Origin of the sequence: Paracoccus niistensis (assembly GCF_042432925.1) — a bacterium.
Lineage (GTDB): Bacteria > Pseudomonadota > Alphaproteobacteria > Rhodobacterales > Rhodobacteraceae > Paracoccus > Paracoccus niistensis.
Genome location: NZ_JBHLWE010000002.1, coordinates 1 through 54,854, shown reverse-complemented (window position 1 = coordinate 54,854; position 54,854 = coordinate 1). Strand labels below are relative to the sequence as shown.

Annotated in this window: 55 protein-coding genes, 3 tRNA genes and 3 pseudogenes (1 of these 61 running past the window's edge); 32 read left to right on the top strand and 29 right to left on the bottom strand. The window is 68.2% G+C overall.

The window, feature by feature from the left end; genetic code table 11:
- The 13 genes from ACFFII_RS00340 to pyrH all read right to left on the bottom strand — a co-directional run.
- Positions 1 to 401: the 5' portion of an LpxI family protein gene (locus ACFFII_RS00340; RefSeq protein ID WP_377696890.1), read on the bottom strand. It extends 397 nt beyond the left edge of the window; the window shows 401 of its 798 coding nt (coding positions 1–401); the start codon lies at positions 399 to 401; its stop codon lies off the left edge, out of view.
- 7 nt (positions 402 to 408) lie between these two features.
- Positions 409 to 1,194 carry an acyl-ACP--UDP-N-acetylglucosamine O-acyltransferase gene (gene lpxA, locus ACFFII_RS00335; protein WP_377696889.1) on the bottom strand — a complete coding sequence of 262 codons (786 nt, stop codon included), beginning with the start codon at positions 1,192 to 1,194 and terminating at the stop codon, positions 409 to 411.
- Positions 1,187 to 1,675, bottom strand: coding sequence for a 3-hydroxyacyl-ACP dehydratase FabZ (gene fabZ, locus ACFFII_RS00330; RefSeq protein ID WP_377696888.1), 489 nt, complete (start codon positions 1,673 to 1,675; stop codon positions 1,187 to 1,189). Before fabZ ends, lpxA begins: the two co-directional genes overlap by 8 nt.
- A gap of 67 nt (positions 1,676 to 1,742) precedes the next feature.
- A complete protein-coding gene (locus ACFFII_RS00325) occupies positions 1,743 to 2,396 on the bottom strand; it encodes a nicotinate-nucleotide adenylyltransferase (protein ID WP_377696887.1) in 654 nt (217 codons plus the stop codon).
- Between the two features lie 2 nt (positions 2,397 to 2,398).
- Positions 2,399 to 3,010: an OmpH/Skp family outer membrane protein gene (locus tag ACFFII_RS00320; protein WP_377696886.1), complete on the bottom strand. Its 612-nt coding sequence runs from the start codon at positions 3,008 to 3,010 to the stop codon at positions 2,399 to 2,401.
- A 206-nt stretch (positions 3,011 to 3,216) separates the two neighbouring features.
- Positions 3,217 to 5,613: an outer membrane protein assembly factor BamA gene (gene bamA, locus ACFFII_RS00315; protein ID WP_377696885.1), complete on the bottom strand. Its 2,397-nt coding sequence runs from the start codon at positions 5,611 to 5,613 to the stop codon at positions 3,217 to 3,219.
- Between the two features lie 100 nt (positions 5,614 to 5,713).
- Positions 5,714 to 7,048, bottom strand: coding sequence for an RIP metalloprotease RseP (rseP, locus tag ACFFII_RS00310; RefSeq protein ID WP_377696884.1), 1,335 nt, complete (start codon positions 7,046 to 7,048; stop codon positions 5,714 to 5,716).
- The gene (gene dxr / locus ACFFII_RS00305; RefSeq protein WP_377696883.1) at positions 7,045 to 8,220 is read right to left on the bottom strand and encodes a 1-deoxy-D-xylulose-5-phosphate reductoisomerase; all 1,176 of its coding nucleotides are present in this window, start codon (positions 8,218 to 8,220) and stop codon (positions 7,045 to 7,047) included. Before dxr ends, rseP begins: the two co-directional genes overlap by 4 nt.
- A gap of 1 nt (position 8,221) precedes the next feature.
- Positions 8,222 to 9,037, bottom strand: coding sequence for a phosphatidate cytidylyltransferase (locus ACFFII_RS00300; RefSeq protein WP_377696882.1), 816 nt, complete (start codon positions 9,035 to 9,037; stop codon positions 8,222 to 8,224).
- Positions 9,034 to 9,771 (bottom strand): polyprenyl diphosphate synthase, encoded by a 738-nt coding sequence (gene uppS, locus ACFFII_RS00295; protein WP_377696881.1) that lies wholly within the window; start codon positions 9,769 to 9,771, stop codon positions 9,034 to 9,036. Before uppS ends, ACFFII_RS00300 begins: the two co-directional genes overlap by 4 nt.
- 4 nt (positions 9,772 to 9,775) lie before the next feature.
- Positions 9,776 to 10,339 (bottom strand): ribosome recycling factor, encoded by a 564-nt coding sequence (gene frr / locus ACFFII_RS00290; protein WP_090757035.1) that lies wholly within the window; start codon positions 10,337 to 10,339, stop codon positions 9,776 to 9,778.
- 87 nt (positions 10,340 to 10,426) lie between these two features.
- A complete protein-coding gene (locus ACFFII_RS00285) occupies positions 10,427 to 11,326 on the bottom strand; it encodes an MBL fold metallo-hydrolase (RefSeq protein WP_377696880.1) in 900 nt (299 codons plus the stop codon).
- 53 nt (positions 11,327 to 11,379) lie between these two features.
- Complete coding sequence (gene pyrH, locus ACFFII_RS00280; RefSeq protein ID WP_090757059.1) at positions 11,380 to 12,069, bottom strand: UMP kinase; 690 nt, start codon at positions 12,067 to 12,069, stop codon at positions 11,380 to 11,382.
- A gap of 125 nt (positions 12,070 to 12,194) precedes the next feature.
- Between pyrH and miaA the strand changes: the two genes are divergently transcribed.
- Both miaA and ACFFII_RS00270 read left to right on the top strand, forming a co-directional pair.
- Entirely contained in the window at positions 12,195 to 13,097 is a 903-nt protein-coding gene (miaA, locus tag ACFFII_RS00275) for a tRNA (adenosine(37)-N6)-dimethylallyltransferase MiaA (protein ID WP_377696879.1), read from the top strand.
- A gap of 78 nt (positions 13,098 to 13,175) precedes the next feature.
- A complete protein-coding gene (locus tag ACFFII_RS00270; RefSeq protein WP_377696878.1) occupies positions 13,176 to 14,102 on the top strand; it encodes an AraC family transcriptional regulator in 927 nt (308 codons plus the stop codon).
- A 22-nt stretch (positions 14,103 to 14,124) separates the two neighbouring features.
- Here the strand turns inward: ACFFII_RS00270 and ACFFII_RS00265 are convergent, their stop codons facing one another.
- The 3 genes from ACFFII_RS00265 to ACFFII_RS00255 form a co-directional block, all read right to left on the bottom strand.
- Complete coding sequence (locus ACFFII_RS00265; protein WP_377696877.1) at positions 14,125 to 14,940, bottom strand: RlmE family RNA methyltransferase; 816 nt, start codon at positions 14,938 to 14,940, stop codon at positions 14,125 to 14,127.
- Entirely contained in the window at positions 14,940 to 16,070 is a 1,131-nt protein-coding gene (locus tag ACFFII_RS00260; RefSeq protein ID WP_090757031.1) for a Ppx/GppA phosphatase family protein, read from the bottom strand. Before ACFFII_RS00260 ends, ACFFII_RS00265 begins: the two co-directional genes overlap by 1 nt.
- 142 nt (positions 16,071 to 16,212) lie before the next feature.
- The gene (locus ACFFII_RS00255) at positions 16,213 to 17,388 is read right to left on the bottom strand and encodes a Hint domain-containing protein (protein WP_377696876.1); all 1,176 of its coding nucleotides are present in this window, start codon (positions 17,386 to 17,388) and stop codon (positions 16,213 to 16,215) included.
- Between the two features lie 296 nt (positions 17,389 to 17,684).
- Here ACFFII_RS00255 and ACFFII_RS00250 point away from each other — a divergent pair, with 296 nt between their 5' ends.
- The 5 genes from ACFFII_RS00250 (at position 17,685) to ACFFII_RS00230 (ending at position 22,483) form a co-directional block, all read left to right on the top strand.
- The gene (locus tag ACFFII_RS00250; RefSeq protein WP_090757029.1) at positions 17,685 to 17,855 is read left to right on the top strand and encodes a hypothetical protein; all 171 of its coding nucleotides are present in this window, start codon (positions 17,685 to 17,687) and stop codon (positions 17,853 to 17,855) included.
- Between the two features lie 5 nt (positions 17,856 to 17,860).
- Positions 17,861 to 19,042 carry a vWA domain-containing protein gene (locus ACFFII_RS00245; RefSeq protein ID WP_377696875.1) on the top strand — a complete coding sequence of 394 codons (1,182 nt, stop codon included), beginning with the start codon at positions 17,861 to 17,863 and terminating at the stop codon, positions 19,040 to 19,042.
- A gap of 42 nt (positions 19,043 to 19,084) precedes the next feature.
- Positions 19,085 to 19,771 carry a M48 family metalloprotease gene (locus ACFFII_RS00240; protein WP_377696874.1) on the top strand — a complete coding sequence of 229 codons (687 nt, stop codon included), beginning with the start codon at positions 19,085 to 19,087 and terminating at the stop codon, positions 19,769 to 19,771.
- Between the two features lie 122 nt (positions 19,772 to 19,893).
- Positions 19,894 to 21,099: a hypothetical protein gene (locus ACFFII_RS00235; protein WP_377696873.1), complete on the top strand. Its 1,206-nt coding sequence runs from the start codon at positions 19,894 to 19,896 to the stop codon at positions 21,097 to 21,099.
- A gap of 28 nt (positions 21,100 to 21,127) precedes the next feature.
- Positions 21,128 to 22,483 carry a cytochrome P450 gene (locus ACFFII_RS00230; protein ID WP_377696872.1) on the top strand — a complete coding sequence of 452 codons (1,356 nt, stop codon included), beginning with the start codon at positions 21,128 to 21,130 and terminating at the stop codon, positions 22,481 to 22,483.
- On the opposite strand, the gene ACFFII_RS00225 is transcribed toward ACFFII_RS00230, so the two are convergent.
- Entirely contained in the window at positions 22,480 to 22,872 is a 393-nt protein-coding gene (locus ACFFII_RS00225; RefSeq protein ID WP_377696871.1) for a group III truncated hemoglobin, read from the bottom strand. The genes ACFFII_RS00230 and ACFFII_RS00225 overlap by 4 nt on opposite strands.
- Positions 22,873 to 22,940: 68 nt before the next feature.
- A tRNA-Thr gene (locus ACFFII_RS00220) sits at positions 22,941 to 23,015 on the bottom strand.
- A 145-nt stretch (positions 23,016 to 23,160) separates the two neighbouring features.
- Between ACFFII_RS00220 and ACFFII_RS00215 the strand changes: the two genes are divergently transcribed.
- The 6 genes from ACFFII_RS00215 to ACFFII_RS00190 all read left to right on the top strand — a co-directional run bounded on the left by ACFFII_RS00215 (position 23,161) and on the right by ACFFII_RS00190 (position 27,650).
- Complete coding sequence (locus tag ACFFII_RS00215; protein ID WP_377696870.1) at positions 23,161 to 23,373, top strand: hypothetical protein; 213 nt, start codon at positions 23,161 to 23,163, stop codon at positions 23,371 to 23,373.
- A complete protein-coding gene (murA, locus tag ACFFII_RS00210; RefSeq protein WP_377696869.1) occupies positions 23,373 to 24,656 on the top strand; it encodes a UDP-N-acetylglucosamine 1-carboxyvinyltransferase in 1,284 nt (427 codons plus the stop codon). The genes ACFFII_RS00215 and murA overlap by 1 nt, the downstream gene beginning before the upstream one ends.
- Complete coding sequence (locus ACFFII_RS00205; protein ID WP_377696868.1) at positions 24,649 to 25,125, top strand: DUF2948 family protein; 477 nt, start codon at positions 24,649 to 24,651, stop codon at positions 25,123 to 25,125. The genes murA and ACFFII_RS00205 overlap by 8 nt, the downstream gene beginning before the upstream one ends.
- Before the next feature lie 136 nt (positions 25,126 to 25,261).
- Positions 25,262 to 26,566 carry a histidinol dehydrogenase gene (hisD, locus tag ACFFII_RS00200; RefSeq protein WP_377696867.1) on the top strand — a complete coding sequence of 435 codons (1,305 nt, stop codon included), beginning with the start codon at positions 25,262 to 25,264 and terminating at the stop codon, positions 26,564 to 26,566.
- Between the two features lie 89 nt (positions 26,567 to 26,655).
- On the top strand, positions 26,656 to 27,138 hold the full coding sequence (locus ACFFII_RS00195) for a UPF0262 family protein (RefSeq protein WP_377696866.1): 483 nt from the start codon (positions 26,656 to 26,658) through the stop codon (positions 27,136 to 27,138).
- A 5-nt stretch (positions 27,139 to 27,143) separates the two neighbouring features.
- On the top strand, positions 27,144 to 27,650 hold the full coding sequence (locus ACFFII_RS00190) for an arsenate-mycothiol transferase ArsC (RefSeq protein WP_377696865.1): 507 nt from the start codon (positions 27,144 to 27,146) through the stop codon (positions 27,648 to 27,650).
- Between the two features lie 6 nt (positions 27,651 to 27,656).
- Here ACFFII_RS00190 and hisH read toward each other — a convergent pair whose 3' ends face one another.
- The 4 genes from hisH to ACFFII_RS00170 form a co-directional block, all read right to left on the bottom strand.
- Positions 27,657 to 28,292, bottom strand: a complete 636-nt coding sequence (gene hisH / locus ACFFII_RS00185; protein WP_377696864.1) for an imidazole glycerol phosphate synthase subunit HisH — start codon at positions 28,290 to 28,292, stop codon at positions 27,657 to 27,659.
- Positions 28,293 to 28,904 carry an imidazoleglycerol-phosphate dehydratase HisB gene (gene hisB, locus ACFFII_RS00180; RefSeq protein ID WP_377696863.1) on the bottom strand — a complete coding sequence of 204 codons (612 nt, stop codon included), beginning with the start codon at positions 28,902 to 28,904 and terminating at the stop codon, positions 28,293 to 28,295.
- 70 nt (positions 28,905 to 28,974) lie between these two features.
- Complete coding sequence (locus ACFFII_RS00175; protein ID WP_377696862.1) at positions 28,975 to 30,153, bottom strand: GT-B fold glycosyltransferase domain-containing protein; 1,179 nt, start codon at positions 30,151 to 30,153, stop codon at positions 28,975 to 28,977.
- A gap of 53 nt (positions 30,154 to 30,206) precedes the next feature.
- Positions 30,207 to 30,290: transfer RNA gene (locus tag ACFFII_RS00170), tRNA-Tyr, on the bottom strand.
- Positions 30,291 to 30,400: 110 nt separating this feature from the next.
- Here ACFFII_RS00170 and rlmB point away from each other — a divergent pair.
- The 4 genes from rlmB to ACFFII_RS00150 all read left to right on the top strand — a co-directional run bounded on the left by rlmB (position 30,401) and on the right by ACFFII_RS00150 (position 34,251).
- Entirely contained in the window at positions 30,401 to 31,216 is an 816-nt protein-coding gene (gene rlmB, locus ACFFII_RS00165; protein ID WP_377696861.1) for a 23S rRNA (guanosine(2251)-2'-O)-methyltransferase RlmB, read from the top strand.
- A 132-nt stretch (positions 31,217 to 31,348) separates the two neighbouring features.
- Positions 31,349 to 31,807 (top strand): YHS domain-containing (seleno)protein, encoded by a 459-nt coding sequence (locus tag ACFFII_RS00160; RefSeq protein ID WP_377696860.1) that lies wholly within the window; start codon positions 31,349 to 31,351, stop codon positions 31,805 to 31,807.
- 193 nt (positions 31,808 to 32,000) lie between these two features.
- On the top strand, positions 32,001 to 32,438 hold the full coding sequence (locus ACFFII_RS00155; RefSeq protein WP_377696859.1) for a CoA-binding protein: 438 nt from the start codon (positions 32,001 to 32,003) through the stop codon (positions 32,436 to 32,438).
- A gap of 235 nt (positions 32,439 to 32,673) precedes the next feature.
- Complete coding sequence (locus ACFFII_RS00150; RefSeq protein WP_377696858.1) at positions 32,674 to 34,251, top strand: 2-isopropylmalate synthase; 1,578 nt, start codon at positions 32,674 to 32,676, stop codon at positions 34,249 to 34,251.
- A gap of 32 nt (positions 34,252 to 34,283) precedes the next feature.
- Here the strand turns inward: ACFFII_RS00150 and ACFFII_RS00145 are convergent, their stop codons facing one another.
- Positions 34,284 to 34,664, bottom strand: a complete 381-nt coding sequence (locus ACFFII_RS00145) for a rhodanese-like domain-containing protein (RefSeq protein WP_377696857.1) — start codon at positions 34,662 to 34,664, stop codon at positions 34,284 to 34,286.
- 201 nt (positions 34,665 to 34,865) lie between these two features.
- On the opposite strand from ACFFII_RS00145, the gene ACFFII_RS00140 reads away from it, so the two are divergent.
- The 6 genes from ACFFII_RS00140 to ACFFII_RS00115 are packed head-to-tail and all read left to right on the top strand — an operon-like array spanning position 34,866 to position 41,448.
- Positions 34,866 to 35,900, top strand: coding sequence for a rod shape-determining protein (locus tag ACFFII_RS00140; protein ID WP_377696856.1), 1,035 nt, complete (start codon positions 34,866 to 34,868; stop codon positions 35,898 to 35,900).
- A 10-nt stretch (positions 35,901 to 35,910) separates the two neighbouring features.
- On the top strand, positions 35,911 to 36,885 hold the full coding sequence (gene mreC / locus ACFFII_RS00135) for a rod shape-determining protein MreC (protein WP_377696855.1): 975 nt from the start codon (positions 35,911 to 35,913) through the stop codon (positions 36,883 to 36,885).
- Positions 36,886 to 36,888: 3 nt separating this feature from the next.
- Positions 36,889 to 37,422: a rod shape-determining protein MreD gene (locus tag ACFFII_RS00130; RefSeq protein WP_377696854.1), complete on the top strand. Its 534-nt coding sequence runs from the start codon at positions 36,889 to 36,891 to the stop codon at positions 37,420 to 37,422.
- Between the two features lie 3 nt (positions 37,423 to 37,425).
- Entirely contained in the window at positions 37,426 to 39,375 is a 1,950-nt protein-coding gene (gene mrdA / locus ACFFII_RS00125) for a penicillin-binding protein 2 (protein WP_377696853.1), read from the top strand.
- A 10-nt stretch (positions 39,376 to 39,385) separates the two neighbouring features.
- Complete coding sequence (gene rodA / locus ACFFII_RS00120) at positions 39,386 to 40,528, top strand: rod shape-determining protein RodA (protein WP_377696852.1); 1,143 nt, start codon at positions 39,386 to 39,388, stop codon at positions 40,526 to 40,528.
- Positions 40,528 to 41,448 (top strand): 2-hydroxyacid dehydrogenase, encoded by a 921-nt coding sequence (locus ACFFII_RS00115; RefSeq protein ID WP_377696851.1) that lies wholly within the window; start codon positions 40,528 to 40,530, stop codon positions 41,446 to 41,448. The genes rodA and ACFFII_RS00115 overlap by 1 nt, the downstream gene beginning before the upstream one ends.
- 15 nt (positions 41,449 to 41,463) lie before the next feature.
- On the opposite strand, the gene ACFFII_RS00110 is transcribed toward ACFFII_RS00115, so the two are convergent.
- Both ACFFII_RS00110 and ACFFII_RS00105 read right to left on the bottom strand, forming a co-directional pair.
- Positions 41,464 to 42,225: an SseB family protein gene (locus ACFFII_RS00110; protein ID WP_377696850.1), complete on the bottom strand. Its 762-nt coding sequence runs from the start codon at positions 42,223 to 42,225 to the stop codon at positions 41,464 to 41,466.
- Positions 42,222 to 42,815 carry a uracil-DNA glycosylase family protein gene (locus ACFFII_RS00105; protein ID WP_377696849.1) on the bottom strand — a complete coding sequence of 198 codons (594 nt, stop codon included), beginning with the start codon at positions 42,813 to 42,815 and terminating at the stop codon, positions 42,222 to 42,224. Before ACFFII_RS00105 ends, ACFFII_RS00110 begins: the two co-directional genes overlap by 4 nt.
- Before the next feature lie 173 nt (positions 42,816 to 42,988).
- On the opposite strand from ACFFII_RS00105, the gene ACFFII_RS00100 reads away from it, so the two are divergent.
- The 3 genes from ACFFII_RS00100 to kdsA are packed head-to-tail and all read left to right on the top strand — an operon-like array spanning position 42,989 to position 46,312.
- Positions 42,989 to 43,642 (top strand): ABC transporter ATP-binding protein, encoded by a 654-nt coding sequence (locus tag ACFFII_RS00100; RefSeq protein ID WP_090757312.1) that lies wholly within the window; start codon positions 42,989 to 42,991, stop codon positions 43,640 to 43,642.
- Positions 43,626 to 45,467, top strand: a complete 1,842-nt coding sequence (locus ACFFII_RS00095; protein WP_377696848.1) for a KpsE/RkpR family capsule polysaccharide export protein — start codon at positions 43,626 to 43,628, stop codon at positions 45,465 to 45,467. Before ACFFII_RS00100 ends, ACFFII_RS00095 begins: the two co-directional genes overlap by 17 nt.
- Positions 45,464 to 46,312 (top strand): 3-deoxy-8-phosphooctulonate synthase, encoded by an 849-nt coding sequence (gene kdsA, locus ACFFII_RS00090; RefSeq protein ID WP_377696847.1) that lies wholly within the window; start codon positions 45,464 to 45,466, stop codon positions 46,310 to 46,312. The genes ACFFII_RS00095 and kdsA overlap by 4 nt, the downstream gene beginning before the upstream one ends.
- Before the next feature lie 6 nt (positions 46,313 to 46,318).
- Here the strand turns inward: kdsA and ACFFII_RS00085 are convergent, their stop codons facing one another.
- Positions 46,319 to 47,137, bottom strand: coding sequence for a class I SAM-dependent methyltransferase (locus ACFFII_RS00085; protein ID WP_377696846.1), 819 nt, complete (start codon positions 47,135 to 47,137; stop codon positions 46,319 to 46,321).
- 123 nt (positions 47,138 to 47,260) lie between these two features.
- A complete protein-coding gene (locus tag ACFFII_RS00080) occupies positions 47,261 to 48,478 on the bottom strand; it encodes a BaiN/RdsA family NAD(P)/FAD-dependent oxidoreductase (protein ID WP_377696845.1) in 1,218 nt (405 codons plus the stop codon).
- Positions 48,479 to 48,571: 93 nt separating this feature from the next.
- Here ACFFII_RS00080 and ACFFII_RS00075 point away from each other — a divergent pair.
- Positions 48,572 to 48,646: transfer RNA gene (locus ACFFII_RS00075), tRNA-Gln, on the top strand.
- Between the two features lie 755 nt (positions 48,647 to 49,401).
- Here ACFFII_RS00075 and ACFFII_RS00070 read toward each other — a convergent pair.
- The gene (locus ACFFII_RS00070) at positions 49,402 to 51,015 is read right to left on the bottom strand and encodes a recombinase family protein (RefSeq protein ID WP_377696844.1); all 1,614 of its coding nucleotides are present in this window, start codon (positions 51,013 to 51,015) and stop codon (positions 49,402 to 49,404) included.
- Between the two features lie 2 nt (positions 51,016 to 51,017).
- On the opposite strand from ACFFII_RS00070, the pseudogene ACFFII_RS17755 reads away from it, so the two are divergent.
- The 5 genes and pseudogenes from ACFFII_RS17755 to ACFFII_RS00050 form a co-directional block, all read left to right on the top strand.
- Positions 51,018 to 51,149 (top strand): annotated as a pseudogene (locus ACFFII_RS17755) (IS6 family transposase); the annotation flags it as partial.
- Between the two features lie 336 nt (positions 51,150 to 51,485).
- On the top strand, positions 51,486 to 52,799 hold the full coding sequence (locus ACFFII_RS00065) for a hypothetical protein (RefSeq protein WP_377696843.1): 1,314 nt from the start codon (positions 51,486 to 51,488) through the stop codon (positions 52,797 to 52,799).
- 1 nt (position 52,800) lies between these two features.
- Complete coding sequence (locus ACFFII_RS00060; protein ID WP_377696842.1) at positions 52,801 to 53,232, top strand: hypothetical protein; 432 nt, start codon at positions 52,801 to 52,803, stop codon at positions 53,230 to 53,232.
- Between the two features lie 240 nt (positions 53,233 to 53,472).
- Positions 53,473 to 53,754: pseudogene (locus tag ACFFII_RS00055) on the top strand (transposase family protein); the annotation flags it as partial.
- Positions 53,755 to 53,812: 58 nt separating this feature from the next.
- Positions 53,813 to 54,520, top strand: a complete 708-nt coding sequence (locus tag ACFFII_RS00050; protein ID WP_377696841.1) for an IS6 family transposase — start codon at positions 53,813 to 53,815, stop codon at positions 54,518 to 54,520.
- Positions 54,521 to 54,641: 121 nt separating this feature from the next.
- On the opposite strand, the pseudogene ACFFII_RS00045 reads toward ACFFII_RS00050, so the two are convergent.
- Positions 54,642 to 54,854: pseudogene (locus ACFFII_RS00045) on the bottom strand (hypothetical protein); the annotation flags it as partial.

Here is a 54,854-nt window from a genome sequence, read left to right as displayed (position 1 = left end):
TCGCCCGTCAGCACGCCGGGGCCGGGCACCAGGTCCGGGCGGATCGCATCCACGCCCGCGACCTCGAAGCCCCATTCCTCGAAGATCGAGATCAGTTCGCGCAGGGCACCGTCGTCGCCCGACTGCATCGCGCCCAGAAAGCGCGGCACCAGCGTCGCGGTGCGGGGGTCGAACATCTCGGGCTCAAGCCGGGGCCGCCGCACCGCGCCCGCGAAGACCACACGGCTGACATCGGCGTCAGCCATGGCGTCCAGCAGCGGGACCAGCCGTTCCAGCCGGAAGGCCTGGGCCGGGATCGCCGGCGCAAAGCCCTCCAGAGCGTAGACAAGGGGCGCGTCCAGCGCCTCGGCCACCAGCCCCGGCAGCGCGCCCTGCCCTGCGACAATGGCGGTCCGGCTCATCGCCCGCTCAACCCTGCGGGCGCAGGAAGCTGCGCTCACTGGGCCCGAGGATGAAGTCCAGAACCTCGCGCTCCATCGGCGTCACCTCGCCTTCGGACTGCTGCCGCGCGGTCTCGCGGAAGGATCCTGCGCCCAGCAGCGCCAGCAGCTCGCGCAACGCCGCGATCTCGGCCCGGCCCGCGCCGCGCCGCTTGAGGCCCACGAGGTTCAGCCCCTCCATCTGCCCCCGCGGCCCCGACACGAGCGCATGGGGCAGCACGTCCGCCGTCACCATGGTCAACGCGCCGATCATCGCGCCCCGTCCGATGCGGACGAACTGATGGACGCCCGACAACCCGCCGACGATCACCTCGTCTTCCAGCACGCAATGCCCTGCGACGGCCACGCTGTTGACCAGGATGACGCGGTTGCCGATCCGGCAGTCGTGGGCCACGTGGCTGCAGGCCATGAACAGCCCGTCGTCCCCGATCTGCGTCAGCCCGCCGCCGCCCGCCGTGCCGGGATTCATCGTCACATACTCGCGGATGCGGTTGCGCGCGCCGATTACCAGTCGTGTCCGCTCGCCCTGGAACTTGAGGTCCTGGGGCACCTCGCCGATGCAGGCAAAGGGAAAGACAACCGTCTCGGCACCGATCTCGGTGTCGCCCGCGACAACGACATGGGATTTCAGCTCGACCCTGTCGCCCAGCCGCACCTGCGGGCCGACATGGCAGAAGGGGCCGATGCGGACGCCATTGCCCAGAACGGCCCCCGGCTCGACGATGGCCGAGGGATGGATCGCGGTCTCAGCCATCCGACGGGTCGCTGCGCAGGTCCATCATGGCGGTGAACTCGGCCTGCGCGCAGACCTGCCCGTCCACCTTCGCTTCGCCCGTGAACTTCCAGATCTTGCCGCCGGGGCGCTTGACAGTGACGTGCAGCTCGACCACGTCGCCCGGCTGGACCATGCGGCGGAACTTGCAGCCGTCGATGCCCATGAAATAGGTCAGCAGCGGCTTGTCGATGACGTTGAGGCTGATGCCCACCACGACCGCCGCCGTCTGGGCCATCGCTTCCACGATCAGCACGCCCGGCATGATCGGCTGGTCGGGGAAATGGCCGGGGAAATGGGGCTCGTTCGCCGTCACGCACTTGATCCCCACCGCGCTTTCGAAGGGCACGATGTCGCGCACCTTGTCGATCAGCAGGAAGGGGTATCGATGCGGGATGATCCGCTTGATGAGGGCGAGGTCGGCAGAGCCGTGGGGGGCGGGGTTGCGCTCGGTCTCGGCCATGGTTCCTCCGGCTTTCTTGGCCGTCCGTATCAAATGCCGCGAAGCCTTGGCAAGGCTGGGCCCGTGATCAGGGCCCGAGGCCAGCCAATGGCGCCCCGGCATCAGGGCGCTCGGCGGCCTTCCGCCGGGCCGAACGGATCGCTGTCGAGGACAGCGCCGTCATCGGCACGTTGATCAGGACCCAGGCAGGCGGCGTCATGTCGGCCAGCCAGCCCGCCTGGTGCTGCGGCAGGCGCCAGCGTTCCAGGATGCGCGCGGCCCGTGCCGTCCGGGCGGGCGTACGCGAGCCGGGGCGGGCGATCACCCCGATCGGCACCTGCGCGGCGATGCCCCGCCAGCGGTCCCAGCGGCTGAACTGGATCAGGTTGTCCGATCCCATCAGCCAGACAAAGCGCACACCGGGAAAGCGCGCCTTCAGCGTCGCGATGGTGTCTGCAGTCCAGCGGGTGCCCAACCGGGCCTCGATCCCGGTGACGACGATGCGCGGGTCGTCCGCGATCCGCCGCGCCGCCCCGATACGCTCCGCCAAGGGCGCGGGGCCGTGGACCTTGAGCGGGTTGCCGGGGCTGACCAGCCACCACACCCGGTCCAGCCGGAAGCGGCGCAGCGCCATCTCGGTGATGTGCAGATGCCCCGCATGGGCCGGATCGAAAGATCCGCCCAGCAGCCCGATCCGCTGCCCCGGCAGGGCGATCGGGTTCAGGTCGGCTCCCCGCTCCACCGTCAGGGCGTGCCCTGGGGCGCCCGTTCGGCTCCAGAGGCAGGCCTGTTGACAGGATCGCTCGATCCCTCCTTCTCTGCCCCCTCGGCCTGAGCACGTTCGGCAGCGGCGATGATCTCGCGCCCGTCGCCCAGCTCGGCATCCAGCGCGGCAATAGTGGCGGCGGTGGCGTCGATCCGCTCGTCCGCGATCAGCACCGTGCGCTGGTCCAAGACGACCAGCGCCCCACGCGCGGCCATCACGCGGCCCAGAACAGGCGCGGCGGCCTGGAAGAACAGGGCGCGGTCGCGCTCGGCCGTTTCGGTCAAGGCCTCAAGCGCCGCCTGCCGTTCGGCACGGACCGCCGTCACCCGTTCGTCGAAGCGGGCGGCGCGGGCGCGGAATTCGTCCGGCGACAGGGTGGCACGGGCGGCGGTCAGCGCATCCTCGTCGGCGACGAGGTCGGCAAAGGCGCGGTCGTTGTCGGCCGCGACCTGCCGGGACTGGGCGGCAAGCTCGGCCTGCGCCCGCAGCCCCCAGCGGGACCGGCGATACATCGCCTCCTGATCCACGGTCAGGACGGCGCGCCCCAAGGCCTGCACGGCCCCGTCGAGCGCGCCGGCCGGAGGCGCCACCCGCAACGGCGCGCCCTGTCGGGACTGCTGATTGCCCGGCGGCGGCAGGTCAGGCCCTGCAAGACCCCCGGCGTCCGACGGGGCTGCGGAAGGACTCGGCGCCTGCGGCGCTGGCGAAAGCGGAAGATCCTGCGCCAGAACCGGCGCTGCCCCCAGCAGGGCGGCCAGCAGAACGGCCCCTCGCGCCTGTCCCGCCCTCCGGCGCATCAGAACCGGGTCGAGATCGACAGGTCGAAAGGCTGGTCCTCGTCGTAGTCCTCTTTCTTCACCGCCTTGGACAGGTTGAAGCGCAGCGGACCCACGGGCGTCGTCCAGAACAGGGAAACGCCCACCGAGGCGCGCACCTTCATGCCGTCATCGACGGTGCCGTCCACGAACTCGGTCCGGTTGCCGTCGCCGTCGCGGTCGTTGGTGTCGCGATTATACCCTTCGGCGTTGTCCAGCCCCCAGACCGAGCCCGCGTCGGCAAAGATGCCGCCGCTGATGCCGTATTCCTCGGGCAGGCCCAGCGGGAACTGGGCTTCGGCCCGGACGGCCCAGAAGAAGTTGCCGCCCAGCGCATCCTCGTTCGGCGCGTTCAGGTCGCGCGGGCCGTAGCCGTTCGCCTCGAAGCCCCGGATGCGACCGCTGCCCCGGAAGCGGTCGGTGATGCGGCTTTCCGTGTCGTTCAGCATGACCAGCGCCCCGGCCTCGAACTCGGCGCGCAGGGCCACCTCCTCGCGCCAGGCGCGGCTTTCGACGCCGGCCAGCATCGTGGTGGTCACCGATTCGACGTCGCCGCCGACGCCCGCGAAATCCTGGCTGAAGCGCAGCTTCCAGGCGGTCAGCGGGTCCAGCCCCGTGCCGCGCGTGTCATAGTTGTAGGTGTAGCCCAGGGCCGAGGTGACACGCTCGCCCTGCTCGCTCACGAGGATGGGGGACGAGCCGATGAACTCACCCGTCTCGGGGCTGATCTCGACGGGGTCCACGTCGAACAGCTTGTCCTTGCTCAGGCGATAGCCCAGTTCCAGCCGCCCGTTCGGGCTGACCGGGAATTCCAGCCCGGTCGAGAAGCCGACGCTGCGGGTGTTCAGCTTGGCGTTCTCGTAATCCGAGGTCCGGTACCAGGTCGAGAACCGGGCGCGCAGGTCGCGGTCCAGGAAGGCGGGCTCGATGAAGGTGAAGTCGAAGCCCTGCGAGCCGCTGGCGGTCGAGAAGGACAGGTTCACCGTCTGGCCGCGGCCGAGGAAGTTCGTTTCCGACAGCGAGGCATTGAAGCCCACGCCCTGGCTGGCGCCGTAGCTTGCGCCGAAGCCGAGGCTGCCGGTCGGCTGTTCCTCGACGTTGACATCCACGATGACTTGCTGCGGGCTGGACCCTTCGCGGGTTTCCACCTGCGCGTCGGCGAAATAGCCCAAGGCGCGGATGCGCTCGGCCGAGTTGCGGATCTCGCGCGGGTTCAGGGGATCGCCCTCGACCGTGCGGAACTGGCGGCGGATCACCTCGTCCAGCGTGGTGGTGTTGCCCTCGATGTCGATGCGCTCGACGAAGATCTTGGGGCCGCGGGTCAGGGCAAAGGTCAGGTCCAGCGTCTGGTTGCGCGGGTTGCGCGTGACGCGCGGCTCGAAGTTGACGAAGTCGGCGCCCTGCTGGATCGCCAGCGCTTCCATCCGGCGGATCGTGTTCTCGACCGCCTGCGGACTGTAGACCTGCCCCGGCCGGACCCGGTTCTGCGCCACGTAGGGATCCGCGGCCAGGCCCGGAACCTCGCTGATCACGTTCACATTGCCGAAGGCGTAACGCGGGCCTTCGTAGATGTTGTAGGTGACGTAGAAGGCGTCGCGTTCGCGCGTGACCTCGGGGGCGACGGCCTGAACGCGGAAATCGGCATAGCCGCGCGAACGGTAGAAGTCGGTCAGCAGCTGCTCGTCCAGTTGGGTCCGCTCGGGCGCGAAAACATCGCGGCGGATGAAGTTGCGCAGGATGCCGGCCTGCTTGGTCGCAAGAACGTTGCGCAACCGGCGGTCGGAAAAGGCCCGGTTGCCGGTGAAGCCGATGCGCTCGATCTCGGTCAGGTCGCCTTCACGGATCTCGAAGACCAGGTCCACGGCATTGCCGGGGCGGCGGATCACGCGGGGATCGACGCGGGCGGCATAGCGGCCTTCGCTGGCGTAAGCGGCGGCAATGGCCTGCGCGTCCTCCTCGGCCTGGCTGGGCGAGAAGACGCGGCGCGACTGCGAGCCGACGATCTGGCTCAGCTGCTCGTCCTTGATGCGGCGGTTGCCCTCGAAGCTGATGACGTTGATCGTGGGATATTCGCTGACGCGGATGGTCAGAGTGCGGCCCTGCGGCACGATCTCGACCGTCTCGAACAGGCCCGACTGCTGCAGGCGCTGCTGTGCGTCGTTCAGGTCGCCCAGCGACAGGTCCGATCCGCGCCGGATGTTGGCGATGGACAGCGCCGTTTCCGCATCCACCCCTTGCGCGCCTTCCAGACGCACCTCGTTGTAGACCACGGCCGCAGCCGGGCCCGCGGTTCCCAGGACAGCCGCAACTGCCAGCCCCGACACAAGCGCCCGCGCGCCCCTGATGCCCGGGCCAAGGCCCATCGTCCGATCCATCATCGCCCGCCCCTCGCGTCTGGCCCATCGCGCCGGTTGTCCCGGCCGGATTTGGGGCAGGATTAACCCCGCGCAGGGCCGGGTGTCAAAGCAAACCCCTGATCTAGCGGCACAGGATGTCGTTGGAGAGGCCGAAGAACATCAGCATCAGCACCAAGGCCATGCCGATGCGGGTCAGGATGTCCATGGCGCGCGCGGAAGGCGGGCGCCCGGCCACGGCCTCCCACGTGTAGAAGGCCAGGTGGCCGCCATCCAGAACGGGGATCGGCAGCAGATTCAGGAAGCCGATGCCCGCCGACAGCACGGCGACCAGCCAGAAGAAATTGCCTGCGCCCGAACTTGCCGCGTCGCCCGCGACCTCGGCGATCGAGATCGCGCCGGACAGATTGCAGCGCCCGATCTGGCCCGTGACCATGGCCACCATGCCCGTCAACGACCCCCAGATCACGTCCCAGGTCTGCTGCACGCCCATCGACAGCGCCTCGAACGGTCCCGGCGTGCGCGTGGAGGGGCGGATGTAGCCCTCGCCCCCCGTCACGCCGATGAGCCAGCGTTTTTCAAAGCCTCCCTCGGCACTTGGCAGGTCCTGTTCACGCGGAACAAGAACAAAATCAGCCTCGCCCTCGCCTTCCCGCCAGACGCGCAGGGTGACGGGACGGCCTTGCGCGTCCTCGACAGCGGGGCGCAGGTCGGTGAAGCGGTTGATGGGCCGGCCCTCGACCGCCAGGATCACGTCGCCCGCGCGCAGATCGACGGCCGAGGCTGCGCTGCGCGGTCCCACGCCCGAGATGCGCGGCGGCGCGACATCGGGGGCTGTGACGGTGATCTCGTCCCCCTGCCTCCGGACGGTCCATTGCTGCTGGGGCGCGGCGGGCAGGGTCTCGGTCAGCCGGAACAGGGTAGCCCAGCCATTGACCGGCTGGCCGCCTACGGCCAGCACCTCGTCGCCGGGGCGCAGTTCGTTGACGATGCCCGGCGGCGTGGGGGCGATCTCGCCCACGACAACGCGGTCCGTGGCGATCCCCTGCCAGGCGATCACGCCCGCAAAGACAAGGGCCGCAAGGATGAAGTTGAAGACCGGCCCCGCCGCCACGGTGGCAAAGCGTGCCCACAGCGGCGCGCCGCCCAATGTCTGCCGCGCCAGCGCCGGGTCCACGCGCCCATTGCGCGTCATGCTGGCCGCGTCAGCGTCACCCAGAAAGCGCACGTAACCGCCCAAGGGGATCGCCGCGACCTGCCAGACGGTACCGCGCCGGTCACGGCGCGCGAACAGGCGCGGTCCGAAACCCAACGAAAAGACCTCGGCCCGGATGCCGGACCAGCGGCCGATGATGTAGTGGCCGTATTCGTGGACGCCCACGATGATGGACAGCGCGACGATGAAGGCCACAACCGTCCAGGCGAGCCCGCCCATCTGTCCGACAAGTTCCTGGATCATGCCGCCGCCGTCTGCCAGGCCGCCGCGTCCCGCCGCGCCTGCCCATCCCATTCCAGCACCGCCTCAAGGCTGTCGGGGCTGGTCCCGAAACCCGGCCGGCCGGCGGCGAGGTCCAGCGCATGGGCCACCGCCCCAGCCATGTCGGGAAAGCGGATGCGGCCCTTGATGAAGTCGTCCAGCGCCTGTTCCTTGGCGGCGTTCAGCACCGCACCCGCGGCCCCGCCTTGCGCGATCACCTGCCGCGCCAAGGCCAGCGCGGGCCAGCGCGTCTCGCACGGCGCGCGGAAGGTCAGGCTGCCCAAGGCGGCAAGGTCCAGCCGGGCCAGCGGCAGCTTCTCGCGCCGTGGCCAGTACAGCGCATGGCCGATGGCGTGGCGCATGTCCGGTGGACCCAGATGCGCCAGCGTGCCGCCGTCCACATAGGAGACCAGCGCGTGCACGATCGATTCAGGGTGGACCAGCACTTCGATCCGCTCGCCGGGCAGGCCGAAGAACTCATGCGCCTCGATGACTTCCAGCGCCTTGTTGAACATCGAGGCGCTGTCGATGGTGATGCGCTGGCCCATGTCCCAGTTCGGGTGGCTGGAGGCCTCGGCCACCGTGGCCTGCGCCAGCCGATCCAGCGGCCAGTCCCGGAAGGCCCCGCCCGAGGCGGTCAGGGTGACACGCTCGACAGCTTCGAGGCTATCACCTTCAAGGCACTGGAAAACGGCAGAATGTTCCGAATCGACGGGAAGAATGGTGGCACCGGTGCGCCGGGCCGTGCCCATCAGCAGCCGCCCCGCGGCCACAAGGCTCTCCTTGTTCGCCAATGCAAGCGTGCCGCCGCGCTCGACTACGCGCAGCCCCGGCGCAAGCCCCGCAGCGCCCACGATCGCGGAAAGCGTCCAGTCGGCGGGCCGGTCAGCGGCTTGGGCGATCGCCTGCGCGCCTGCGGCAGCCTCGATCCCCGTCCCAGCCAGCGCCGCGCGCAGATCGGGCAGCAGCACCCCATCCGCGATGACGGCGATCTCGGCGTGCAGGGACCGTGCCATTTCGGCCAGCCGGGCCACGTTGCGTCCGCCGGTCAGCGCGACGACGCGCCAAGTCTCGGGCCCGCCCGAGCCCATCAAAAGGTCAAAGGCGCTTTCCCCGATCGAGCCGGTTGCGCCGAAGATCGAGACGCTGCGCATGTCAGCCGACGACCGGCAGCCAGCCGGCAAGCCCCAGCAGCGTCGCCGCGGCCAGCGATGCGGACATGGCGTCGAAACGGTCCATCAGCCCTCCGTGCCCGGGGATCAGGCGCGAGCTGTCCTTGACGCCGACACGGCGCTTGATCCAGCTTTCGGCAATGTCGCCCATCTGCCCCGCGAATGCCAGAATGGGGCCGATCACGATCACGCCGGGTCCTGCCCGGCCGAAGATCACGAGGATCACGCCCAGCAGCGCGGCGCCGATCCAGCCGCCGGCCGTCCCGCTCCAGGTCTTCTTGGGGCTGATGGCGGGCCAGAACTTGGGCCCGCCGACGCTGCGGCCGACGAAATACCCCAGAACGTCCGAAAGCACGACAAGCGCCACGATCCACAGCGCCTCGCCCAGACCGAAGGTCAGGCGGATCCACAGCAGGCCCCAGGCCGCCAGCACCATCAGCAACGCGAAACCGACATAAGCGGGGCGCAGCTCGCGTCGCGAGGCGCGGGTGCCCCAGGCGAGCGGCAGGATGAAGGCCAGCGCCCCCCAGCTTCCCGCAAACAGCGTGGCCGCCATTGCCAGGCCCGAGACCAAGCCCACGCCGACCACTTGGCGCATCCGGGGCGCCGGAACGACAAGGCGCGTCAGTTCCCACATCAACATGGCCACAAGCACGGACAGCCCGACGCTTGTCGCCACAACCGGCAGCACCAGCAGGCCTGCTCCGGCCACCAGGATGATCAGCGCCGAGCCGACGCGCTCGGCCAAGTCGCCCCAGCGGCCCGAGTTTGTCACGCGCGGCAGACGCGGGGGCGTCATGCGGCGCCGAAGCGACGCTGGCGCAGGCTGGTGCGGTCGAGGATCTCGGCCAGATGCGCCGGAGTGAAGTCAGGCCACAGGACGGGCGTGAATTCATATTCCGCATAGGCGGCCTGCCAGGGCAGGAAGTTCGAGGTCCGCGTCTCGCCCGAGGTCCGGATCACGAGGTCCGGGTCGGGGTGACCCGCGGTGTCGAGGCAGGCCGCGAAATCTGCCTCGGTGGGTTTCCCGATCTCTCCGGCTTGGATGCGGGCCGCCAGACGCGCTGCGGCGCGCGCAAGTTCGTCCCGGCCGCCGTAGTTGATGGCGACCGTCAGGTTCAGGCGGCAGTTGCCGGCGGTGCGCGCCTCGATACCCGACATCAGGGTCTGCAGCTTGGGGTCCAGCCGCTCGCGCCCGCCGATGAAGCGCATCCGAACGCCTTCGGCCGACATGGCATCGGCCTCGCGCCGGATGTAGCGGGCGAAGATGCCCATGAGGCCCAGCACTTCCTCGGTCGTGCGCTTCCAGTTCTCGGTCGAAAAGGCATAAAGCGTCAGCCAGTTCACGCCCAGGTCGGGCGCGGCGCGGACGATCTGCTTGACCCGCTCGGCCCCGCGCCGGTGGCCGACCAGACGGGGCCAGCCCCGCTCGGTCGCCCAGCGCCCATTGCCGTCCATGATGATCGCCACATGCCGGGCGCGGGACGCGCCGGGGGCGAAGGCGGGCGCGACGACAGGCGCTGCGTCGGCCATGATGTCAGACCTGCATGATTTCGGCTTGTTTCGCCTCGAGCGCCTTGTCTACCTCGGCGATCATCTTGTCGGTCAGCTCCTGCACGGAGGATTCCCAGAATTTCTGGTCGTCCTCGGCCATGCCCTTGGTCTTGGCCTTCTTGATCTGGTCCATGCCGTCGCGGCGCACGTTGCGGATCGCGACGCGGGCGCTTTCGGCATATTGGGCGGCGACCTTGGTCAGTTCGCGCCGGCGCTCTTCGTTCAGTTCGGGGATCGGCAGCATGATGATGGTGCCGTTCAACTGGGGGTTGATGCCGAGCCCGCTTTCGCGGATCGCCTTTTCCACCTTCCCGACCATGCCCTTGTCCCAGATGTTGATCGTGACCATGCGCGGTTCCGGCACGTTCACGGTCCCCAGCTGGTTGATCGGCGTGGGCGAGCCATAGGCGTCCACGGTGATCGGGTCGATCATGCTGGCCGAGGCGCGGCCCGTCCGCAGCGAGGAAAACTCGTGCCGCAAGCTGTCCATCGCGCCTTTCATCCGGCGCTCAAGGTCATCCGTATCGATCTCGATCTCGTCGGCCATAGGTCTGCTCGCAGATGGTTTTTTCGCTCTATAGCCGCTTGCGGCCGGGTTTGTATAGGTGCGCGACTGCCGCAGTTGCCGACAGCTTTACGGTTTCTCGTAGGCGCTGCCGTCCTCGGCCCGGCGCGGGCGGGCGACATACTCGCCCTGCGCGGGCACGGCGACCTCGCGGAACTGCTGCGCCAGCCGGTGCAGGGCGCCGCGCATTTCCGGGCCGCGCATGGGCTGGCCGTGGAAGGTCACCGCAAGGTCGGGGTCCAGCTTGGCGAGTCTGCGCACCGATTCGCCGGCCGCCTCCCAGTCGATGGTGAAATACATGGGCGGGCCGTGCATCTCGGGATCCTGCGTGGCAACGTCGTAGGCCGACTCCTGTCCCGTGGTGCAGAAGGCGTCGCCCACGATCAGCGCGCGGTCCGCCTCGTGCCACAGCGAGACATGGCCGACCGAATGGCCGGGCGCGTGAATCCAGCGCCAGCCGGGCATGTGGGGCACGCTGCCGTCCTCGGGCAAGGCATGAAGCCGCGTGCCCACATCGACAGGCCTGGTGGGGTAAAGCCGCGACAGACGCGCCATCAGCCCGCCGCCGACACTCGGGTCGGCGGGCGGATAGGCGGCCGATCCGTTCAGGTAGGGGTGTTCGAGAGAATGGGCGTAGACAGGGACGTCCCATTCCTCGGAAAGCTGTTCCAGGGCGCCCACGTGATCGAAATGACCATGCGTCATGATGATGGCGGCGGGGCGGGAGCCTTCGCCGAACCGCGCTTGGGCCGCGCTGCGGATCAGGGCGGCAGTGCCCATCAGCCCCGCGTCGATCAGGACCCACTCGCGGTCGCCCGCCCCTGACCGGCCGTGGAAGATCACGTTGACGATGCCGAGCCGGCGATAGGCGATGTCGGGCGCCACCTCGTTCGTATGGTCGCGCCGCGCGGCATCAAGTTCCGATTCGAGGGCGCTCGCCTCGTCGGACAGGGGGATCTGGTCGGACATGGACGCCTCGCGCTTGCCTTTGGGGCAGAACGAACGCGAGGGGTCCGGGTTCCTCAGCCGTGGACGCGGGTGTAGGTGCCGTCGCCGGCCAGGATACCGCGGAAGCCGCCCGGCTCGTCCAGCGAGAAGACAATGATCGGCAGGTTGTTGTCCCTTGCCAGCGCGATGGCCGAGGCGTCCATGACGTTCAGGTGCTTCTGCAGCACCTCGTCATAGGTCACGTTGTCATAGCGCACGGCGTCGGCGTGCTTCTTGGGGTCCTTGTCATAAACCCCGTCCACCTTGGTGCCCTTGAAGATCGCCTGACAATTCATCTCGTTGGCGCGCAGGGTGGCCGCCGTGTCGGTGGTGAAATACGGGTTCCCGGTGCCGGCCGCGAAGATGATGACGCGCTTCTTTTCCAGATGGCGGATGGCGCGGCGGCGGATATAGGGCTCGGCCACCTCGTCCATGCGGATGGCGCTGATGACGCGGGTGTGGATCTTCAGGGCTTCCAGCGCGGCCTGCATGGCCAGCGCGTTCATCACCGTGGCCAGCATCCCCATGTAGTCGGCGGTCGCCCGCTCCATCCCTTGGGCGCTGCCCTGAAGGCCGCGGAAGATGTTGCCGCCGCCGATCACCATGCAGATCTCGGTGCCCATGTCGTGGACCGACTTCACCTCGTTGGCGATGCGCGCGACGGTCGGGGGGTGCAGGCCGTAGCCCTGATCGCCCATCAGCGCCTCGCCCGAGATCTTGAGCATCACACGGTCATAGCCCGCGGGCGGATGGATCAGGGGGGACGCAATCGCCGGGGTTGTCAGGTCGGTGTCGGTCATGCTCAAGCCCCCGGATTACATCGGCGCGCAAAATGCCGCAGATAGGTCGCATGATCAACACGTCCACCGCCACATCTTCCGATCGCCTGATCGAAGGGCTCGATCCGGCCCGGCCTGTCCTGATCGCGGGACCCACCGCCTCGGGGAAATCGGCGCTGGCGCTGCGGATCGCGCAGGCGATGGGAGGCTCGGTGGTCAATGCGGATGCGCTGCAAGTCTGGTCCTGCTGGCGCGTGCTCACCGCCCGGCCCTTGCCCGAGGACGAGGCCGCTGCGCCGCATCTGCTTTATGGCCATGTCGCACCGGGCCGCGCCTATTCGGTCGGCGACTGGCTGGCCAAGGTGGCGGCGCTGCTGCAACAGCGCCGCCCGCTGGTGATCGCCGGGGGCACCGGGCTCTACCTGACCGCGCTGACCTCGGGGCTGGCCGTGATCCCGCCGGTGCCGCCCGAGATCCGGGCCGAGGGCGACGCCTGGCTGGCGCGCGGAGACCTGGCCGGGATGGTCGCGGCGCTGGACGCCCGCACGCGCGCAGGCCTCGACCTGAAGAACCCCGCCCGTGTCCAGCGTGCGTGGGAGGTGCTGCGCGCCACCGGCCGGGGCCTGGCCGACTGGCAGGCCGAGACACCGCCGCCGCTGATCGCGCCCGAAGCCGCGCAGCGCATCGTCCTGCAGATGGACCGCGATCGTCTGGCGGACCGGATCGCCCGCCGCTTCGACGGGATGCTGGACGCGGGCGCCCTGGAGGAGGTGCGGCAAGCCCTGCCCTTCTGGCAGCCCGGCGCGCAGTGGACGCGGGCGATCGGGGCGGCTGAACTGAAGGACCATTTGGAAGGCCGCGCCACCCTGGCCGAGGCGCGGGAACGCGCGGTTATCGCCACGCGGCAATATGCGAAAAGCCAGCGCATCTGGTTCCGCAACCGGATGCGGGACTGGATGACTCTGGAGGTCTGAAAGGCCTGGTGGAACGCTTAAGGGTTTCTTGGTGTTTGATCTTTACTGATCCGTCCTCAAGAACCTCCGGGGTCCACCATGTCCGCCGAGTCGAGCCGCCCAGACGAGATCCCCCTGATGCCGCGCCCTGCCGAGGTGCCTCCGGTCCCCTTGGCCGAGCCTGCGAACTCACCCCAGCCGACCGTGCCGGTCACGCCCTTCGCCGGGCGGCCGCGACTGCCAGAAAGCGGGCTGCGGGTGCTGCCGCTGGACAGCTTCGTCTGGGGCGGCGCGACATGGGCGGGCGGGCTGCGCCGGGGGCGCACGCGGGGCGACCACTGCCTGATCCGGGTGACGGCGGGCACCATGCGGATCATCCTGCCCAGTGGCGCCGTCGATCACGGCGCGGGCAGTGTGGTCTTTATCCCCGCCGGCACCGCCTTCGCCGCCGAGCCGCAACCGGGCGTCCGCGGGCAGGTCCTGCTGATGGCGCGCCAGATGGCCGAGCGGCTGTCCCTGCCCAGCCGCATCGTCGTGGGCGCAGGCGTCAGCGACGCCTTCTCGGCCGATCTTGCGGCGCTTGCCGCCCGCGCACATGACCCGATCGCGGCGGCGACCGCCGCCTGCCGCGTCGAGCTGATCGCGACCTCGCTGGAACGGCTCGCCGCGCGCCCCCAGCCCAGCCGGCCCGAACTGCCGGGGCGCGACAGCCATGCCTTGGTTCAGGCCTATTTGGACCTTGCGGGCCGGGAAATGGGGCGCGGCCGCACCATTGCCGACCTGGCCGATGCGCTGGGCACGACCGCGGCGGGACTGGATGCCGCCTGCCGCAAGCACCGGGGCTGTTCGGCGCTGGACCTGCTGTACGAACTGCGGCTGGACCGCGCGCGGGCCATGCTGGCCGATCCGCGCCACGGCCTGGTGCAGATCGCCGAGGAACTGGGCTTCACCGGGGTTGCCCACATGAACCGCGTGTTCATGGCCGCGACCGGCAGGCCCGCCGAGGCCTTCCGGCGGCTGAACTGAGAGTATGGCTGCAGGAAAAGCTTCAGACCTCCGCGCCCTCGCCGCCCGCATCTTCAGCCGCATCCTCGGCCCCGCCCCGGTCCCGCCGCCCCCGAAAGCCCATAGCCACGACGAACTTCTCGGAGGAGTCCGAGCGGCTCGCGGGGGGCTTCACATTCGCAACCGAGGTGAAGTTCTGCTTGAGGATCGCCTGCAGCCCCTGCTCGGCCCCACCCGCCAGCACCTTGGCAACAAAGGTGCCACCCGGTTCCAGCACATCAAAGGCGAACTGGGCCGCCGCCTCGACCAGCGCCACGATCCGCAGGTGGTCGGTTCCCTTGTGCCCCGAGGATGACGCGGCCATGTCCGACATCACCACGTCGGCCGTCCCGCCCAGCCAGGCCTTGACCTTCTCGTCCGCTTCCTCGGACAGGAAATCCAGCTGGTGGATCTCGGCCCCGGCGATCGGATCGACCTCCTGCAGGTCCACGCCCAGCACGCGGCCTTGGGGCTTGCCCTTCCGTTCGCCCAGCGCATTGACGCGGCCGACGGCGACCTGGCACCAGCCGCCTGGCGCACAGCCGAGGTCCACGACCCGCGCGCCCGGCTTCAGGAAGCCGTACTTGTCGTCAAGCTCGATGATCTTGTAGGCCGCACGGCCGCGATAACCCTCGCGCTTGGCCCGGGCGACGTAGGGGTCGTTCAACTGCCGTTCCAGCCAAAGGGTCGAAGACAGCTTGCGTCCCTTAGCGGTCTTGACCCGCACCCGCAGGTCGCGCTGGCCGCGCCCGGAACTGCCCTTCCCTGCCCGGCTGCCCGGCTTGGTTCCGCCGCCCGAGTTGCCCGAACCAGCCGTCATCACGCCACTCCCATCAATCCATCCGAGGTCAGCACCCCGTCGCGCACCATCTGCGCATAAAGCAACCCCTCGCGCAGCCCGCGGTCCGCGACCGACAGCCGGCTGGTGGGCCAGACCCGCATCAGCGTCTGCAGGATCGCCGCGCCCGACATGATCAGCGCGTGCCGTTCCCGGCCGATGCGGGGATCGGCACGCCGCCCGTCGGGGCCCAGCGCGAGGTAATTCTGGATCACCCGGTCGATCTGGGCCGTGGTCATCGTCAGCCCGTCGACCTTGGTCCGGTCATAGCGCTTGAGCCCGAGGTGGCTGGCCGCTACCGTCGTGACCGTGCCGGAAGTGCCGATGATCTGGAACTTGTCGTCGGCCTTGATCCCGGTCGTGTAGGGCTTGAAGCCCTCCAGCATCTGCTCGAACTGCCAGCTCATCAGGGCAAAGCGCGCCGGGTCGTCGGTCACGTCGTCGAACTGGTCGCGCAGCGTGGCCACGCCCAAGGGCACGCTGATCCAGTCCACCACCCGCGCCGCGCCCGGCGAGCAGTCGTGGAAGCCGTCCGCCAGCCTCATGATCGCGCGCGGACGCTCGACCGGCTCGACATCACCCAGATCGATCCAGACCAGTTCCGTCGAGCCGCCGCCGATGTCCACGACCAGCAACTGCTCGGTCCGCAGGCTGACCAGCGGCGCGCAGGAAATCACGGCAAGCCGCGCCTCTTCCTCGGCCGGGATGATCTCGAGCGGCAGGCCGGTCTCGTGCTTGATCATCCGCAGGAAATCGCGGCTGTTCCTTGCCCTGCGGCAAGCCTCGGTCGCGACCAGCCGCATGCGACGCACGCCATGCTGCTCGATCTTGCGCCGGCATACCTGCAGCGCATGAACCGTCCGGATCATCGACTGACCCGAAAGACGGCCTGAGGCTTCAAGGCCGTGCCCCAGCTGGACCGGCTTCGAGAAGCTGTCGATCACCTGGAACTGACTGCCCATGGGGCGGGCAATCAGCATCCGGCAACTGTTGGTGCCCAGATCGAGGGCCGCATAAAGCGACCCGTCGTCGGGCTGGCGGGTGACGGCAGGCGAGGCCACCGGAACCGGGGCCGAGGACGCGTCCGCACCCGCGGGACGCCTGGGCGCCATCTGCAACGCCCTCCGAAATCGTGTTGAGTTGAAACTAAGCGTCTCCCGGATTCTGTTCAACCCCGCCGATCCCGTCAGGAATCCGCAGGAACGAAAAAGGAGCCCCAAGGGGCCCCTTTCCGATGATCCGAAGATGCGCCGCTTACTGCAGCGGGATGCCCGCGTGACGCGCCGCAAGATCGCGACCCTGCCGGCCGCTGAGGAACAGCCGTGCGCCCGGCACGGGCTCTGCCCCTGCCGCCAGTTCCGGGAACAGCGCGAAGATCTCGGCCCGGGCGGGCTCGTCCACCGCGCGCAGGGCCTGCTCGCCGGTATAAAGCGATTCGGACTGCGCGCCCTCGGCATAGACGACCTCGTGGCGGTCGAAGAGCAGGTGGACATAGGTGATCTCGGTCAGGTCCTCGGCCACCTCGACGCCGTCCAGCGCCAGCAGGTGCTTGGCCGCGACCAGCACCTCATCGGTGCCGAACAGCGCCTGAGCCACCGCCGAGCGCACCATCATCCGGTGCTGCGGCGAGACCAGCAGGTCGCGCCTGGGCAGCCGGTCGCCCAGCGCGCCCTTGCGGACGCGGATCGGGCGCAGGTTCGGGTTCGCGGCAAGATCCACGGCATCCAGCGTCCGCATGCCGATCCAGCGGACGGGCTGCAGGCCATTGTCGGCCGTCTGCACCAGATCGCCGATGGCCAGCTTCTCGACCGGGCGCTGGCCCTTGGCGGTGGCCAGGCGCACCCCGGCGGTGAAGCAGGGGATGGGCGTCCAGTCATCAGGCGGGCAATAGTTGTAGTCGTTGTCCTTGTCCGGAATGGGACAGATCAGTTCGATCGAGGCAATCGGCTTGGCGCCGATCACGTCGCCGCCTTTGCCGTTTTCCGGGGGAACCACGAAATTGCGTCCCAAATCATCCTGGATAACGGTCAGCACCGTATTGGCGCAGGTACCGTCCGCATAAGTGACCTGGGCAGTGAATTGCGAAACGCCATCATACCTGAAACGGCTGACCTGCTTGACCTCTCCCGATTTGCGATCGGGCACCTCGACGGCAGGCGAGGTCTTGAACGTGTCGTAGCAACCGAAAAGATTGTTGCCTTCAAGCTTGCCGTCCCGGTTCAGGTCGCTGGTGACCGTGATGTCGACGATGTTGTCGGCCAAGGGATTATCGTGCGAACCGAAGGTGGTACCGGACAGGCAATGCGCCGTTTCCGAACCGGGCAGGATTTCATAACGGTCGATATATTGATCGCTATGAACGTCACCAAGGTAGATGGCCTTGAACGTCGTGTCACAGCCGCCCGGCTCGGGGCAGGAGCAGAAGGTCATACTGGCAACTCCGACAATCGGAAAAACTGATAAACAACGCGGCAACAAGCGCGTTCTGGATTGATGCCGCAGGACGCGGACAAATAGAACACCAATAAAGATTAAAAATACACGCGGCCAGAGAGCGACCAGAATCGTTCTGCAATTTCCGCGCGAACTGGAGGCCAGAAATATCTGCGGCAGATCAATTCGGAAGGACCTGCGCCCGCGTCTGCCGGCGATCCCCCTTGCTTGTCAGCCCGGTCCGATTCGCTTACAGCGGCGGTTCATCCGTCAATCCATCCGGGAAGCGGCCCATGATCGTCATCGTCGCCATCGTGCTTGGCGCCCTTCTCGGGGACCTGCGGGCGCGCCGGGCGCAGGGGAACCGCAAGGACCGCCTGCAATACGCGGCCGTCCACGCCATCGCCTTCGCCATCGTGGCGCTGTTCGTCACGATCCTGCTCGACCGCGCGCTGCGGGGCTGAGGCCGATGTTCCGCCCGTTCCTCGATGCGCTGCGCCGCCACGGGGTTCCGGTCAGCCTGCGGGAATGGCTGGACCTGATGGCCGCGATGGAGGCCGGGGTGGCGGGCTGGTCAGTGGACGATTTCCACACCGTCGGCCGCGCGATCCTGGTCAAGGACGAACGTCACATCGACCGCTATGACCGCGCCTTCGCGGAAAGCTTTGCCGGACTGGAATCGGTTCCCATCGAGGCGCTGGTCAGCGAGGCCGCCCTGCCCCGCGACTGGCTGGAAAAGCTGGCCGAGAAGCTGCTGACCCCCGAGGAACGCGCCGCTGTCGAGGGCTCGGGCAGCTTCGAGGCGCTGATGGAGAAGCTGCGCCAGCGGCTGGCCGAGCAGAAGGGCCGCCACCAGGGCGGCAACAAGTGGATCGGGACGGCGGGGACCTCGCCTTACGGGGCCTATGGCTACAACCCGGAAGGCGTGCGGATCGGTCAGGACGAAAGCCGCCACCGCCGCGCGGTCAAGGTCTGGGACAAGCGCGAGTTCCGCGACTTCGACGATACGGTGGAACTCGGCACCCGCAATATCAAGGTCGCGCTGAAGCGCCTGCGCCAGTGGGCGCGGCATGGCGCGGCCGAGGAACTGGACCTGCCCGGCACCATCCGCGCCACGGCCGATCACGGCTATATCGACGTCCAGACCCGGCCGGAACGGCGCAACGCCGTCAAGGTGCTGCTGCTTCTAGACGTGGGCGGCAGCATGGACGACCATATCCGCGTCGTGGACGAGCTTTTCTCGGCTGCCCGCGCCGAGTTCAGGAACCTCGAGCATTTCTACTTCCACAACTGCCTTTACGAATCCGTCTGGCGCAACAACCGCCGCCGCTGGGACGAAACGGTGCCGACCTGGGACCTGCTGCACCGCTATGGCCGCGACTGGAAGGTGATCGTGGTCGGCGACGCCTCGATGTCGCCTTACGAGATCGTGGCGCCCGGCGGGGCCAACGAGCACTGGAACCCCGAGCCGGGCGAATTGTGGCTGCGCCGCTTGTGCGAGACCTGGCCGGATCACGTCTGGCTAAACCCCGTGCCGGAACGCCACTGGGGCCATACCCAGTCCATCGGCATGATCGGCCGCATCTTCGAGAACCGGATGATGCCGCTGACGCTGGAAGGACTGACGCGGGCGATGCGGACCTTGGGCTGACCGCCCGTTGATCGCGCGCTCCTGACGTCCCAGATTGGCGCCATGAAACTGCTGCCGATCCTTCTCATCATCCTTTACGCCGTCGCCATGTGGCTGCTTTCGGCCTGGCGGCTGCGGCAGGAGTTGAATGCGAACTCCACGCCCTTGAACGACCCCCGCCTTTCGGCGGCGTTGAACCGGCTGGGCAACGCGATGGGGATCGGTCCGGTCAGGGCCCATGTCTACGAGATCAAGCCGGTGAACGGACTTGCCGCCCCCGACGGACGAGTGTTCCTGACCCGCGGCTTTCTGGACCAGCTCGACGCAGGCCGCGTGAGCGAGGCCGAGCTCGCCTCGGTGATTGCGCATGAACTGGGCCATGTCACTCATGGGCATGCGCGCCGCCGGATGATGGATTTTGCCGGGCAGAACCTCGTGCGCATGGTGTTGGCCACCACCTTCGGCCGCTTCATCCCCTTTATCGGCCCCTGGATCGCCCATCTGGCCGCCTCGGCCCTGGCGGCGAGCCTTTCGCGCAAGGATGAATACGAGGCCGACGCCTTCGCCGCCGCGCTGATGGTCAAGGCGGGCTTTGGCACAGGCCCGCAGAAAGCGCTGCTGTCGCGGTTGGAGCGGTTGACCGACATGACAGGCCGCCCGGTGGCGTGGCTCGCCTCGCATCCGCCGATCCCGCGCCGCATCGAGGCCATCGAGGCGCTGGAGCGCCGCTGGAACCTGCCCGCCGCCTGACGAGCCTGCAGGCACCTGCCCGATCTTCCTGATCCCGATACCCCGAGCCCCAAGGCCGGGATCCGCCGCTTGCCCCCGATGCCCCAGCCAATATGCTGCACGCGCAACAATCCGGGCGCCAGATGAGCCGACCCTTCCGCCGCCGGGTGCTCTACATTCCCGGCTACGACCCCATTCCGGCCCGCCGCTACCGCGAGCTTTACCGCCGCGAGGGCGAGGCGCAGGCGCGCATCTCGGGCTATCGGCTCGACTTCGGCCCGCGGCGCGACCGCAGGGGCTTCGGCTGGGGCGTGACGGGGCACTTTCCCGAAGGCACGGCGCAGGCCGACATCGAGGTGCTGGTCTGGTCGGATGTTGTGCAGAGCTCGATGGGGCGCTCGATCCCCGCAACTTATGCGCAGCTCGTGCGGACGGCCTGGGCCTATGTGGGCTCGGGCGCGCTGTTCCGGCTGATGCGGCTGCGGCGCGCGCCCGTGATCGCGGCGCTTTATCCCATCGTCGTGCTGCTCGCGGAACTGGCCCTGGCGCTGGTTGTCGGCGTGGCGGTCTGGTGGATGGGCGCATGGCTGGCCCACTGGCTGCCGGGACTGGTCGCGGGGCTTTTCGCGGCCGCCGCGATCCTGTGGGGCTTTCGCCGCATCGACGGGCGCATCTTCGCCTATTACCTGATGCACGACTATGCCTTCACCGCGCAGGATGGCGGGGCCTATCCGCCTGCGCTGGAGGCCCGCATCAAGGCCTTCGCCGACCGTATCGCGGCGGTGCTGGCGGACGACTGGGACGAGGTGCTGGTCGTGGGCCATTCCTCGGGCGCCTATATCGCGGTCTCGGTGCTGGCCGACCTGATCCGCTCGGGGCGCGCGCATGGCGACAGGCGGCTGTCCCTGCTGACGCTGGGCCATGTGGTGCCGATGGCCGCGTTCCTGCCGCGCGCGGGACGGCTGCGGGCCGACCTGCGCTATCTATCCGCCCGGCCCGAGGTCGCATGGGTGGACGTGAGTGCGCCGGGGGACGCCTGCTGCTTCGGCTTGTGCGATCCGGTTGCCGTCTCGGGGGTCGAGCCGCCCGACCGGCGCGGCCCGCTGGTGCTGTCGGCGGCCTTCACGCGGACGCTGTCCCCCGGAAAGCAGCGGGAACTGCGAGGCCGCTGGTTCCGGCTGCATTTTCAGTATCTCTGCGCCTTCGACTGGCCCGGCGACTACGATTACTTCGCCCTTACGGCCGGGCCCTTGCGTCTGGCGGACCGCTATGCGGGCCGCAGCCACTCGCCCGCCCGCATCGCAAGGGCGGTCAATGACTGGCCCGGACGACGGAAGGGGGCGCCATGACGAAGGCACGGCCGCCGCGAGGCGCGCGATGATCCCGCCCAAGCCCCGCACGACCGAAGGACGTGGCGGCGTCCTGCGCTATGCCCTGCGCTTCCGACGCGACCTGCTGTCCGCCTTGCCCGCGCGGCTTTACCGCGCCTGGATGGCCGAGTTCCGCAGTCCCCTGCTGCGCAGCGTGGTCTGCAACGACCCGGCGCTGGTCCGTCTGGTCCTGCAGGCCCGCCCCCGCGACTTCCCCAAGTCAAACCGCCTGCGCGAGGGCTTGGCCCCCTTGCTGGGCCGGTCGGTCTTCGTCACGAACGGCGTCCTCTGGGAACGCCAGCGCCGCATCATCGACCCGGCCTTCGAGGGCGGGCGCCTGGGCCAGACCCTGCCGGCCATGTGGGACGCGGCCCTTTCCGCGACCCGCCGTCTCGCCGCCCATGCGGGAACCGAGATCGACGTCGAGCCGGAAACCAGCCATGCCGCCGCCGACGTGATCTTCCGCACCCTGTTTTCCGTTCCCATCGAGGACCAAACGGCGGCGCAGGTCTTCGCCGCCTTCCGCGCCCACCAGGACGCCCAGCCCATCGTCAACCTTGCCGCGCTGGTGCCGCTGCCCGCCTGGATACCGCGCTGGCACGGGCGGCGGACGCGGCACACGGCCGCCACAATCCGCGGCCTCATCTCCCGGATGGTCAATGCCCGCACTGCCGAGATCTCCGCGGGCGGCGCGCCCGATGACCTTGCCACCAAGATCATGACCACGCCTGACCCTCAGACGGGTCAGGGCTTCACCCCCGACGAGATGGTGGACCAGGTGGCGATCTTCTTTCTGGCAGGGCACGAAACCTCGGCCAGCGCGCTCGCCTGGGCGCTTTGGTTGCTGGCCGCCGCGCCCGAGTGGCAGGACCGCGTCGCCGCCGAGGCGCGCGAGGTCCTGCAAGGGGACCGCCCCGACCTGTCCGCCGTGTCCCGCCTCAAGACCGCTCGCGCGGTCTTCCGCGAAACCATGCGGCTTTACCCGCCCGTCCCCATGATGGTGCGCGAGACGGTGCAGCCCGAATGTCTCCGCGACCGCGACCTGCCGCGCGGCACGCAGGTCGTCCTGTCGCCCTGGCACCTGCACCGGCATGAACGGCTGTGGGACACCCCCGACGCCTTCGACCCGGCGCGCTGGGATACCGAGAACGGCCGCGCCTGCGCGCGTTCGGCCTATATCCCCTTCAGCGCCGGCCAGCGCGTCTGCCCCGGCGCGGGCTTCGCCATGATCGAGGGGCCGCTGATGCTGGCGCTGATCTGCCGCGATCTGCGCCTGTCGCGCGGGGCGGTGGACCCGGTGCCCGTCGCCCGCCTGACCGTGCGCGGGCGCAACGGCATCCGCCTGAGGATCGACCGGCGTTAGCGCAGAATGGGCGGGCCGCCCGTGTCGCGCACCCCCATCCGCAGCCCGGCACCGATCCGGTGCGCCAGCGCCGACCAGGCGACCGCCGTGTCGCGCGGAAGCACCCGGATCAGCGTCGCGTCGAACAGCATCAGCCAGTCGTCGAAATGCGCGGGCCGGACGTCGCCAGCTGCCCGATGGACCTGCATCGGATTCCCGTCATAGCCCCGCTCGTAAAGGATCGCGTTGCGCCAGAAGGCGGCGATGCGCTCCTCATGCGCGGGCCAGTCGGCGACATGGGCCGCAAAGACGGGGCCCAGCACCTCATGCCGGCGGACGGCGGCGTAGAAGGTCCGGACGACCCGGGAAATCTGGTCGGCGGTGACGTCGAAGCGGGGCGGGATGCTCATGCGCCCGATGTGGTCGCAGGGGGGCGCCGAAGCAAGGCGGCAGCCGGTCGCAGGAAAAATCAGGGAAATGGTGCTGCGAGAGAGGATTGAACTCTCGACCTCACCCTTACCAAGGGTGTGCTCTACCACTGAGCTACCGCAGCGCCGGTGGTCCGCTTGGACCGTGCGGGGCGATTTAGACGCAAGCCCGACGACGTGCAAGGGGAATTACGCGGAAAACCGCATCTCGCCCTTCGGCCCGCCTGCGCGCCGCTGGACGGGCGGGATTGCCGCAAGTAACAGGGCGCGGTGAGCAAGGACCGCCGCCCCCCACCCTCCTCCGACAGCCGCCAGGCGCGGCTGACGGCTGCGCTGCGCGCCAACCTGGCGCGGCGCAAGGCGCAGGCGCGCAGCCGCGCCGAAGGCGAGACCGAGGGGGACAAGGCGGCCGGACTCATGACGGGCAGCAAGAACAACGGCCCCGCGGGAAAGACCCCGGACGAGGGCGCGAGCGAGGACTGATGGACACGATTCTGGTGCGCGGCAACGGTCCGCTGAACGGCGAGATTCCGATCGCGGGGGCGAAGAACGCCTGCCTCACGCTGATGCCCGCGACCCTGCTGACGGACGAGCCGCTGACGCTGACCAACGCGCCGCGGCTGTCGGACATCCGCACCATGACGGCGCTGCTGCAAAGCCTTGGGGCCGAGGTCGCCAGCCTGCAGGACGGGCAGGTGCTGGCGCTGTCCAGCCATGCGCTGACGAGCCACCGGGCAGATTACGACATCGTGCGCAAGATGCGCGCCTCGATCCTGGTGCTGGGGCCGATGCTGGCGCGGGACGGGCACGCGGTCGTCTCGCTGCCCGGCGGCTGCGCCATCGGGGCGCGGCCCGTGGACCTGCACCTGCGCGCGCTGGAGGCCATGGGCGCGGAACTCGACCTGCGTGACGGCTATGTCCATGCCAAGGCGCCCGCGAGCGGGCTGAAAGGCGCGGTGATCGACTTCCCCTTGGTCTCGGTGGGCGCGACCGAGAACGCGCTGATGGCAGCCACGCTGGCACGCGGAACCACGGTCCTGAACAATGCCGCGCGCGAGCCCGAGATCGTGGACCTCGCCCGCTGCCTGCGGCGCATGGGCGCGCAGATCGAGGGTGAGGGCACCTCGACCATCACGGTACAGGGCGTGGACCGGCTGGGCGGCGCGACGCATCCGGTCGTCACCGATCGCATCGAACTGGGCACCTACATGCTCGCCCCCGCCATCTGCGGCGGCGAGGTGACCTGCCTTGGCGGGAAGATCGAGCTTGTGCAGGCCTTCTGCGAGAAGCTGGACGAGGCCGGGATCAGCGTCTGCGAATCCGAGCGCGGGCTGACGGTCAGCCGCCGCAACGGCCGGGTGAACGCGGTCAATGTCGTCACCGAGCCCTTCCCCGGCTTCCCCACCGACCTGCAGGCGCAGATGATGGCGCTGCTCTGCACCGCCGAGGGCGTCAGCGACCTTGAGGAGACGATCTTCGAGAACCGCTTCATGCACGCCCCAGAACTGGCCCGCATGGGCGCGCGGATCGAGGTGCATGGCGGGCATGCCCGCGTGACCGGCGTGGACAAGCTGCGGGGGGCGCCGGTCATGGCGACGGACCTGCGGGCCTCGGTCAGCCTGATCCTCGCGGGGCTGGCGGCCGAGGGCGAGACGGTGGTCAGCCGCGTCTACCATCTGGATCGCGGCTATGAGAAGGTCGTCAGCAAGCTGCGCGGCGTGGGCGCGGACATCGAACGCATCAAGGAGCAGCCGATCCATGACTGACGCGCGCTATGCCGACGCCGGGCCGGACATGTCGCTGGCGATCCGGGCCGAGGATGCCGAGGACCTGCGCATCCTTGCCACGCTGGCACAGGACGCGGTGCTGACGGCGGGCGACATGCTGCACGACGGCCGCGCGCGGCGCTTCAGCCTGCTGCTGAACCGCTTCCGCTGGGAGGATGCCGAGGCCGCGCGCCGCGAGGGGCGGCCCTATGAGCGGGTGCGCTCGCTGCTGGTGATCTCGGACGCGCTGCGGGTCCGGCACGACGGGATCGACCGCGCCGATCCGGGCACAGTCCTGTCGCTGCTGGACCTCGGCTGGCAGCCGGGCGAGGACGGCACGGGCATTCTGACCCTGAATTTCGCAGGCGACGGGACCATCGCCATTGACGCGGAATGCCTGTCGGTGGACCTGCGCGACGTGACGCGGCCCTATCTGGCCGTGTCGGGCGACATGCCCCGGCACGAGTGACACAAGGGGCTCTGCCTTTCGCCATGGCTGGCGGCTCACTCCACGGGAGTTGGGCCGGAAAGAAGACGCGGGCTTTGGCTTGAGAGGCGGGGCTTGCGGCGGTAACAGGCGAGCCAAGCCGCCGAAAGGACCGACCATGCCCGTCTTCCTGTCCACCTCCGATCCCGATTTCGAGGCGCGCTTCGCCGCCATGCTGTCGGCCAAGCGCGAGGATTCCGCTGACGTGGGCGACGCGGTGGCGGGGATCATCGCGGAGGTACGGGCACGGGGGGACGCGGCGCTGGTCGAACTGACCGCGCGCTTCGACCGGCTGGAACTGACGGCCGAGGGGCTGCGGTTTTCCCCGGCCGAGATCGAGGCCACGGCGGCGCAGGTGTCGGCCGAGGATCGCGCGGCGCTGGAACTCGCGGCCGGGCGCATCCGCGCCTATCACGCGCGGCAAATGCCCGAGGACGCCACGTGGACGGACAAGGCGGGGGCACGGCTGGGCTGGCGCTGGACGCCGGTGTCCTCGGCAGGGCTGTATGTGCCGGGTGGACAGGCGAGCTATCCTTCGTCCGTGCTGATGAACGCCATTCCCGCGCGGGCGGCGGGGGTCGGGCGGCTGGTGGTCTGCGCGCCGACGCCGCGCGGCGAGGTCAATCCGCTGGTGCTGCTGGCCTGCCAGATCGCCGGGGTGGACGAGATCTACCGGATCGGCGGCGCGCAGGCGATCGCGGCGCTGGCCTACGGGACGGACACGATCCGGCCCGTGGACAAGATCACCGGGCCGGGGAACGCCTATGTCGCTGCGGCCAAGCGGCAGGTCTTCGGGCGCGTCGGGATCGACAGCATCGCGGGGCCGTCCGAGGTGCTGGTGATCGCGGAAGGCGCGCAGAACCCGGAATGGCTGGCGCTGGACCTGCTGGCGCAGGCGGAACATGACGCGGATGCGCAGTCGATCCTGGTCACGCCGGACCCCGCGCTGGCGCAGGCCGTTGCGGCGGAAGTCGAGCGGCTGCTGCCCACCCTGCCCCGCGCCGCCATCGCAGGCGCAAGCTGGCGCGACCACGGCACCGTTATCGTCACCCGCGACCTGGCCGAGGCGGCGGCGCTGTCCGACCGCATCGCCCCCGAGCACCTGGAGCTTTGCGTGGACGATCCCGAGGCGCTGTCCTCGCAGGTCAGCCACGCGGGCGCGATCTTCCTCGGCGGCTGGACGCCCGAGGCGGCGGGCGACTATGTCAGCGGACCGAACCACGTCCTGCCGACAGCGCGCTCGGCGCGGTTTTCCTCGGGGCTGTCGGTGATGGATTTCCTCAAGCGCACCACGCTGTCACGGCTGGACCCCGGCTCGCTGGCGGCCATCGGCCCCGCGGCGGTCCGGCTGGCAGAATCCGAGGGGTTGTCGGCACACGGGCGCTCGATCACCGCGCGGCTGGACACGCTTAACCGGGGCTGAGGCCCGCCTTTCCGCTTGAATGATCCGGCGCTTGCCGTGATCGTGGCAGCCGCCCGGAGGGGGCAGCGCTAGCCAAGGGGGCTCGTCCGATGACAACCGATCGCCTCATCCGGGTCGAGATCGACGATTCCGCCCTGCCCCCGGCCACGCCCGAGATGGAGCAGGAGCGCCGCGTCGCCATCTTCGACCTGCTGGAAGACAACAGCCTTGCGCTGCCCGGCCGCCCCGACCAGCCCGCACCCAGCGGACCCTATGCGCTGCTTCTGGCCGTGCGCGACCGGCGGCTGGTGTTCGAACTGTCCTCGGACGCGGGTGAGCCGGTGGCCGAGTTCCACCTGTCGATGGGCCCCTTCCGGCAGGTGGTGAAAGACTACTTCCAGATCTGCGAAAGCTACTTTGACGCGGTCAAGCGCCTGCCCCCCGCGCAGATCGAGGCCATCGACATGGCCCGGCGCGGCATCCACAACGAAGGGGCACGGACCCTGCAGGAACGGCTCGACGGCAAGGCCACGGTGGACATCGACACCTCGCGACGGCTTTTCACCCTGATCTGCGCGCTGGTGACGGAATAAGGCCCGTGGAGGACAAGGCCGGCATCCCGAACTCGGTCCTGTTCTGCTGCGATCACAACGCCATCCGCTCTCCCATGGCGGAAGGCATGATGAAGAAGCTCTACGGGCGACAGGCCTATGTGCAGTCGGCGGGCGTCCACAACGACATGGAGATCGACGGCTTCGCCATCGCCGTCTGCCAGGAGATCGGGGTCGAACTGTCCCGCCACCGCACCCGCAGCTTCGACGAGATGCGTGCATGGGGCGACGATCTGGGGCAATTCGACCTGGTGGTGGCGCTGACGCCGGCCAGCAAGCACCAGGCGCTGGAGTTGACGCGGCATTTCCACCTGGAGGTGGAATACTGGCCGATCATGGACCCCTCGGGGCTGGCCGAGGGGCGCGAGGCGAAGCTGGCGCTGTATCGCCAGTCGCGCGACCAGATCATGAAGCACATGCTGGCCCGCTTCGGCCCGCCGACGGAACCCGGCGGCATGGACTCGGTGCACGCCGCCGCGGCCTCGCCGGACTAGGCGTTTTCAGGGCTTCCAGTCGAGGAAGTTGCCGAGGATACGCAGGCCCAGCGCCTGCGATTTCTCGGGGTGAAATTGCAGCCCCACGATGTTGTCGCGCGCCACCACCGCCGTCACCGGCCCGCCGTAATCGACCGAGGCGACCAGATCCTCCGGCCGTTCGGTCACGAAATGCCAGCTGTGGACGAAATAGGCATGGCCGCCGGCTGGCACGCCCTCCAGCACCGGATGCGGGCGATGAAGGATCAGGTCGTTCCAGCCCATGTGCGGTACCTTGAGGCTGGGATCGTCCGGCATGATGCGTTCCACCCGCCCCCTGATCCAGCCGAAGCCTGGGGTCGGGCGGTATTCCAGCCCCTCGGTCGCCAGCATCTGCATTCCCACGCAGATGCCCAGGAAGGGGACGCCACGCTGCGTCACAGCCTCTTCCAGCGCCTCATGCAGGCCCGGCACGGCCTCGAAGGCCGCGCGGCAGGCCGGGAAGGCGCCGTCGCCGGGCAGGACGATCCGGTCGGCGCGCGCGACGACCTCGGGGTCGGACGTCACCTGCACCTCGGCGCCGCGATCGGCGCCGACCAGCGCCACCGCCTTGGCCGCCGAGTGCAGATTGCCACTTTCGTAATCGATCAGGGCGACGCGCATCTACAGCGCCCCCTTGGTCGAGGGCAGTTCGCCCGCCATGCGGGCGTCAGGCTCGACCGCTTCGCGCAAGGCGCGGGCGACGGCCTTGAAGGCCGCTTCCGCGATGTGATGCGCGTTCAGACCATGCAGGCGATCCACATGCAGGGTAATGCCGCCGTGGGTGGACAGCGCCTGGAAGAACTCGCGCACCAGCTCGGTGTCGAAATTGCCGATCTTCTGCGCCGGGAAGTCCACGTTCCAGACGAGGAACGGCCGCCCCGACAGGTCCAGCGCCGCGCGGATCAGCGCGTCGTCCATCGCCAGGTGGAATCTGCCATAGCGGCGGATGCCGCGCTTGGCGCCCAGCGCCTTTGTCAGCGCCTGTCCCAGCGCGATGCCGCAGTCCTCGACCGTGTGGTGATCGTCGATATGCAGGTCACCCGTGGCCTTCAGGTCGATGTCGATCAGCGAATGGCGGGCCAGCTGGTCGATCATGTGGTCAAAGAAGCCGACGCCCGTCCTGCTGTGGGACCGGCCGCGCCCGTCCAGGTCGATCGTCACCGTGATGTCGGTTTCGGCCGTCTTGCGGCTGACGGTGGCGCGGCGGGCCGTGTCGGTGGTGGTGTCAGGCATCGCGGCCTCCATCTGCGGGACAGTTGCGATTAGCGCAACAAGGCAGGCAGGCGCAACGCCGCGGCCCTGCTCAGTCGAGCCATAGCTCCGCCTGCTTCAGCCGCTTGCGGATGCCGCGCTCCGGCGCATGGACCGGGTAGTCCGCGAACATGGGGCGGATCGTGCGGCGTCCCTCGCCCGCGCGCAGCAGACGCTCGGCCGCCTCCCACTCTGACAACAAGGGAACGATCTCTGGCAGCGCGGCGACAGCCTCGAACTCGTCGATGGCACGCTGCGGACCGCGCGCATAAAGCAGCGGCAGGTTGCGGTAATGCCAGGTGATGTCGCCATCCAGACCCGCAAGCCCGGGGCCAGGACGCCCACCGCCGAAGCTGTGGATCACCAGGGGCAACACCACCTGATCCAGCCAGGGGTCAAGCGACTGGCAGGCCAGCGCCTCGCCCGGATCGTCACGCAGGGCCACGGCCCAGTCGCGGAAGCGGCGGCCGAAGGCGGGGCCGTCGGCGCCGAAGAACCAGCCGGCGTTGAAGTAAAGGAACCGCTCCCAATGCTCCTCGGGCTGGGACAGGTCCAGCGAGCCGTCCATGTCCAGCCCGAAGCGGTCGTAAAGCGAGCGCCAGATCGAGGCGTAGGTCTGGCGATAGGCCGGCGGCTGCGGCCAGCTTCCCTCTCGCCGCATCGAGGCCGAAGGGTGGGCAAAGTCGAAGGGCAGCGTGCCGATCTCGCCCAGGATCAGCGTGTCGCTGTCGAGGAACAGGAACGACCGGCCCGTATCCAGCAGCGCCAGCGCCTCGATCTTGTTGCCGTAAGGGTAGCTGCGGCCGAAGTCGCGGGCGACCAGGGGGCGGATCTCGGCGCCGACCCCCTCCAGCGCGGCGCGGGCCTGCCGCGACATGCGCGGGTCGATGCCTGACCATGCGCCCTCTGGCTGCGGCTCGGCGACGATCAGGCGGCCCCGGAAGCCGGGCGCGTTGCGGCGAAGGCTGGCGGCCAGGATCGCGGCCTGCCGGTCGATGCCGCCGCCCTGCCCGACGACCAGAATGTCGAAATCGGCCTGCGCCTGCGCCGGTTCAATGCGGAGAGGCGATTCGGTGGCGCGGGCAGGACTGCCGTTCTCGCGCGCAGGTTTCGCGCGCCCGGCGCGCTCTGCTTGCCGTTCGGCGCGGCGCGCCTCGCGTTCGGCGATGCGCCGGGCCTTGCGGGCCTCGCGCTCGGCCTGGCGACTGTTCGGATCAGGATTGTCGGTCATCTGCGCCCCCGGTCAGCGATCAATGACCACCATACTCCCTACATGTTGGGGAATGGTGGGCGACCCTGGAATCGAACCAGGCATGGGTCTCCCCGGCGGAGTTACAGTCCGCTGCCGCACCTTGCAGCACGTCGCCCGACGCCGGGGGTGATTAGCCGCCGCTTCGGCGCTGGTCAAGCGGTTCCGAACGCGCTTTGCTTGCATCCTGCCCCTCGCCGTCGCATCTGCCTGCGGGACAGGAGTTTCCATGACCAATCCCCCCCGCCCCGCCCGGACAAAGAAACCCACCTGGGTCATCGACAAGGAGCGCGCGCGCCGCGCTGCCGCCGCCGAGACGGTCTGGCTGTTCGGCCTGCATGCCGTGCGCGACGCGCTGATGAACCCCGCGCGTACGCGGCTGCGGCTGGTGCTGACGCGCAACGCCGCCGACCGGCTGGCGGATGCCGTTACAGCCTCGGGCATGACCCCCGAGATCGTCGATGCCCGCGTCTTCGACCGCGAGGTGCCGCTGGGTCCCGACAGCGTCCACCAGGGCGCGGCGGTCGAGGTCAAGCCGCTGGCTTGGGGCAAGCTGGGCGACATCGCCGCAAGGGGCGCCGAAGGCACGCGCCCCTTGGTCGTCGCGCTGGACCGCGTGACCGACCCGCATAATGTGGGCGCGATCCTGCGCTCGGCCGAGGTCTTCGGGGCCCGCGCCGTTGTGGCCACTGCCCGCCATGCCGCGCCTGAAACCGGCGCACTGGCCAAGACGGCCTCGGGGGCGCTGGAACGCCAGCCCTATCTGCGGGTCACGAACCTCGCCGAGGCGCTGATCGAGCTGAAGGCGATGGGCTACGTCGTCCTTGGCCTGGACGGCACCGGCAAGGCCACGCTGCCCGAGGCACTGGAGGCGCTGAAGGGCCGCGCCCTCTGCCTCGTGCTGGGCGCCGAGGGCCCGGGCCTGCGCGAGAAGACGCTGGAAACCTGTGACCAGGTGGTGCGGATTCCCTTTGCTGCGGATTTCGGGTCGCTCAACGTCTCGAACGCGGCGGCGGTCGCACTTTATGCTGCAATCACAGGTTGATCGCGTCCCGGTGAGTGTTGCGGACGTGCCGCACGGCGGGTCACGTTGCGGCGATGCAGCGTTGCGCGGGACCCTGGGCGGTGCGACATCGGCCTCATGTCATCGTTCGTTCATCCTTCCCGGTTCCCGCGTATGGCCGGGGGTCGCACCGCTTTCCGGCGGATCTGCTCGGCGCTTCTCGGGCTCTGGCTGCTGGCGGCGGCACTCGCCACCCTGCCGCTGAGCGCCGCGCAGGCGCAATCGACCGCGCTGGGGGGGATGGACGCCGTCAGCCTGCGCGATACCGGGCGCCCCGTCGGTGGTGACCCGGACATCTCAACCCACTGGAAGGGGCAGGAGTGGCGCTTCGCCAACGAGGCGAATCGCGCCACCTTCGAGGCCAATCCCCGCGCCTATGCCCCTGCCTTCGGCGGCCATTGCCCGGTTGCCCTGTCCGACGGGGAACGGCGGCCCGGCCATCCCGAACTGTTCGTGATCATCGAGCACACGATCTACCTGGCCGGCTCTCCTGCCGCACGGCAGCTTTTGCACGAGAATCCGACCCAGGTGCTCAAGCAGGCCGCCCGACACTGGAAGCGCCTGCGTCGCTAGAAATCTTCACATTTTCGCGAGGAGGTTGGAACTTTCGTGGATTGGTGCACATTTACATCATGAACCTGACCACGGAACGGTCACGTTCAGATCACTGTCCCTCGTTCCGCGACTTGCGCCCGGTCCCTGACCGGGCGCTTTTTCTTTGCAGGCATCGCTGCCGAAGCGCAAGCATGGTTTTCAGGAGGACAACATGAGCCAGCCCGACATCGCGCGGATTGCCGCCGAAACACGCACGATTGCCGTCGTCGGGCTCTCCCCCAAGGCCGACCGGCCCAGCCACGGCGTTGCACGTTTCCTGCAGGACATGGGCTATCGCATCATCCCCGTGAACCCCGGCCATGCTGGCGAAATGATTCTGGGAGAGAGGACCTACGCCACCCTGTCGGACATCCCCAAGGGCGAAGCGGTGGACATGGTGGACATCTTCCGCCGCTCGGACTCGGTCCCCGCCGTGGTGGACGAGGCGCTGGAGGCCTTGCCGAAGCTGAAGACGGTCTGGATGCAGATCGGTGTCATGCACGAGGGCGCGGCGGAAAAGGCGCGCGCCGCCGGACTGACAGTGGTGCAGAACCGCTGCCCCAAGATCGACTTCCCGCGGGTAGGCGCCCGCGGCCCCGCGCGGGGCTGAGGCGAAAAGCCGCTCTTGCCTCTTTTCAAGCGCGGCGTGGCGCGTATAGTCGCCCGCATGACGCGGACCCTGCCCTTGGCCACGACGCATGACACCGGCGCACAGCCCGGTGGCCGCTTCGTCGTGAACCTCCGCGGTCTGCTGCTTCTTACGCTGCGCTGAGCGGGTCCGCCGGGCCGCCGCTCAGGATAGCGCAGCGCCCGGCTTCCCCGACCTGCAGCCGAAAGAGAAGCCAATGAGCACCGACACCCGTGACCCGAACCGCGTCCTGATCTTCGACACCACCCTGCGCGACGGCGAGCAGTCGCCCGGCGCCACCATGTCCCATGCCGAAAAGCTGGAAATCGCCGGGATGCTGGACGAGATGGGCGTGGACATCATCGAGGCGGGCTTTCCCATCGCCTCGGAAGGCGACTTCGCCGCCGTCAGCGACATCGCCAAGGCCTCGCAGAACGCCGTGATCTGCGGCCTTGCCCGCGCGCAGATCCCCGACATCGACCGCGCGTGGGAGGCCGTGCGCCACGCCCGCCGCCCGCGCATCCACACCTTCATCGGCACCTCGCCGCTGCACCGCGCGATCCCGAACCTGACCATGGACGAGATGGCGGACCGCATCCACCAGACGGTGACCCACGCCCGCAACCTGTGCGAGGACGTGCAGTGGTCGCCCATGGACGCGACGCGGACGGAACACGATTACCTGTGCCGCGTGGTGGAAATCGCCATCAAGGCCGGCGCCACGACGATCAACATCCCCGACACCGTGGGCTACACCGCGCCGCGCGAATCGGCTGCGCTGATCCGGATGCTGCTGGAACGCGTGCCCGGCGCCGACGGGATCATCTTCGCCACCCACTGCCACAACGACCTCGGGATGGCGACGGCCAACAGCCTCGCCGCGGTCGAGGCCGGCGCGCGCCAGATCGAATGCACCATCAACGGTCTGGGCGAGCGCGCGGGCAACACCGCACTGGAGGAGGTCGTGATGGCGCTGAAGGTGCGCCATGACATCATGCCCTTCACCACCGGCGTCGATTCCCGCAAGATCATGGGCATCTCGCGCCGCGTGGCGCAGGTTTCGGGCTTCCCCGTCCAGTTCAACAAGGCCATCGTCGGCAAGAACGCCTTTGCCCATGAATCCGGCATCCACCAGGACGGGATGCTGAAGAACGCCGAGACCTTCGAGATCATGCGCCCCGAGGACGTGGGCCTGTCCGAAACCTCGCTGGTGATGGGCAAGCACTCGGGCCGCGCGGCCCTGCGCGCCAAGCTGGCCGACCTGGGCTATGAGGTTGGGGACAACCAGCTCAAGGACGTCTTCGTGCGGTTCAAGGCGCTCGCCGACCGCAAGAAGGAGGTCTATGACGACGACCTGATCGCGCTGATGCAGGACAGCGCCGCCAATACCGACAGCGACTACCTGCAGGTGAAGAAGCTGCGCGTCGTCTGCGGCGGGGGCGAGCCCGCCATGGCCACCCTGACCATGTCCGTGGGCGGGCAGGAGCGCACCGAAACGCGCCAGGGCGACGGCCCCGTGGACGCGGCCTTCAACGCGGTCGATGCGATGTTCGACCATCACGGCACGCTGCAGCTTTACCAGGTCCATGCCGTGACCGAGGGCACCGACGCTCAGGCCACCGTCAGCGTGCGGATGGAGGAGGACGGCCGCATCGCCACGGGCCAGGCGGCGGACACCGACACGATCCTTGCCTCGGTCAAGGCCTATGTGGGCGCACTGAACCGGCTGAAGGTGCGGCGCGAGAAGACCGCCCCTGACAGCGACACAAAGGCCGTCAGCATGTACTCGCACTGAGGCAAGGGGGCGGCAATGCCGCCCCTTCTTCGTCACGCCCCTTCGGTTTCCATTCCCGCGTCGGCTGCCGGCTGGAAGCCGCCAAGATTGTAGACCTTCGGGAAACCCATTTCGGACAGCGTCTGCCCCGCCAGCGCCGCCCTTCCGCCCGAGGCGCAGTAGACGACCACCGGTCGCGAGGGATCAAAGGCGGGATCGTGATACTTGCTCTCGCGGTCGGCGCGGAACTCGAGCATGCCGCGCGACACCGTGGCCGCGCCCTTCAGCTTGCCCGTCTTCTCGATCTCGGCCGAGTCGCGCAGGTCGACCAGCAGGGCGTTCTCCTCCTCGACCAGCCGCCGCGCCTCGGCCGCGTCCACCTTGGGCACGGCGGCATTCGCCGCCTCCAGCATCTGTTGCACCGTCTTGGCCATCGCGCTTCTCCATCGACCGGTAAACCCATGCGGCGAAGATAGCACAATCCCGCCCATGTGGGTTGCGCCGACAGTTTCGCCTTCTGCGTGATTCCGCTTCCCCGGCCCGGCGGGCTTGCCTATATGGGGCCGCAGCCGCGTCCGGCCTCAAGGCCGGCAGAACCAAAAGCGGCGCCGGGCAGGCACGGAAGGGACTTCACCATGGCATTCTTCGGTCTGTTCTCGACCGATATCGCGATCGATCTGGGGACCGCGAACACGCTGATCTACGTCAAGAACAAGGGCGTGATCCTGAACGAGCCCTCGGTCGTGGCCTACCACGTCAAGGACGGCAAGAAACAGGTCCTGGCGGTGGGCGAGGATGCCAAGCTGATGCTGGGCCGCACCCCTGGCAGCATCGAGGCGATCCGCCCGATGCGCGAAGGCGTCATCGCCGATTTCGACAGCGCCGAAGAGATGATCAAGCACTTCATGAAGAAGGCGATCCGGCGCAGTTCGATCACCAAGCCCAAGGTCATCGTCTGCGTGCCCCATGGGGCGACGCCGGTGGAAAAGCGGGCGATCCGCCAGTCGGTCCTGTCGGCCGGCGCCCGCAAGTGCGGCCTGATCGCCGAGCCCATCGCGGCGGCGATCGGCGCGGGGATGCCCATCACCGAGCCCACCGGCAGCATGGTCGTGGACATCGGCGGCGGCACCACCGAGGTCGCGGTCCTGTCCTTGGGCGACATCGTCTATGCCCGCAGCGTCCGCGTGGGCGGCGACCGCATGGACGACGCGATCATCAACTACCTGCGACGCCACCATAACCTGCTGATCGGCGAAAGCACCGCCGAGAAGGTCAAGACCACCATCGGCACCGCCCGGATGCCCGACGACGGGCGCGGCGCCACCATGATGGTACGCGGCCGCGACCTGCTGAACGGCGTCCCGAAGGAGGTCGAGCTGACCCAGGCCATGGTCGCCGAGGCGCTGGCCGAGCCGATCCAGCAGATCTGCGAGGCGGTGATGATCGCGCTCGAGGCGACCCCGCCGGACCTTGCCGCCGACATCGTGGACCGGGGCGTCATGCTCTCGGGCGGCGGCGCGATGCTGGGCGAGATGGATCTCGCGCTGCGCGAGCAGACCGGCCTGATGGTCAGCCTGGCCGATCAGCCGATGAACTGCGTGGCGATGGGGACCGGCCGGGCGCTGGAATACGAAAAGCAACTGCGCCACGTCGTCGATTTCGAGAGCTGAGGCGGCCTGAATGGCCCGCCGCGGCTACGACTACGCACGGCCGGTGCGCCGCATCCTCGTGGCGCTGCTGGTCCTTGTGCTGCTGGCGGTCTTCGTCTTCTGGCGCATCGACAGCCCGCGCGCGGAACGGATGCGCGCGGCCTTCGTGGACCGCTTTGTTCCTTCGATGGACTGGGCCATGGCGCCGGTGACGGCCGTCAGCCGCATGGTCGCGGGCTTTCAGTCCTACCAGCGGCTTTACGAGCAGAACCAGGAACTGCGGCGCGAGCTGCAGCGGATGAGCGCCTGGAAAGAGGCCGCGGTCCAGCTTGAACAGGAAAACGCCAAGCTGCTGGCGCAGAACAACGTCCGGCTGGACCCGGCGCTGACGGGTGTCTCGGGCGTGGTGCTGACGGACAGCGGCACGGCCTTCCGCCAGTCGGTGCTGCTGAACCGCGGCGCCCGCGACGGCATCCTGGACGGCTGGGCCACGATGGACGGGCTCGGCCTCGTAGGCCGCATCTCGGGCGTGGGGCAGACGACCAGCCGGGTGATGCTGCTGACCGATCCGTCGTCCCGCGTGCCGGTGACGATCCAGCCTTCGGGGCAGCGGGCGCTGCTGACGGGGGACAACAGCGCCCTGCCCTATCTCGACTTCATGGAAAGCCCCGAGGACGTGCGGCCGGGCGACCGGGTCGTGACTTCGGGCGACGGCGGGCTGTTTCCGCCGGGGCTGCTGGTGGGTCAGGCGGTGCAGGCGTCCGACCGCCGGATGCGGGTGCGGCTGGCCGCCGACTACGGCCGGCTCGAGTTCCTGCGCGTCCTGCGCAGCCATCCGGCCGAGCAGCTGGTGGACAGCGGCACCCTGATCCTGCCGCCCTCGGGCGACTTCATCGGCCCGCAGATGCCCAGTCCCGCCGACCAGGCGGCCGCCGCCGCGACCGCCCCCGCGCCCGGCGTCTCGCCCGCGCCCGAGGCCGAGCGCGAAGCCCAGGCGAGCGACTGAGCGATGGCCATGTCCCGCCAGCGCCAGCTACTTGGCCAGACCTCCTATCTGCTTGCCGCGCTGGCGCTGATCCTGGCCGCGCTGCTGCCGCAGTCGCCCGGCCGGATCGCCTGGCCGGGGCCGGACCTGCTGATTGCGGTGACGCTGGCCTGGGTGCTGCGCCGCCCCGAGCAGGTGCCGGTCCTGACCGTGGCCCTTGTCATGCTGGCGGCCGACATCCTGCTGTTCCGCCCGCTGGGCCTGGGCGCCGCGCTTGCCGTGGTGGCGACCGAGGTCGCGCGGCGCCAACAGCAGCGTTGGCGCGCGCAGGGCTTTCTGGTTGAATGGCTGCGCGTGGCGATCCTGATGGGGCTGATGGTGCTGGCCGAGCGGGTGATCCGGACCCTTTTCCTTGTTCCCGCGACCCTGGCCCCCCTGCCGACGCTGGGACCCGAGGCGCTGCGCCTGATCGCCACCATCGCCGCCTATCCCCTTGTCGTGGCCCTGCTGGCCGCCCTTGGCCTGCGCCACGCCACGCCCGGCGCGCTGGACCCCTGAGCCATGAAGAAATCCTCCCGAGACATCCACGACAGCACCCGCAGCATCCATCGCCGCGCCCTGATGCTGGGCGCGATCCAGGCCGCCGTGGTGGCGACGCTCGGCTGGCGGCTCAAGACCATGCAGCTGGACCGCGCAGACGAGTTCCGGCTGCTGTCCGACGGCAACTCGATCAAGATGCGGCTGCTGCCGCCGGCGCGGGGCCTGATCCACGACCGCAACGGCTTGGTGATCGCCGGAAACGAGGCCAACTACCGCGCCACCATCACCCGCGAGGAGGCGGGCGATCCGGCGCTGGTGATCGAGCGGCTGCGCCGGCTGATCCCCATGACCGACACCGCCGTCGCGGCCCTTCTGGCCGAGATCGACAAGCGCAGCGCCATCACCCCCGTCATCGTGGCCGACCGGCTGACCTGGGACCAGTTCGCCTCCATCGCCGTCAACGCGCCCGCCCTGCCCGGCATCACCCCGGAATCGGGCCTGTCGCGCAGCTATCCGCGGGCGGGCGACTTCGCCCATGTGCTGGGCTACGTGGGTCCGGTCAGCGACTACGACCTGTCCAAGATCGAGAACCCCGACCCCGTCCTGAGGCTGCCCGAGTTCCAGCTGGGCAAGCTGGGCGTCGAAGCCAAGCTGGAAGAAGTCCTGCGCGGCAAGGCCGGCCGCCGCCGCGTCGAGGTCAACAGCGCCGGGCGCGAGATGCGCGAGCTGGAGCGGATCGAGGGCCAGCAGGGCGCGACCGTCCAGATGACGCTGGATGCGGGCCTGCAGAACTTCGCCATTCAGCGGCTGGGCGAGGAAAGCGCCGCGGCCGTGGTCATGGACGTGCAGACCGGCGACATCCTCGCCAGCGCCTCGGCCCCCGCCTTCGACCCGAACCTCTTCGTGCGGGGGATCTCCAGCGCCGACTACAAGGCGTTGATGGAACATGACCATCGTCCCTTGGCCGACAAGACGGTGCAGGGCGTCTATCCTCCCGGCTCGACCTTCAAGATGGTGACGCTGCTGGCGGGGCTGGAATCGGGGCTGATCGACAGCCGCTCGCATTTCTACTGCCCCGGCCATACCACCGTCGCCGGCCGTCGCTTCCACTGCTGGAGCCGCAGCGGCCACGGCTCGGTCGGGCCGGTGGACAGCCTGGAACGGTCCTGCGACGTCTTCTACTACGAGCTTGCGCAGAAGATCGGGATCGACCGGATGTCCGAAATGGCGCGGCGGATGGGGATCGGCGTCCGCCCCGACCTGCCCATGTCCGCGATCGCCGAAGGGATCGCCCCCGACCGCGACTGGAAGCGCGTCCGGCACGGGCAGGAATGGCAGATCGGGGACAGCATCAACGCCTCGATCGGGCAGGGCTATGTGCTGGCCTCTCCGCTGCAGCTGGCGGTGATGACGGCGCGGGTGGCGACGGGGCTCGAGGTCGCGCCGCGGCTGATCCGGGCCATCGACGGCGCGCCCGTGCCCGATTCCGTCTTCCCTGTCCTCGGGCTGGACGAGGGGAACCTGAAGATCGCCCGCGCCGGCATGGACGCCGTGATGAACGGCGGCAGCGGAACGGCGGCCAAGGCGCGCATCGTGCGGCCCGAATGGCGCATGGCAGGCAAGACCGGCACCAGCCAGGTCCGCAACATCACCGCCGCCGAGCGCGCCCGCGGCGTGATCCGCAACGACCAGCTGCCCTGGAACCGGCGCGACCACGCGCTGTTCGTCTGCTATGCGCCCTACGAGGCGCCGCGCTACGCGGTTTCGGTCGTAGTGGAACACGGCGGGGGCGGATCGGCAGTCGCGGCGCCCATCGCCCGCGACATCCTGCTTTACGCGCTGGCGGGCGGCCTGCCGCCGCTGGACGCCTATCCACCTGGCCTGCGCGACGAGATCCGCGAGATGCTGGCCCGGATGCGCCTTGCGCCCGCGCCGGTCGCGCAGGCCAGCGGCGGCCGGGCGCGGGCATGAGGAAGGCGCCATGAGCAGCTATCTCGACTACAAACCCGACCAGGTACCGGCCGGCTGGCGCAAGATCCTTTACCTGAACTGGCCCTTGGCCTTCCTGCTGGCGGCGGTGGCCTCGGCCGGGTTCCTGATGCTGTATTCCGTCGCGGGCGGCCGGCTGGAAACCTGGGCCGAGCCGCAGATGGAGCGTTTTGCGGTCGGCTTCGTCGCCATGATCGCGCTGGCCTTCACGCCGATCTGGTTCTGGCGCTCGATCTCGGTCGCGGCCTACGTGATCTGCCTGGGGCTGCTGCTGGCGGTGGACATCATCGGCCACAACGCAATGGGCGCCCAGCGCTGGCTGGACCTCGGCCCCATCAAGCTGCAACCCTCCGAGGTGACCAAGGTCGCGCTCGTGCTGGTGCTGGCGGCCTATTACGACTGGCTGGACATGAGCAAGGTGTCGCGTCCCCTGTGGGTGCTGATCCCCCTGGCGCTGATCCTGATGCCCACGGCGCTGGTGGTGGTGCAGCCGGACCTCGGCACCTCGCTCATGCTGGTGGCGGGCGGGGGTATCATGATGTTCGCGGCAGGCGTCAGCCTGTGGTATTTCGCGGCTGTCATCGGGATCGTGGGCGGGCTGGTCTTCGCCGTCTTCGAAAGCCGGGGCACCGCGTGGCAACTGCTGCACGATTATCAGTATCGCCGCATCGACACCTTCCTGGACCCTACCTCGGACCCCCTGGGCGCGGGCTACAACATCACCCAGGCGCAGATCGCGCTGGGTTCGGGCGGCTGGCACGGGCGCGGCTTCATGCAGGGCACGCAGAGCCGGCTGAACTTCCTGCCCGAGAAGCACACCGACTTCATCTTCACGACGCTTGCCGAGGAATTCGGCTTCGTCGGCTCGATCACGCTGCTGGGGCTTTACGCGCTGGTCATCGCCTTCTGCATCTATTCGGCCATGACCAACCGCGACCGCTTCGCAAGCCTGCTGACGCTGGGGATCGGCGGCACGTTCTTCCTGTATTTCGCGGTCAACATGGGGATGGTCATGGGCCTGATGCCGGTCGTCGGGGTGCCGCTGCCGATGGTCAGCTATGGCGGCACGCAGCTGATGATCCTGCTGATGGCCTTCGGCCTCGTGCAGTCGGCCCATGTGAACAGGCCCCGCTGATGCGCGTCTTCTTCGCCGCCCCCGCCCGCCTCTGGGACGAATGGTCCCCCGCCCTGCGCGCCGCCTGCCCCGAGATGGAGCTGTGCCGCGAGGGCGATCCGGCCTCGTTCGACGCGCTGATCTATGCGCCGGGCCATCCCGAGACGGGCGAGCGGATGGACTTCCGCCCCTTCACCCGCGCGCGAGTGGTGCAGAGCCTCTGGGCCGGGGTCGAGCGGATCGTGGGCAACGAGACGCTGACCCAACCCTTGTGCCGGATGGTCGATCCGGGGCTGGCGCAGGGCATGGCGGAATGGAGCCTTGGCTGGGCCATGCGGCTGCACCTCGGGATGGATCGCTACCGTCAGGACGGTCAGTGGCGGAATGGGCTGGTCCCGCCGCTGGCCTCGGAACGCCCGGTCACGATCCTGGGGATGGGAGAGCTTGGGCGCGCCGTCGCCGCGAAGCTGCAGGGCATGGGCTTCCCTGTCACGGGCTGGTCCGCCTCGGGCCGCCCGGTCGAGGGCGTGCGGGTTCTGGGCGCGGAGGCCCTGCCGGAGGCGCTTGAGGGGGCCGAGATCCTGATCTCGCTTTTGCCCGACACGCCCGAGACGCGGAACCTGCTGGATGCCCGGCGGCTCGCGATGCTGCCGCGCCGGGCGTTCCTGCTGAACCCCGGGCGGGGAACGGTGCTGGACGACGACGCGCTGCTGGCGGCGCTGGACGAGGGGCGGGTGGGCCACGCCGTGCTGGATGTCTTCCGCACCGAGCCCCTGCCGCCTTGCCATCCCTTCTGGTCGCATCCGGGCGTGACGGTGACGCCGCATATCGCCGCCGACACCCGTCCGGCGACGGCGGCACCCGTCGCCGCCGGGAACCTGCGCCGCGCGATGGCGGGGCAGCCGCTGCTGCATCTGGTGGACCGGGCACGGGGCTACTGAACCCTGCCCGGAGGATCAGCGCAGGCGGGGCGGAGCGTCGGGATCGCGGCGCGTCGGCGCGGGCTTCGGAACGGCCAGCGCCTCCATCCGCACGGCGCCCTGCGGCAGCGGCAAGTCCTCGAAGGTGACGTCCACGCCGCCCTCGACGGGCGGCAGGAAGGCGATCAGTTCCGCCAGCGCCTTGGCAATGGCGGGCCGGTCCGCGTTCCCTGCCCCGGCCACGACGATCAGGTGCCCCCGCCGTCCGTCGGCCCAGTCCACGCCCACCAGCGCCGCGCCCGCCACCATGCCCGCCATGTCGCCCAGCCGGGTCGCCAGCGGCTCGGCCACGGTTTCCACTGCGTCCCGGCGCGGCGCGGTCAGGCGGCGGGGCGCGGCCTCGCCCGCTTCGGGCGCCTCGGCCAGCACCGCGATCAGCCAGCCCAGCGCAGCCGCATCCAAGAGCATTTCCGAGGGGCGGCCGGGGTTGACCAGCAACCCCCGGCCGGCTTCCGCCAGTTCGCGCGCGAGGACACGGCCCGGAAGGGACACATGCGCCACAGGGCCGCCCAGAAAGCCCGCCAGCGCGGCCTCGTCATCCGAGGCCAGCGCCACCGCCCCGCCCGGCAGGTCGAACATCCGCAGCTCGGCCCGGTCATCGGCAGGATCGGCGGCAAGGGCCGCGTGCAGTTCGGTATCGGCCAATCGCCGCAGCACCGCCGCGCGCAGGGCCGGATCGGCGTCATGGAACGGCACATGGGCGCAAAGGCGGTCGAGTTCCGTCAGGGGGGTCGTCACAGCACCTCGGCCAGCGTGCGGCGCAGTTCGGGAACCAGTTCGTCCTCGAACCACGGGTTGCGTCTGAGCCAAGCGGTATTCCGCCACGACGGGTGAGGCAAGGGAAACACCCGCGGGGCATGGTCCCGCCAGCCTGCCACGGCCGCTGTCACATCGCGCAGGCCCAGGTGCCAGCGGATCGCGTAGCCGCCGATCAGCAGCGTGACGCGGGGCTGCAATTCCTCAAGCACCCGCGCGCGCCAGGTCGCCGCGCAGATCGCGGGCGGCGGTAGGTCCGAGCCCCTGGCGTCATAGCCGGGAAAGCAGAAGCCCATCGGCACGATGGCGACGCGCGAGCGGTCGTAGAAGGTGGCGTCGTCCACGCCCATCCAGCCGCGCAGCCGCTGCCCCGAGGCGTCGGTGAAGGGCTTTCCCGAATGATGCACCCGCATCCCCGGCGCCTGACTGGCCACCAGCACCCGCGCGCCGGGGGCGAACCAGACGATCGGGCGCGGCGCATGGGCCGTCGCGGTCAGGGCGAAGCGGTCTGCGCAAAGCCGGCAGCCGCGCAGCTCGGCGGCAACGGGCAGATCATCGAAGGGTGCTGTCATGCACGCCCAGATAGGAACGCCTCGCCCCGGATAACAGCTTGCATTCTCACGATCCGCGGCGTTCCAATGGACAGCGATGCGCCGCAGGATTATGTTCGGCCTCAGAACGCGGGCGGCTGGCGCCCGCTGCAAACCGCCGCATTCACGCGCCTTTGCGGGAAAACTTCGCCGACATGCTGGAATTCGACAACGTCTCCAAGTCCTTCTGGACCGGAACGCAGCGCAAGGTGATCCTGGACCAGGCCTCGTTCCGGGTGGAACTGGGCCAGTCGCTTGGCATCCTCGCCCCCAACGGCACCGGCAAGACCACCATCATCAACATGATGTGCGGGCTGGAAAAGCCCGACGAGGGCCAGATCCGCGCCAACTGCCGGGTCTCCTTCCCGCTGGGCTTCATGGGAGGGGTGATTGCCAAGCTGTCGGCCAACGAGAACGCGCGCTATATCGCGCGGATCTACGGGCTTGACCCCGACTATGTTTCGGCCTTCTGCCGCTGGCTTTGCGATATCGGCGAATATTTCGACCAGCCGGTGGGCGTCTACAGTTCGGGGATGCGGTCGCGGCTGACCTTCGCGCTGCTGCTGGCGCTGGAATTCGACATCTACCTGATCGACGAGGGGATGCCCGGCACGACCGATGTCGAGTTCAACCGCAAGGCGGGCAGCGTGCTGTACGACCGGCTGAAGACCGCTACCGTGGTGGTGGTGTCTCACCAGCCCGCCACGCTGGAAAAATTCTGCCGCCGCGCGGGCGTGTTGCGCGACGGGCGTCTTTACATGTTCGATTCCCTCGACGAGGCCAAGCAGTATTATGACTACACCGCCTAAGGTCCGCCGCTTTCACCTCAGCCCTTCCGAATCCCCCGTCGCCGCGGCGCGAGAGGCGGCGCGCAGCGCGGCCCGCCCCAGGGATGAGGCCCCGGCTGGCGCCGAGCCTGCACGCCCCGCCGTGCGGGTCGAGGTGCGCAAGGGCGGCGCCCGTGCCGAGCAGGCCGCGGCCCCGGCCTCTGGCCCCCGCAAGACGGAAATGCCTTTCAGCAACACCGACGACGGCTTCGGGAACATGCGCTTTCCGGGCGCCGAGCCCGAGGCGGCAGAGAAGCCCCACCCTGCCAACGCCCCCGTCGGCCCCGAGGCGCAGGCCACGGACCCGGATGCCGAGGCGCTGGCCGCCATCCGGGCCGAGAACCTGACCTCGCGCCAGCTCCGCATGGCGGCCCGCATCGCCGCCATGCACGAGATCGAGGCGGCCTCGGAATACGAGGCCGTGCTGCGCCTGCGCCAGCGCGGCATCGACCCCTTCCACCGGGGCGCGGTCGGCAAGATCCTGTCGGACGCGGGGAACGAGGCGAAGGCCGCGCCCAGTCCCCGGGCGCTTGTCCCGGTCCCCGGCCCCGGCCTGCCCGCGCGCACCAAGCGCCGCGAGATCGTGCCGCTGCCGCCTCCGGGCGAGGTCGGCCCGCCGCTGCGCCCCGAGCTTCCCTCGCGCGAGGCGCTGACCGAGGAACGCCGCGCGGCCGAGATCTACCGCATCCAGCGGGACATCGCCCGGCGCCGGCGGCGCAGCCTGGCCTTCCTGCTGATGCGGCTGGCCTTCTTCGTGGGCCTGCCGACGCTGATCGCAGGCTGGTACTACTTCACCCAGGCGACGCCGCTTTACGCGACGAACTCGCAGTTCATGATCCAGCAGGCGGACGGCGTGCCGGGCGCCACGGGCAGCGGTCTGCTGTCGGCGGGCGCCATGATGAACCCCGACAACGTCGCGGTGCAAAGCTACCTGACCTCGCGCGATGCGATGATGCGGCTGGATCAGGACCTGGGCTTCACTCGCGCCTTCCAGGACCCCGCGATCGACTCGCTGCTGCGCCTGCCCGAGGATGCCTCCAACGAGCAGGCCTATGCCCAGTACAAGCAGTCGGTGAAGATCGGCTATGACCCGACCGAGGGCATGATCAACATGGAGGTGATCGCCCCCGATCCCAAGCTGTCCGAGCAATTCTCGCTGGCGCTGATCCGCTATGCCGAGGGTCAGGTGGATCAGATGTCCCAGCGGCTGCGCGGCGACCAGATGCAGGGCGCGATCGAAAGCTACCAGGATGCCGAGCGCAAGGTGCAGGAGTCGCAGAACCGCATCCAGGAACTGCAGGAACAGTTGGGCGTGCTGGACCCGACCGCCGAAAGCGGCGCGGTGATGGGGCGCATCAGCGCACTGGAAACGCAGTTGTCCGAGAAGCAGCTGGAGCTCGGCCAGCTCACGTCGAACGCCCGCCCGAACCAGAGCCGGGTGCAGGGCGTGCAGGGCGACATCGCCCGGCTGGAGCAGATGATCGCGGAAACCCGTGCCCAGCTGACCGAGGCCACCGGCGACCGCGCCTCGCTGGCCGCAATCACGGGGCAGTTGCGGATCGCGGAAAGCGACCTTGCCACCCGCCAGCAACTGCTGGCCACGGCCGCCACGCAGATGGAGGCCGCGCGGGTCGAGGCCAACAAGCAGGTGCGCTACCTGTCGCTGTCCGTGGCCCCGGTGCCGCCGGATGAACCCACCTATCCCAAGGCGCTTCAGAACACGATCGTCGCCTTTTTCATCTTTGCGGGAATTTACCTGATGATGTCGCTGACCGCCTCGATCCTGCGCGAACAGGTGTCCTCGTGACGGGGGCCGCACCGCGCCATGTCGCCGTCCGCGGCGTCACCTTCGGCAACGACCTGCCGCTGGTGGTCATCGCCGGGCCCTGCCAGCTGGAAACGCTGGACCACGCGCTGTCCATTGCCGAGCCCCTGGCCGAAGCCTGCGCTCGGGCGGGCGCGGGCTTTGTCTTCAAGGCCAGCTACGACAAGGCGAACCGCACCTCTCTGTCGGGGCGCCGGGGCGTCGGCATCGACGAGGGGCTGGCGATGCTGGCCGCCGTGCGCGACCGCCTGGGCTGCCCGGTGCTGACCGACATCCATGACGAGGCCCAGGCCGTCCGCGCGGCCGAGGTCGCGGACATCATCCAGATCCCCGCCTTCCTGTCGCGCCAGACCGACCTGCTACTGGCGGCGGGCCGCACGGGCGCAGTGGTGAACATCAAGAAGGGCCAGTTCCTCGCCCCGTGGGACATGCCGAACGTGGCCGACAAGGTTGCCTCGACCGGGAACGAGCGCATCCTTCTGACGGAACGCGGGGCGAGCTTCGGCTACAACACGCTGGTTGCCGACATGCGTTCGCTGCCGATCATGGCACGGACGGGCTTTCCGGTGGTGATGGATGCGACACACTCGGTGCAGCAGCCGGGCGGACAGGGCGGCTCGTCGGGCGGCCAGCGTGAGTTCGCGCCGGTGATGGCGCGGGCGGCGGTGGCGATCGGGGTGGCGGGCGTCTTCATCGAGACGCACCAGGACCCCGACCGGGCGCCCTCGGACGGGCCGAACATGATCCACCTGGACCGGATGCCCGCGCTGATCGACAGCCTGATGCGCTTCGACCGCCTGGCCAAGGCCGAGCCGGTGATGGGCTGAGTTCCGTCACGCCTGCGGGACGCTGACCGTGACCCGCAGGTACCGCGCTGCTATATCCGTCCCGCCGTTGCGGCTGCGGTTTTCCCGCGAGATCAGATCGACCAGCTTGCCGCGCAACTCCTCGGCCCGCGGCCCTTCACCCAAGGCCTCGAAGACGCGCATCACGGGACCGAAGTAGATCATGAACAGCTCGACCAGTCCGGCGGGTGGCGCGTCCAGGTGGAACTCGTAGAAAGCGGGTTCCATCGTGATCGCCTCCGGCGGGACGCCGGCCCGGCCGAAGCGGTCGAGGACATTCGCCTCGATGCCCCACATCGTCGGCGGGACGAAGCCCTCGGGCGGCGGCGGGCCGTAGTCCGACAGATGCTTCAGGATCTGCGCGACCATGGTGGGATCGCCCGGAATCCAGTTGCCCATGACGATGCGCCCGCCCGGCCGGGTGACCCGGACCATGGAACGCGCGACCTCGGCCGGACAAGGTGCGAACATCGCGCCGAAGATGCTGACCACCATGTCGAAGCCCTTGTCGGGCAGATGGGACAGGTCGCAGGCGTCGCCCTCGACGATGCGGCATTTCCTCAGTCCCTCGGCCGCGACGCGCGCTTGCGCCGCAGCCACCAGGTTGCGGGCGATGTCGATGCCCAGCACCTCGGCCCCACGCCGGGCCATGGGCAGCGCCGTCGCGCCGTCCCCGCAGGCAAGGTCCAGCACCTTCATCCCCGGCGTGATCCCGAGTTCGTCCACCAGCGCGTCGCTGCCGCCGCGCATGGTGGCGGCCAGCTTCGAGAAATCGCCTTTCTCCCACAATTCCTTGTTCGGATTCATGGTCGGCCTCCGGCTTCGCGGTGAAACGCAACGCCCGGTCTGCGAAGCCGGCCGGACAAGAGACGATGCAGACCGGAGGTCCGCCCGTCAGAACACAGGCACCGGCGGTGCAGCGCCATCCTATCAGAAATCGGGCTTTGCCGCGCCCAGAATTGCCCGTGCCGCCGCATGGCCCGACGCCCAGGCCCACTGAAAGTTGTATCCGCCCAGCCAGCCCGTCACGTCCACGACCTCGCCTATGAAATGCAGCCCCGGCACGTGTCGCGAGGCCATCGTGCGCGCGTCGAGGTCGCGGCAGTCCACGCCGCCCACTGTGACCTCGGCGGTGCGGTAGCCCTCGCTCCCCACGGGGCGGATGCGCCAGTCGTGAACTCGGCGGGCCAGCGTGTCCAGCCGCGCGTCGGGCTGGTCAGCCAAGCGCGCGCCCTCCAGCCCCTCCTCGGCCACGATGGCCGTGGCGAGCCGTTCGGGCAGCATCCGCGCCAGCACGGTTGCCACCTGCACCCGGCCACCCTCGCGCTTGGCCTGCCGCAGCGCCTGGGCGGTGTCGCCGGGATGAAGATCCAGGGTCAGTTCCTCGCCAGGACGCCAATAGCTGGAAATCTGAAGGATCGCCGGCCCCGACAGCCCGCGATGGGTGAACAGCAACTGATCGTCAAAGGCCACTGCCGCACGGCGCGGCGCCTTGGCAGCCGGCAGCGAGGCCCGCGCCGTCACCGCCATCCCCGACAGCGGCGCACTCAGCCGCAGGTCCTGCTGCGCGAAGGTCAGGGGCACGAGGCCGGGACGCGTCTCGACGATACGGTGCCCGGTCGCCTGAGCGATGTCGTAGCCGATGCCCGTTGCGCCCATCTTCGGGATCGACTTGCCGCCGGTGGACACGACGACATGGCGCGCCTCGATCGGTCCGGCCGACGTCTCGACCCGCAGCGGCATCCCCGGCATGACGCCCTGCACGGCGACGCCCAGACGCAATTCGGCGGCGCCCATGCGGTCGACCAGCATGCGGACGATCTGCGTGGCGCGCCCGTCGCAGAACAGCTGCCCCTGCGCCTTTTCGTGCCAGGCGATTCCCGCACGGTCCACCAGCGCCACGAAGTCCTCGGGCCGGTAACCCGCCAGCGCCGAGGCGCAGAATCGCGGCACCTCCGACAGGAATGCCTGATGGCTGGTCCCGAGATTGGTGAAGTTGCAGCGCCCCCCGCCCGAGATGCGGATCTTCTCGCCCGGATCGCGCGCATGATCCAGCACGACGACCCGCAGCCCCTGCCCCGCAAGGCTTCCCGCGCAGAACAGCCCCGCTGCCCCGGCCCCCAGAATGACGACATCCGCTTGATCCATGCCGCGCCGATAGCCCGCCGCGCGCAGAGCCACAAGTTTTTGCGCGAACCCCCTTGCGCGCCCCAAACGGTGCCGCTAAACCCCCCGCACTGCTGGGGCGTGGCCAAGTGGTAAGGCATCGGTTTTTGGTACCGTGTACCGTAGGTTCGAATCCTACCGCCCCAGCCAGTCATCCTTACCCGTTCTTCCGACACGCACGTTCCACGTGGGTTACTGTGCCTTTGTCGGAGGTTAGCTCGTGCCCTTGGTATCTGAGACCTGCGTGTTGTGATGAACCACGGCCGTTTCGGCGGGCCGTCTCACGGCATCCGGTGATGCGGTTCGGTTTGCCGGTTTCCCTGTTCCGCCCCGATCTACAGGGTATCCAAAGGAGCAAAGACTTCCTCGCCTCCAGGCACCCGCGTATTTACATGGGCTTACGTGCGATTTCCCTGCTGGGCGAACAGGGAAGTTCTATGCATGAACAGGGAACCCACATGCGGGAATGGCGCCCCCCCTTGCGGCACTCACGCAAAGCCTGGGAGGCGCGGCCCCAACCCATGCGACCGTGATGATGAGCCGAAGGATCGACGAACCAGGAAGGAACTCCCGCACGCTCTTCGGCGGCAAGTTCGGCATCATTGCGGGGCAGAGCGCGTTGTGCGCCGGGTGCGCAACAGTGGTCCGATGCTCGTTCTGAAGGTCAGAGAGTGCGCCCCGGAGATGCGCAGTCCCGCAGCTGCGGAGCCGGGCGGTGAAGAAACGGGGTGCTTGGCGCGGGCGTATCACCGGCAAATCTACAGTTCGATGGAGTGATGCTGCCCCGATAAATCTTGCGAACGCGGCAGCGCCCAGACCAGAGATTGATGCTAACAGAGGCAGTCGGTCTGCAACGCTGCCTACGGCGGCATTCCCTGTCCGACGAGCCGACATGGCCACTCTAATCAGATGAAACCGAAGATCCGCGCCTGAGCGTTCCAGTCGTGCGGGATAGGCGTGCGGATCAGCCGTTCGAGCGTGAGCCCTGCGGGATGGCGGCCCTCGAGGATCGCCGCCTGGATCGACGGCGACAGGAAGGCCAGTGCGCACCGGGTGCGCAGCAGGGCCTCCGAGCGTTGCTCACGCCTCGCAAGTTCAGCCAGCGACATTCCACGGCGCAGCTCGGTGGTCCAGCGATGCGCTCGCGCCAGTGCGGAAACCATCTTCGGATCCGGCGCAGCTGTAGCTGCACCAGAGACCAGGCGCAGTCCGACGCCGCGCCGTGTGAACGAGAGAGGCAGCTCGACATGGAGCGCGCCTGCGGCCAGATCCTCGGGGGCGATCTGCAGCAAGGCCGCGAGGCCTTCTGCATCGAGGGTCAGACGCAGGCTTTGGTTGCTCAGACGGCCGCTCGTGAGCACCGTCCGGAGCACGGGAGCCTTGTACGCTGTCAGTGCGTCGATCAGGGCCGTCAGTTGGCATCCGAGCCGGGTTGCAGTTTCTGCTTCCGGGCGGGCGAGCAGCCGATGAGCCTGGCCCAGTTGCTGCAGATGCGATGCAATCCCGGAGAGCACCAGCTTGTCCAACTCGCGAGCCGGCAAGCGCCAGCCATCGTTTCGGCCCTGCCCCCTGCTGGTCAGGCAGCGATGGGAAACATAGTAATGATAGCGCTTCCTCCCTTTCTGCGTGTGAGTGGGGGTCAGTGGATCGTCCAGTTCATCGCGCAACTTACCGGTGAGGAGTGCGGGCGACGCCTGGGACAGCTGCGTAGTGGCACGTCGCCCCAGATCGTCTGGCGCCTGATTGCGCTTTTGACCGCGGCCGCGTCCTGCAGCGGCCATCAGCTTCGCCTGCACCCGATCCCAGAGGCGCGCATCGACGATGGCCGGGTGGGTGCCATCATAGATCTGGTCGCGATGGCGGACCTTTCCGCGACAGACCGGGTTGGTCAGCAGGTAGTGTAGATGGCCGCGCGTCAATGGCAGTCCGCCGCTGGTCCGGCCGCCGGCATGGACACGCAGCTTCGAGCGGATTCCTTGCCGGTTTGCCTCGTCCGCCACCCGCCGCAGGCAGCCGAACTCATCGTAGAGGCGGAAGAGGGTCCGGACCATCTCCGCCTCCTCAGGCACCTCGACAAGCTCGCGGCGCTGTGGCTCGGGATGGCGAGCATAGCCGAGCGGCGCCAGCCCACCCATCCAGAGACCCTTCTTCTTCGAGGCAGCGATCTTGTCGCGGATCCGCTCACCCGTCACCTCGCGTTCGAACTGGGCAAAGCTCAGCAGCACGTTCAGTGTCAGCCGGCCCATGCTGGAGGCGGTATTGAAGGACTGGGTAACCGAGACAAAGGAACAACCCGTACGGTCGAACCGTTCAACCAGCCGGGTGAAGTCAGCCAGCGAGCGGGTGAGCCGGTCGATCGGTCTTGTCAGAGGAACCGTTCGAGCTAGAATGAAGGCGACGATGTGGAGCGGTCGGGCGGTAGTCTGAAGGGGTGAATCCCTGTCAGCACAAGTTTTTACACCCTCACGGAACTCAAAGGGTCGGAAGCAGCCGCAACCCTCTGATTCCTCTGACAGCACCGCAGATGTTCGTCGCCGTTCATGCCTCCGTCTCAAACCACTTCAACCAGGATCGCAGCCTCTCCCAACGCGATCACTTCAAAGCTAACCGAGCCGCCGCTCTCACTGTGTGGCGGCAGCTTGGCGCCACCTAAGGGCTGGTCCCGCTGCAAACACTGAGACCAGTTCGCATTCGTCTGACAGCACACTTCGCAGAGCTGCAGCTCGAACGGCATCGAATGCCGACGGTAGGGACCTCGTGACGTCATGAGCCTTCTCCGATCAAGGCCCGTTCAGCGTATCAGTGTTTCCGGGCCCCGTGGTCCAGCCCGAGGGGTTCACTCCATACCCGGGTCAGTTCCAGGTGGAAATCAACACCTAAGCGATTTATTGCCTGAAACGGAGAAATGAGATAGCATCGAACATCATGGGGCAGCCTGCAAGCGCCCAAATGCTCCTCGAAGTCCGTACTTCCTTGTTTCATGGAGGTAATGATGAAGGCTTCCGCAATTCTTGCAGCAGCGGCGATTGTGCTTGCGCCAAGCCTGGCGAATGCAGACCTCTTCTCACCCGAGGATACGATCCGGGACATAATCTCCAAGTTCCAGGCAGCGCTGGAAGCGGTGGTGAGGACGGCAGGAAGTGAGGCCCGTGTAACCGGCACCCATTACTATCAGCTTTCCACAGCCATCATAGACAACCTGGAAACCACCTACGCGGACTCCCTTGATCTCACGTTCAAGCAGATCAGCGCGGAGCGCCAGAAGACCTTCACGCAAGCCGAAGACTTCATCCAGGATCTCGTGGACAATGTTCCATTTGATGAGCTCCAGAGAAGTGCCGACATTGCCCGGGAGGTCATCGCCACTGCCATTCCCTGGTCGGACGCGCCCCTCGTCATGAACTACTCCCCGAAGTTCGTATCGCCGCGGGAAAGCGATGATCTTGTTGTGACGATCTGGGGATCAAGGCTGCACGGCGATGGCTACAAGGGTCATCATCTGTTGATAAACGGACATGAGATTACCGCCAACATGACCCAGAACGGCGCCCTGAGCTTCGTTGTGCCAAGAAAGCAGCTGCCCTTCAGCCAGAGATCAGCCCAATTTCTCCAAGCCACCCTGCGCATCACGCAAGAACCGGGTGGGCTGAACCCCTGGGCAGAAGATGACAAGACGGACTTCAATCTGCTCTTCACTGTTCTTCCTGAGTCACTTGGCACCTTGGAAGTCCGTCGGGTCATAGAGGTGCGTGATCGGGAAGTGGTCAAATTCAAGTCCAAGACCATCGCCGCTGAAACCCATAGAGGCGGTTGGGTGGAGACCCGTGAATGCGTACATGCACCCGAAGGATACAGATATGATCTCTCGACCCTGGAGATGAAAAAGGATCGTCACGCTGCCTACAAGGACAATGACACCAGCCCGGGTACGAATGTTGCTTCATGGAACATCAACCTGTCCACTCCATTGCAGATATGTTTCAGTGTTGTTGCCTCGGTGGGCTGCAAGGAATGCGGTGGCTGGACGGAAGGACACATCGAGGTCGACCAGGTCCGCGAAACATCAAGGCGCGAAGTCATCAATGAACAACCCATTCCCATTCGGTGGGGGCAGGACATGCATATCGATCTCGATCGCAATGCCACCTCCCAGATCGCGACACTGAAAATGTTCGACGATATCAGTCGCGTCGTTTCACTGACACAAAGGTCGGAGCCTGTCTTCCTGGTGATCGACCCGGACCTTGACAATGAAATCGTTTTTGTACGGCCGGCGTTACCCTGGCGAGACGGGGTGAATTGAATTGCCGTGCATCCCCAGGCTCCTGCACTTCACCGGCGACTGGCTCGGCCCGGTATGGCGCAACGCGGTCGGCGTTCTTCTGTTCATCGTAACATTGCCTGCAAGCGCAATTTCGCGCGACTGGACGACTGTTTGGGTGAATCCCGACGAGAATGTGGATGTCTATACGCAGGTCAACATGTCCGGCGAGGTCCATGTTGCATCGGACGTTAACGGAAGCCCGGCATGCGTCGATTACTGGTGGATCACTTGGCCATTCGGCCGGGTTCAGCAACTCGGAAGGCATTGCGGCCGTGCGTCATTCGAGATTCCCGGATGGTCCAGCCTCGCCATATCCAGCCGCCTGCGTGCAGGCGGCGCGGAGTCGCGGACCCGCATTCAAGGTTCGGCAATCGAGGAAATTGCCAAGAATTTTCCAGAGATAAACTTCTGATTTGGGGAGATTGTCCGCAACCTCGCTGTTTTTCCCCGTCGTGGGCTCTATTGCACAAATCCGGTGAGGGATTCGAGCTGTAAGGCCAGCGTGGTAGCTGGGATACGTGAGCAGCCTGACACCATTGACCTACAAGACCAGGAATTGGCCAGCGTATAACGAAGCGCTGAAGCGGCGTGGCTGGCACTGTCAGATAAACTCGGCTTGCCCGAGCGGGAGCGACTGCCCTACCCTTCCCATATGACCCAGCGCAGTCCCTTCCGGTACTTCAAGACCTCGCCCGAGATCATCCGACTGGCGGTGATGCTCTACGTCCGGTTCCCGCTGTCGCTCAGGAACGTTGAAGACCTCCTACATGAACGCGGCATCGACATCAGCCACGAGACGGTGCGCTTCTGGTGGAACCGCTTCGGCCCGCTGTTTGCCGCCGAGATCCGCCGGCAGCGCGTGTCGCGACTGCGTGCCGGACCGCAGTGGCGCTGGCACCTGGACGAAATCTTCGTGAAGATCAACGGCCGCACGGGCACTGTCAGATAAACTCGGCTTGTCCGACCGGCAGCGGCCGCCCTACCCTTCCGGGATGACCCAGCGCTCGCCCTTCCGGTATTTCAAGACCTCACCCGAGATCATCCGCCTGGCCGTGATGCTCTATGTCCGGTTCCCCCTCTCGCTCAGGAACGTCGAGGACCTGCTGCATGAGCGTGCCATCGACGTGAGCCACGAGACTGTCCGCTTCTGGTGGCACAGGTTCGGCCCGCTCTTCGCCGCCGAGATCCGCAGGAAGCGAGCCTCCGCCATGCGATCCGGCCCACAATGGAAGTGGCACCTGGACGAGGTCTTCGTGAAGATCAATGGCCGGACACACTATCTCTGGCGCGCCGTCGACCACGAGGGCGAGGTGCTGGAAGCCGTCGTGACGAAGACCCGGGATCGCAAGGCAGCGCTGAAATTTCTGAGGAAACTGATGCGCCGCTTCGGCCGGCCCGAGCAGATCGTCACTGACAGACTGCGCTCCTATGGGGCAGCGTTACGGGAACTCGGCGCAGGTGCGCGTCAGCACTCAGCGCGGCACGCCAACAATCGGGCCAAGAACTCACATCTGCCATTCCGGCGACGAGAACGTGCCATGCTCCGCTTCCGGCGGATGAAGACGCTTCAGCTCTTTGCCGCCGTCCACACCTCCGTCTCCAACCACTTCAACCAGGACCGCAGCCTCAACCGACGTCAGCACTTCAAGGATAACCGTACCGCCGCTCTCGCCGAGTGGCGCCAGCTCGGCGCCGCCTGAGAGCTGCCTGGCAGCAAACACTGAGACGAGTTCGCATTTGTCTGACAGCACACTCGCGAGTGTTGCGAGGCGCTGTTGCGCAACTCGGGCTGAGGCCGAACTTTCCCCTTTTCCCTTGGTCTCAGGCGACGCGGACGATCTCGGCTCTGCCAAGGGCCACAAAGCGGTTCATAAGGGCGACGCGGGTGTGGATCTCGGCGGTCTGACGGTCGGGGTCACGTGAGGCGATGCGCTCGCCGAAGCTCTTGAGGCAGAGCATCTTCGCCTCGGCTCCGGTTCGACTGCTCGAGCTACCACTACAGGTCCCGCCGCACCGATCCGGCAGAACTGAAAC

Bases quoted from the DNA above. Each gene is read 5' to 3' on its own strand.
- ACFFII_RS00285 (WP_377696880.1), bottom strand. From the start codon at position 11,326: ATGTCCGACCAGATCCCCCTGTCCGACGAGGCGAGCGCCCTCGAATCG.
- ACFFII_RS00225 (WP_377696871.1), bottom strand. From the start codon at position 22,872: ATGAGCATCCCGCCCCGCTTCGACGTCACCGCCGACCAGATTTCCCGG.
- ACFFII_RS00195 (WP_377696866.1), top strand. From the start codon at position 26,656: ATGACAACCGATCGCCTCATCCGGGTCGAGATCGACGATTCCGCCCTG.
- bamA (WP_377696885.1), bottom strand. From the start codon at position 5,613: ATGATGGATCGGACGATGGGCCTTGGCCCGGGCATCAGGGGCGCGCGG.
- dxr (WP_377696883.1), bottom strand. From the start codon at position 8,220: ATGCGCAGCGTCTCGATCTTCGGCGCAACCGGCTCGATCGGGGAAAGC.
- ACFFII_RS00245 (WP_377696875.1), top strand. From the start codon at position 17,861: ATGTTCCGCCCGTTCCTCGATGCGCTGCGCCGCCACGGGGTTCCGGTC.
- uppS (WP_377696881.1), bottom strand. From the start codon at position 9,771: ATGGCCGACGCAGCGCCTGTCGTCGCGCCCGCCTTCGCCCCCGGCGCG.
- pyrH (WP_090757059.1), bottom strand. From the start codon at position 12,069: ATGCTCAAGATCTCGGGCGAGGCGCTGATGGGCGATCAGGGCTACGGC.
- mrdA (WP_377696853.1), top strand. From the start codon at position 37,426: ATGAAGAAATCCTCCCGAGACATCCACGACAGCACCCGCAGCATCCAT.
- rseP (WP_377696884.1), bottom strand. From the start codon at position 7,048: ATGATCCAGGAACTTGTCGGACAGATGGGCGGGCTCGCCTGGACGGTT.
- ACFFII_RS00255 (WP_377696876.1), bottom strand. From the start codon at position 17,388: ATGACCTTCTGCTCCTGCCCCGAGCCGGGCGGCTGTGACACGACGTTC.
- ACFFII_RS00095 (WP_377696848.1), top strand. From the start codon at position 43,626: ATGACTACACCGCCTAAGGTCCGCCGCTTTCACCTCAGCCCTTCCGAA.
- ACFFII_RS00270 (WP_377696878.1), top strand. From the start codon at position 13,176: ATGTCCGCCGAGTCGAGCCGCCCAGACGAGATCCCCCTGATGCCGCGC.
- ACFFII_RS00105 (WP_377696849.1), bottom strand. From the start codon at position 42,815: ATGACAGCACCCTTCGATGATCTGCCCGTTGCCGCCGAGCTGCGCGGC.
- lpxA (WP_377696889.1), bottom strand. From the start codon at position 1,194: ATGGCTGAGACCGCGATCCATCCCTCGGCCATCGTCGAGCCGGGGGCC.
- ACFFII_RS00145 (WP_377696857.1), bottom strand. From the start codon at position 34,664: ATGGCCAAGACGGTGCAACAGATGCTGGAGGCGGCGAATGCCGCCGTG.
- ACFFII_RS00130 (WP_377696854.1), top strand. From the start codon at position 36,889: ATGGCCATGTCCCGCCAGCGCCAGCTACTTGGCCAGACCTCCTATCTG.
- ACFFII_RS00100 (WP_090757312.1), top strand. From the start codon at position 42,989: ATGCTGGAATTCGACAACGTCTCCAAGTCCTTCTGGACCGGAACGCAG.
- hisD (WP_377696867.1), top strand. From the start codon at position 25,262: ATGCCCGTCTTCCTGTCCACCTCCGATCCCGATTTCGAGGCGCGCTTC.
- mreC (WP_377696855.1), top strand. From the start codon at position 35,911: ATGGCCCGCCGCGGCTACGACTACGCACGGCCGGTGCGCCGCATCCTC.
- ACFFII_RS00050 (WP_377696841.1), top strand. From the start codon at position 53,813: ATGACCCAGCGCTCGCCCTTCCGGTATTTCAAGACCTCACCCGAGATC.
- ACFFII_RS00085 (WP_377696846.1), bottom strand. From the start codon at position 47,137: ATGAATCCGAACAAGGAATTGTGGGAGAAAGGCGATTTCTCGAAGCTG.
- ACFFII_RS00300 (WP_377696882.1), bottom strand. From the start codon at position 9,037: ATGACGCCCCCGCGTCTGCCGCGCGTGACAAACTCGGGCCGCTGGGGC.
- murA (WP_377696869.1), top strand. From the start codon at position 23,373: ATGGACACGATTCTGGTGCGCGGCAACGGTCCGCTGAACGGCGAGATT.
- hisB (WP_377696863.1), bottom strand. From the start codon at position 28,904: ATGCCTGACACCACCACCGACACGGCCCGCCGCGCCACCGTCAGCCGC.
- ACFFII_RS00235 (WP_377696873.1), top strand. From the start codon at position 19,894: ATGAGCCGACCCTTCCGCCGCCGGGTGCTCTACATTCCCGGCTACGAC.
- ACFFII_RS00175 (WP_377696862.1), bottom strand. From the start codon at position 30,153: ATGACCGACAATCCTGATCCGAACAGTCGCCAGGCCGAGCGCGAGGCC.
- ACFFII_RS00080 (WP_377696845.1), bottom strand. From the start codon at position 48,478: ATGGATCAAGCGGATGTCGTCATTCTGGGGGCCGGGGCAGCGGGGCTG.
- rodA (WP_377696852.1), top strand. From the start codon at position 39,386: ATGAGCAGCTATCTCGACTACAAACCCGACCAGGTACCGGCCGGCTGG.
- ACFFII_RS00155 (WP_377696859.1), top strand. From the start codon at position 32,001: ATGAGCCAGCCCGACATCGCGCGGATTGCCGCCGAAACACGCACGATT.
- ACFFII_RS00265 (WP_377696877.1), bottom strand. From the start codon at position 14,940: ATGACGGCTGGTTCGGGCAACTCGGGCGGCGGAACCAAGCCGGGCAGC.
- ACFFII_RS00240 (WP_377696874.1), top strand. From the start codon at position 19,085: ATGAAACTGCTGCCGATCCTTCTCATCATCCTTTACGCCGTCGCCATG.
- ACFFII_RS00065 (WP_377696843.1), top strand. From the start codon at position 51,486: ATGATGAAGGCTTCCGCAATTCTTGCAGCAGCGGCGATTGTGCTTGCG.
- ACFFII_RS00160 (WP_377696860.1), top strand. From the start codon at position 31,349: ATGGCCGGGGGTCGCACCGCTTTCCGGCGGATCTGCTCGGCGCTTCTC.
- hisH (WP_377696864.1), bottom strand. From the start codon at position 28,292: ATGCGCGTCGCCCTGATCGATTACGAAAGTGGCAATCTGCACTCGGCG.
- rlmB (WP_377696861.1), top strand. From the start codon at position 30,401: ATGACCAATCCCCCCCGCCCCGCCCGGACAAAGAAACCCACCTGGGTC.
- ACFFII_RS00205 (WP_377696868.1), top strand. From the start codon at position 24,649: ATGACTGACGCGCGCTATGCCGACGCCGGGCCGGACATGTCGCTGGCG.
- fabZ (WP_377696888.1), bottom strand. From the start codon at position 1,675: ATGGCCGAGACCGAGCGCAACCCCGCCCCCCACGGCTCTGCCGACCTC.
- ACFFII_RS00115 (WP_377696851.1), top strand. From the start codon at position 40,528: ATGCGCGTCTTCTTCGCCGCCCCCGCCCGCCTCTGGGACGAATGGTCC.
- frr (WP_090757035.1), bottom strand. From the start codon at position 10,339: ATGGCCGACGAGATCGAGATCGATACGGATGACCTTGAGCGCCGGATG.
- ACFFII_RS00140 (WP_377696856.1), top strand. From the start codon at position 34,866: ATGGCATTCTTCGGTCTGTTCTCGACCGATATCGCGATCGATCTGGGG.
- ACFFII_RS00150 (WP_377696858.1), top strand. From the start codon at position 32,674: ATGAGCACCGACACCCGTGACCCGAACCGCGTCCTGATCTTCGACACC.
- ACFFII_RS00250 (WP_090757029.1), top strand. From the start codon at position 17,685: ATGATCGTCATCGTCGCCATCGTGCTTGGCGCCCTTCTCGGGGACCTG.
- miaA (WP_377696879.1), top strand. From the start codon at position 12,195: ATGATCAACACGTCCACCGCCACATCTTCCGATCGCCTGATCGAAGGG.
- ACFFII_RS00260 (WP_090757031.1), bottom strand. From the start codon at position 16,070: ATGGCGCCCAGGCGTCCCGCGGGTGCGGACGCGTCCTCGGCCCCGGTT.
- ACFFII_RS00230 (WP_377696872.1), top strand. From the start codon at position 21,128: ATGATCCCGCCCAAGCCCCGCACGACCGAAGGACGTGGCGGCGTCCTG.